Origin of the sequence: Sphingopyxis sp. (assembly GCF_041916015.1) — a bacterium.
GTDB lineage: Bacteria > Pseudomonadota > Alphaproteobacteria > Sphingomonadales > Sphingomonadaceae > Sphingopyxis.
In genome coordinates this window covers 166,907-221,292 of the sequence record NZ_JAYSAH010000049.1, presented here as the reverse complement: position 1 = coordinate 221,292, position 54,386 = coordinate 166,907, and the positions used below count along the sequence as shown (strand labels likewise).

General features: G+C 65.8%; 50 protein-coding genes and 2 tRNA genes. 19 read left to right on the top strand and 33 right to left on the bottom strand.

What is annotated here, in order from left to right:
• Together ACE3SL_RS07765 and ACE3SL_RS07760 are read right to left on the bottom strand one after the other, a co-directional pair.
• A partial coding sequence (locus ACE3SL_RS07765; protein ID WP_374525170.1) for a tyrosine-type recombinase/integrase occupies window positions 1–1,077 on the bottom strand: 1,077 nt, incomplete at its 3' end.
• A gap of 182 nt (window positions 1,078–1,259) precedes the next feature.
• A tRNA-Ser gene (locus tag ACE3SL_RS07760) sits at window positions 1,260–1,350 on the bottom strand.
• Between the two features lie 74 nt (window positions 1,351–1,424).
• Here ACE3SL_RS07760 and ACE3SL_RS07755 point away from each other — a divergent pair.
• Both ACE3SL_RS07755 and ACE3SL_RS07750 read left to right on the top strand, forming a co-directional pair.
• Window positions 1,425–2,468, top strand: coding sequence for a peptidylprolyl isomerase (locus ACE3SL_RS07755; protein ID WP_374525169.1), 1,044 nt, complete (start codon window positions 1,425–1,427; stop codon window positions 2,466–2,468).
• 5 nt (window positions 2,469–2,473) lie between these two features.
• Window positions 2,474–2,788, top strand: coding sequence for a DUF1905 domain-containing protein (locus ACE3SL_RS07750; RefSeq protein ID WP_374525168.1), 315 nt, complete (start codon window positions 2,474–2,476; stop codon window positions 2,786–2,788).
• On the opposite strand, the gene ACE3SL_RS07745 is transcribed toward ACE3SL_RS07750, so the two are convergent.
• Complete coding sequence (locus tag ACE3SL_RS07745) at window positions 2,778–2,906, bottom strand: hypothetical protein (protein ID WP_374525167.1); 129 nt, start codon at window positions 2,904–2,906, stop codon at window positions 2,778–2,780. The two genes, ACE3SL_RS07750 and ACE3SL_RS07745, sit on opposite strands and share 11 nt — an antisense overlap.
• A 116-nt stretch (window positions 2,907–3,022) precedes the next feature.
• Here ACE3SL_RS07745 and ACE3SL_RS07740 point away from each other — a divergent pair.
• Window positions 3,023–3,097 (top strand) — tRNA-Thr (locus ACE3SL_RS07740).
• 91 nt (window positions 3,098–3,188) lie between these two features.
• The gene (locus tag ACE3SL_RS07735; RefSeq protein WP_374525166.1) at window positions 3,189–4,271 is read left to right on the top strand and encodes an AI-2E family transporter; all 1,083 of its coding nucleotides are present in this window, start codon (window positions 3,189–3,191) and stop codon (window positions 4,269–4,271) included.
• A gap of 7 nt (window positions 4,272–4,278) precedes the next feature.
• On the opposite strand, the gene ACE3SL_RS07730 is transcribed toward ACE3SL_RS07735, so the two are convergent.
• A complete protein-coding gene (locus ACE3SL_RS07730; RefSeq protein WP_374525165.1) occupies window positions 4,279–5,157 on the bottom strand; it encodes a LysR substrate-binding domain-containing protein in 879 nt (292 codons plus the stop codon).
• Between the two features lie 159 nt (window positions 5,158–5,316).
• On the opposite strand from ACE3SL_RS07730, the gene ACE3SL_RS07725 reads away from it, so the two are divergent.
• On the top strand, window positions 5,317–7,653 hold the full coding sequence (locus ACE3SL_RS07725; RefSeq protein WP_374525164.1) for a CDC48 family AAA ATPase: 2,337 nt from the start codon (window positions 5,317–5,319) through the stop codon (window positions 7,651–7,653).
• A gap of 4 nt (window positions 7,654–7,657) precedes the next feature.
• Here ACE3SL_RS07725 and ACE3SL_RS07720 read toward each other — a convergent pair whose 3' ends face one another.
• Window positions 7,658–8,920, bottom strand: coding sequence for an MFS transporter (locus ACE3SL_RS07720; RefSeq protein WP_374525181.1), 1,263 nt, complete (start codon window positions 8,918–8,920; stop codon window positions 7,658–7,660).
• Window positions 8,921–9,107: 187 nt separating this feature from the next.
• Between ACE3SL_RS07720 and ACE3SL_RS07715 the strand changes: the two genes are divergently transcribed.
• Window positions 9,108–9,743, top strand: coding sequence for a class I SAM-dependent methyltransferase (locus ACE3SL_RS07715; protein WP_374525163.1), 636 nt, complete (start codon window positions 9,108–9,110; stop codon window positions 9,741–9,743).
• Here the strand turns inward: ACE3SL_RS07715 and ACE3SL_RS07710 are convergent.
• Entirely contained in the window at window positions 9,740–10,936 is a 1,197-nt protein-coding gene (locus ACE3SL_RS07710) for a phosphatidylserine/phosphatidylglycerophosphate/cardiolipin synthase family protein (RefSeq protein ID WP_374525162.1), read from the bottom strand. The two genes, ACE3SL_RS07715 and ACE3SL_RS07710, sit on opposite strands and share 4 nt — an antisense overlap.
• Window positions 10,937–11,069: 133 nt before the next feature.
• Here ACE3SL_RS07710 and rpoZ point away from each other — a divergent pair, with 133 nt between their 5' ends.
• Window positions 11,070–11,414, top strand: a complete 345-nt coding sequence (gene rpoZ / locus ACE3SL_RS07705; protein ID WP_374525161.1) for a DNA-directed RNA polymerase subunit omega — start codon at window positions 11,070–11,072, stop codon at window positions 11,412–11,414.
• A gap of 56 nt (window positions 11,415–11,470) precedes the next feature.
• Here rpoZ and ACE3SL_RS07700 read toward each other — a convergent pair whose 3' ends face one another.
• From ACE3SL_RS07700 to ACE3SL_RS07640, 13 genes are all read right to left on the bottom strand, one after another.
• Window positions 11,471–12,076, bottom strand: coding sequence for a DUF3800 domain-containing protein (locus ACE3SL_RS07700; RefSeq protein WP_374525160.1), 606 nt, complete (start codon window positions 12,074–12,076; stop codon window positions 11,471–11,473).
• A 44-nt stretch (window positions 12,077–12,120) separates the two neighbouring features.
• Entirely contained in the window at window positions 12,121–12,444 is a 324-nt protein-coding gene (locus tag ACE3SL_RS07695; RefSeq protein WP_374525159.1) for a hypothetical protein, read from the bottom strand.
• Window positions 12,445–12,553: 109 nt separating this feature from the next.
• The gene (ftsH, locus tag ACE3SL_RS07690; RefSeq protein ID WP_374525158.1) at window positions 12,554–14,497 is read right to left on the bottom strand and encodes an ATP-dependent zinc metalloprotease FtsH; all 1,944 of its coding nucleotides are present in this window, start codon (window positions 14,495–14,497) and stop codon (window positions 12,554–12,556) included.
• 87 nt (window positions 14,498–14,584) lie between these two features.
• Window positions 14,585–15,586, bottom strand: coding sequence for a tRNA lysidine(34) synthetase TilS (tilS, locus tag ACE3SL_RS07685; RefSeq protein ID WP_374525157.1), 1,002 nt, complete (start codon window positions 15,584–15,586; stop codon window positions 14,585–14,587).
• A complete protein-coding gene (locus tag ACE3SL_RS07680; protein WP_374525156.1) occupies window positions 15,540–16,499 on the bottom strand; it encodes a tol-pal system YbgF family protein in 960 nt (319 codons plus the stop codon). The genes tilS and ACE3SL_RS07680 overlap by 47 nt, the downstream gene beginning before the upstream one ends.
• Window positions 16,500–16,654: 155 nt before the next feature.
• The gene (locus ACE3SL_RS07675) at window positions 16,655–17,296 is read right to left on the bottom strand and encodes a YceI family protein (RefSeq protein ID WP_374525155.1); all 642 of its coding nucleotides are present in this window, start codon (window positions 17,294–17,296) and stop codon (window positions 16,655–16,657) included.
• 54 nt (window positions 17,297–17,350) lie between these two features.
• The gene (locus tag ACE3SL_RS07670; RefSeq protein ID WP_374525154.1) at window positions 17,351–17,785 is read right to left on the bottom strand and encodes a hypothetical protein; all 435 of its coding nucleotides are present in this window, start codon (window positions 17,783–17,785) and stop codon (window positions 17,351–17,353) included.
• Window positions 17,786–18,102: 317 nt separating this feature from the next.
• Window positions 18,103–18,798, bottom strand: coding sequence for a phosphate regulon transcriptional regulator PhoB (gene phoB, locus ACE3SL_RS07665; protein ID WP_374525153.1), 696 nt, complete (start codon window positions 18,796–18,798; stop codon window positions 18,103–18,105).
• Window positions 18,798–19,535 carry a phosphate signaling complex protein PhoU gene (phoU, locus tag ACE3SL_RS07660; RefSeq protein WP_374525152.1) on the bottom strand — a complete coding sequence of 246 codons (738 nt, stop codon included), beginning with the start codon at window positions 19,533–19,535 and terminating at the stop codon, window positions 18,798–18,800. The genes phoB and phoU overlap by 1 nt, the downstream gene beginning before the upstream one ends.
• 24 nt (window positions 19,536–19,559) lie before the next feature.
• Window positions 19,560–20,342, bottom strand: coding sequence for a phosphate ABC transporter ATP-binding protein PstB (gene pstB / locus ACE3SL_RS07655; RefSeq protein ID WP_374525151.1), 783 nt, complete (start codon window positions 20,340–20,342; stop codon window positions 19,560–19,562).
• 2 nt (window positions 20,343–20,344) lie between these two features.
• On the bottom strand, window positions 20,345–21,601 hold the full coding sequence (gene pstA, locus ACE3SL_RS07650; RefSeq protein WP_374525150.1) for a phosphate ABC transporter permease PstA: 1,257 nt from the start codon (window positions 21,599–21,601) through the stop codon (window positions 20,345–20,347).
• Window positions 21,594–22,970, bottom strand: coding sequence for a phosphate ABC transporter permease subunit PstC (pstC, locus tag ACE3SL_RS07645; RefSeq protein WP_374525149.1), 1,377 nt, complete (start codon window positions 22,968–22,970; stop codon window positions 21,594–21,596). Before pstC ends, pstA begins: the two co-directional genes overlap by 8 nt.
• A 183-nt stretch (window positions 22,971–23,153) precedes the next feature.
• A complete protein-coding gene (locus tag ACE3SL_RS07640) occupies window positions 23,154–24,203 on the bottom strand; it encodes a substrate-binding domain-containing protein (protein WP_374525148.1) in 1,050 nt (349 codons plus the stop codon).
• 180 nt (window positions 24,204–24,383) lie between these two features.
• On the opposite strand from ACE3SL_RS07640, the gene ACE3SL_RS07635 reads away from it, so the two are divergent.
• On the top strand, window positions 24,384–24,698 hold the full coding sequence (locus tag ACE3SL_RS07635) for a putative quinol monooxygenase (protein ID WP_374525147.1): 315 nt from the start codon (window positions 24,384–24,386) through the stop codon (window positions 24,696–24,698).
• 95 nt (window positions 24,699–24,793) lie between these two features.
• Here the strand turns inward: ACE3SL_RS07635 and uvrA are convergent, their stop codons facing one another.
• The gene (uvrA, locus tag ACE3SL_RS07630; protein ID WP_374525146.1) at window positions 24,794–27,775 is read right to left on the bottom strand and encodes an excinuclease ABC subunit UvrA; all 2,982 of its coding nucleotides are present in this window, start codon (window positions 27,773–27,775) and stop codon (window positions 24,794–24,796) included.
• Between the two features lie 233 nt (window positions 27,776–28,008).
• Between uvrA and ACE3SL_RS07625 the strand changes: the two genes are divergently transcribed.
• A complete protein-coding gene (locus ACE3SL_RS07625; RefSeq protein WP_374525145.1) occupies window positions 28,009–30,093 on the top strand; it encodes a M13 family metallopeptidase in 2,085 nt (694 codons plus the stop codon).
• On the opposite strand, the gene ACE3SL_RS07620 is transcribed toward ACE3SL_RS07625, so the two are convergent.
• Entirely contained in the window at window positions 30,094–31,638 is a 1,545-nt protein-coding gene (locus ACE3SL_RS07620; protein WP_374525144.1) for a BCCT family transporter, read from the bottom strand.
• A 124-nt stretch (window positions 31,639–31,762) separates the two neighbouring features.
• On the opposite strand from ACE3SL_RS07620, the gene ACE3SL_RS07615 reads away from it, so the two are divergent.
• Window positions 31,763–32,125 carry a hypothetical protein gene (locus ACE3SL_RS07615; protein ID WP_374525143.1) on the top strand — a complete coding sequence of 121 codons (363 nt, stop codon included), beginning with the start codon at window positions 31,763–31,765 and terminating at the stop codon, window positions 32,123–32,125.
• A gap of 12 nt (window positions 32,126–32,137) precedes the next feature.
• Here ACE3SL_RS07615 and ACE3SL_RS07610 read toward each other — a convergent pair whose 3' ends face one another.
• Window positions 32,138–32,620, bottom strand: coding sequence for a hypothetical protein (locus ACE3SL_RS07610; RefSeq protein ID WP_374525142.1), 483 nt, complete (start codon window positions 32,618–32,620; stop codon window positions 32,138–32,140).
• A 270-nt stretch (window positions 32,621–32,890) separates the two neighbouring features.
• Between ACE3SL_RS07610 and ACE3SL_RS07605 the strand changes: the two genes are divergently transcribed.
• Entirely contained in the window at window positions 32,891–33,241 is a 351-nt protein-coding gene (locus ACE3SL_RS07605) for a UrcA family protein (RefSeq protein WP_374525141.1), read from the top strand.
• A gap of 115 nt (window positions 33,242–33,356) precedes the next feature.
• On the opposite strand, the gene ACE3SL_RS07600 is transcribed toward ACE3SL_RS07605, so the two are convergent.
• The 6 genes from ACE3SL_RS07600 to ACE3SL_RS07575 form a co-directional block, all read right to left on the bottom strand.
• Window positions 33,357–34,088 carry a LytR/AlgR family response regulator transcription factor gene (locus tag ACE3SL_RS07600; protein ID WP_374525180.1) on the bottom strand — a complete coding sequence of 244 codons (732 nt, stop codon included), beginning with the start codon at window positions 34,086–34,088 and terminating at the stop codon, window positions 33,357–33,359.
• Between the two features lie 2 nt (window positions 34,089–34,090).
• Window positions 34,091–35,260: a sensor histidine kinase gene (locus tag ACE3SL_RS07595; RefSeq protein ID WP_374525140.1), complete on the bottom strand. Its 1,170-nt coding sequence runs from the start codon at window positions 35,258–35,260 to the stop codon at window positions 34,091–34,093.
• A 92-nt stretch (window positions 35,261–35,352) separates the two neighbouring features.
• Entirely contained in the window at window positions 35,353–36,819 is a 1,467-nt protein-coding gene (locus ACE3SL_RS07590; RefSeq protein ID WP_374525139.1) for an MATE family efflux transporter, read from the bottom strand.
• Window positions 36,816–37,214, bottom strand: a complete 399-nt coding sequence (locus ACE3SL_RS07585) for a hypothetical protein (protein WP_374525138.1) — start codon at window positions 37,212–37,214, stop codon at window positions 36,816–36,818. Before ACE3SL_RS07585 ends, ACE3SL_RS07590 begins: the two co-directional genes overlap by 4 nt.
• 98 nt (window positions 37,215–37,312) lie before the next feature.
• Window positions 37,313–39,994, bottom strand: coding sequence for a valine--tRNA ligase (locus ACE3SL_RS07580; RefSeq protein WP_374525137.1), 2,682 nt, complete (start codon window positions 39,992–39,994; stop codon window positions 37,313–37,315).
• 160 nt (window positions 39,995–40,154) lie between these two features.
• A complete protein-coding gene (locus ACE3SL_RS07575) occupies window positions 40,155–42,233 on the bottom strand; it encodes a prolyl oligopeptidase family serine peptidase (protein WP_374525136.1) in 2,079 nt (692 codons plus the stop codon).
• 472 nt (window positions 42,234–42,705) lie between these two features.
• On the opposite strand from ACE3SL_RS07575, the gene ACE3SL_RS07570 reads away from it, so the two are divergent.
• The 5 genes from ACE3SL_RS07570 (at window position 42,706) to ACE3SL_RS07550 (ending at window position 47,794) form a co-directional block, all read left to right on the top strand.
• Window positions 42,706–43,923 (top strand): argininosuccinate synthase, encoded by a 1,218-nt coding sequence (locus ACE3SL_RS07570; protein ID WP_374525135.1) that lies wholly within the window; start codon window positions 42,706–42,708, stop codon window positions 43,921–43,923.
• 433 nt (window positions 43,924–44,356) lie between these two features.
• A complete protein-coding gene (locus ACE3SL_RS07565; RefSeq protein ID WP_374525134.1) occupies window positions 44,357–44,515 on the top strand; it encodes a hypothetical protein in 159 nt (52 codons plus the stop codon).
• Window positions 44,516–44,535: 20 nt separating this feature from the next.
• Window positions 44,536–45,537, top strand: a complete 1,002-nt coding sequence (locus ACE3SL_RS07560) for a low specificity L-threonine aldolase (protein WP_374525179.1) — start codon at window positions 44,536–44,538, stop codon at window positions 45,535–45,537.
• Entirely contained in the window at window positions 45,534–46,496 is a 963-nt protein-coding gene (locus ACE3SL_RS07555; RefSeq protein WP_374525133.1) for a DMT family transporter, read from the top strand. Before ACE3SL_RS07560 ends, ACE3SL_RS07555 begins: the two co-directional genes overlap by 4 nt.
• 35 nt (window positions 46,497–46,531) lie before the next feature.
• Window positions 46,532–47,794 (top strand): alpha/beta hydrolase family protein, encoded by a 1,263-nt coding sequence (locus ACE3SL_RS07550; protein WP_374525132.1) that lies wholly within the window; start codon window positions 46,532–46,534, stop codon window positions 47,792–47,794.
• Here ACE3SL_RS07550 and murA read toward each other — a convergent pair.
• On the bottom strand, window positions 47,781–49,064 hold the full coding sequence (gene murA, locus ACE3SL_RS07545) for a UDP-N-acetylglucosamine 1-carboxyvinyltransferase (protein ID WP_374525131.1): 1,284 nt from the start codon (window positions 49,062–49,064) through the stop codon (window positions 47,781–47,783). The genes ACE3SL_RS07550 and murA overlap by 14 nt on opposite strands.
• A 150-nt stretch (window positions 49,065–49,214) precedes the next feature.
• On the opposite strand from murA, the gene ACE3SL_RS07540 reads away from it, so the two are divergent.
• On the top strand, window positions 49,215–50,192 hold the full coding sequence (locus ACE3SL_RS07540; RefSeq protein WP_374525130.1) for a DUF3011 domain-containing protein: 978 nt from the start codon (window positions 49,215–49,217) through the stop codon (window positions 50,190–50,192).
• A 68-nt stretch (window positions 50,193–50,260) separates the two neighbouring features.
• Window positions 50,261–51,181, top strand: coding sequence for a DMT family transporter (locus ACE3SL_RS07535; RefSeq protein WP_374525129.1), 921 nt, complete (start codon window positions 50,261–50,263; stop codon window positions 51,179–51,181).
• On the opposite strand, the gene ACE3SL_RS07530 is transcribed toward ACE3SL_RS07535, so the two are convergent.
• Complete coding sequence (locus tag ACE3SL_RS07530) at window positions 51,157–51,759, bottom strand: 2-hydroxychromene-2-carboxylate isomerase (protein ID WP_374525128.1); 603 nt, start codon at window positions 51,757–51,759, stop codon at window positions 51,157–51,159. The genes ACE3SL_RS07535 and ACE3SL_RS07530 overlap by 25 nt on opposite strands.
• Window positions 51,753–52,484 carry an SDR family oxidoreductase gene (locus tag ACE3SL_RS07525; protein ID WP_374525127.1) on the bottom strand — a complete coding sequence of 244 codons (732 nt, stop codon included), beginning with the start codon at window positions 52,482–52,484 and terminating at the stop codon, window positions 51,753–51,755. The genes ACE3SL_RS07530 and ACE3SL_RS07525 overlap by 7 nt, the downstream gene beginning before the upstream one ends.
• A 78-nt stretch (window positions 52,485–52,562) precedes the next feature.
• Here ACE3SL_RS07525 and ACE3SL_RS07520 point away from each other — a divergent pair, with 78 nt between their 5' ends.
• Window positions 52,563–53,054: a winged helix-turn-helix transcriptional regulator gene (locus ACE3SL_RS07520; RefSeq protein WP_374525126.1), complete on the top strand. Its 492-nt coding sequence runs from the start codon at window positions 52,563–52,565 to the stop codon at window positions 53,052–53,054.
• Here ACE3SL_RS07520 and clpS read toward each other — a convergent pair whose 3' ends face one another.
• Together clpS and ACE3SL_RS07510 are read right to left on the bottom strand one after the other, a co-directional pair.
• The gene (gene clpS / locus ACE3SL_RS07515; RefSeq protein ID WP_374525178.1) at window positions 53,055–53,420 is read right to left on the bottom strand and encodes an ATP-dependent Clp protease adapter ClpS; all 366 of its coding nucleotides are present in this window, start codon (window positions 53,418–53,420) and stop codon (window positions 53,055–53,057) included.
• Window positions 53,421–53,610: 190 nt separating this feature from the next.
• Window positions 53,611–54,348, bottom strand: a complete 738-nt coding sequence (locus ACE3SL_RS07510; RefSeq protein ID WP_374525125.1) for a phasin family protein — start codon at window positions 54,346–54,348, stop codon at window positions 53,611–53,613.
• Between the last annotated feature and the right edge of the window lie 38 nt (window positions 54,349–54,386).

Here is a 54,386-nt window from a genome sequence, read left to right as displayed (position 1 = left end):
TGCGCGCGCCTCCGGTCGGGCTACGCCCGCCCTCCGCCGCACGCAGCGCAAGGCCATCTTCAACAAACCAGCATCATATCCGAAAAGGGGGTCCCTCTTCGACGCCGATCGGGGGTCCCTTTTGAACGCCGTTTGACAGTTGCTCGGGAAGACAAGGTCGCCTTCGCCGGTGAGCGGCCAGATCGCCCGGAGCACGGCAACCGCCTGCGGGGGAAGCGGGACGAGATGGTCGCCGCCGATCTCCTCCTTCCGGTCGAGATCGCCTTTCATGCGCGCCGAGGGAATACGCCAGAGCGGGAGCTTGCCGCCCAAATCCTCGAACTCGGCCCAATGCGCACCGCGAAGTTCGCTGGGCCTGACGGCGGTCAGCGCGAGGAGCCGGAGGCCGAGCCGCGTGATCGGACGGGCATAATCCTCCTCGGCGGCAATGATCATCGTCTTCAGCGGCTCGAGTTCGACGATCGCCGGCTGGCGTCCCTTGCGCAGGGGCTTGAGGACCGCGCCGAGCTTTTCGGCGGGATCGCGTTCGCAGATGCCCTGGGCGATGCCGAATACGAATACCGCGGAGATACGCTGGCGAATGCGTTTTGCGGTCTCGATCGAGCCGCGCGCCTCGATTTCGCGCAAGACCCCGAGGATGAGGGGCGGGGAGAGGTCGGCGATCGGCAGGTCGCCGATCGTCGGAAAGACGTCGCGTTCGAGGCTGCGGATGACGTCTGCGGCGTGAACGACGGCCCATTGCGACCTGGCGTTGGCATGCCATTCGCGGGCGACGCGTTCGAACGTCTGGCGCGATGCCTCGATGATCGCTTCGACTTTGAGGCGTTTGACGATCGCGGGGTCGCGCTTTTCGGCGAGGATGGCGGCCGCTTCGTCGCGCTTGCCGCGGGCATCTGCGAGCGAGACCAGCGGCCAGGCCCCGAAGGCCATGCTCTTCTGCTTGCCGTCATAGAGGTAATTCCAGCGCCATAATTTGCCGCCGCTGGGGGTCACGAGGAGCAGCAAACTGCCGCCATCGGACATCTTATAGGGTTTTGAACGCGGTTTTGCTGCTTTGACCTTGATATCACTCAGCATTTCTCGTCTCCGAAGATACCATGTTTTTGGGTCGCCGATACCATGGATCAGTACCCGGATCGGTACTGGATGGCTCCGAACGGTTTCGAACCGCTACGGAAAATCAGGCGAGCTAAGCATCGGAATTCAGAGAGAAAAAGTCGAGTTTACCGGACTTCTATGGACCTCTGCGGAGGCCCCGGTGGCGGAGCGGGAGGGATTCGAACCCTCGATACGCTTTTGACGTATACTCACTTTCCAGGCGAGCGCCTTCGACCACTCGGCCACCGCTCCGCATGCACTGGAACGCGCGCCCTAGTCGCTTGGCGGGGCTTTCGCAAGCCGGTTGGGCGTGGCAGACATGCGCCATGAAACATCTGCTCCTGGCCGCCGCCGTCGCCGCCGCATCGCTCGTTCTTCCCGTTCATGCCGCAGAGCCAACGCCGGCGCCCGCGCCGATCCCGTCGCCGGGCGAGATCGCCGCCGCGGCGCCTGCGAGCGACTGGATCGCGATTCCTGCCTCGGACCTGCTCGTCATGGATCTGGCACCCGATGCGAAAGGCAAGCCGCGCCGCGTCGTCATCCAGTTGATGCCGGCACCGTTCAGCCAGGGCTGGATCGGCAATATCCGCAAGCTCGCCGCCGCGCACTGGTGGGACGGGACGAGCGTCAACCGCGTGCAGGACAATTATGTCGCGCAATGGGGCGATGCGACCGAGAAGAAGCCGTTGCCCGAGGGGTTGGTGACGGTGCCGGAGAGCGAGTACGTCGTTGCCGACCCGGCAAGTTCCGAAACGATGGTGAACGGCGAGAAGGTTGTCCGCCTGTCCGGGGATGAAGGCGCGCGGCGCTTGAACAGAATGAAAAAGCCATGGGATACCAGCTTATTCGATGCGGGTTTTAACCCGGCGGCTGACGCTTATGCGCCGCTGGCGACATTTGAATCGGGTTGGCCGATCGGCCTCGACGATCGCAAGGTGCCTGAGCAAAGGTGGCCGCTCCATTGCTACGGCGCGGTCGGCGTCGGCCGCAACATGTCGCCCGATACGGGCTCAGGCGCCGAGCTCTATGCCGTCATCGGTCACGCGCCGCGCCATCTCGACCGCAATATCGCCATCGTCGGGCGTGTGATCAGCGGCATCGAGCATCTGTCGAGCCTGCCGCGTGGGACCGGCGCGCTTGGCTTTTATGAAAATGAAGCCGAGCGAGTACCGATCACATCAATCCGGTTGGCGACCGAGTTGCCCGCTGCGGGACAGCCGAAGTTCGAATATCTCTCGACGGAGAGCAATGCGTTCCAACGCTACGCCGACGCGCGCGCCAACCGGCGCGATCCCTTCTTCATCCAGCCCGCGGGCGGCGCGGACATCTGCAATATTCCGGTTCCGGTCCGGCCGGTCGCGGCGAAATAGACACTGTGGAGGATTTCACCGTCACCACTCCGCTCTGGCGCTGGCAATCGGCGACTGCGCCCGCGGCGTGGTTCTTCCTGACGATCGAGGGCGATGCCGCCGACGGCATCCGGCTTGCCGCGATCGGGGGACAATGGCTCGACGGCGGCAAGGGATTCGGCTCGGCGAAGGTTCGCGCCACGATTGGCGATACGAGCTGGAATACCTCGGTCTTTCCGCACCGGGAGAGCGGCGGCTGGCTGCTGCCGGTCAAGGCTTCGGTCCGCAAGGCCGAAGGAATCGCCGAGAGCGACGCGGTGACGGTGACCGTCAGTCTTTAGGCGGATGTTCGGCCTTGGCCTCGCGCGCCTGCGCCTTGCGCTTGCGCAGGTTCGCACGCAGCGCCTCGGCGAGGCGGCGCTCGCGTTCGAGGTCGGCGGGGGAGGGCGGCTTGCTCATGGCCGCGGCGATGCGGCGAAATCGGCGCAGCGTCAAGCCTCGCACCTTGACAGCGGCAAGGCGCCCCGCCATAGGCCGCGCCTGTCCAGCGAACATCCGTTCGATATGGCCCGGTTGCTGCTGTAGCTCAGTGGTAGAGCGCACCCTTGGTAAGGGTGAGGTCGAGAGTTCAATCCTCTCTAGCAGCACCACTTTTCTCTATGATATTTCGACGCTTTACCCCAGCTCCTTCGCGCGGCTAAACCGGCCGGGACGCATCGCGCGTCGTCGAAGGGGAAGGCAATGGCCGCGGGCAAGGGCGACAGGGCGGATTCGGGCAGCCGCTGGACCTTTTTGGTCCTGCTGATCGCGATTTCGATCGCCTTCGCTGCGATCCTCTGGCCCTTCTTCGCCGCGATCCTGTGGGCGGTGATCGTCGCGATCCTGTTCGAGCCCGTCTATCGCCGCCTGCTCGCGCGGATGCCGAAGCGGCGCAACGGCGCCGCGCTGCTGACGCTGCTGCTGATCCTTGGCATGGTCATCCTGCCCGCGGCGATCCTGGGGCTTGCGCTCGTCAACGAAGCCGCCGGGGTCTATCAGCGCATCCAATCGGGCGAGATCGACCCGGCGCAGATATGGGCGGGCTTCCAGGCGGGGATGCCCGCGTGGCTCGATCCCTGGCTCGACCGGCTCGGCATCGGCAATATCGCCGCGGCGAAGGCGATGCTGGGTGGCGGCGCCTCCGAGGGTGTAAGGGCGATCCTGGGGCAGGCGCTGTCGATCGGGCAGAGCCTCTTCAGCCTGCTGATCAAGCTGATGGTGATGCTCTATCTCGCCTTCTTCCTCATCCGCGACGGTGAGGGGCTGCAGCAGCGCATCCGCGCCGCGGTGCCGCTCAGGGCCGAGGATCTGCAATTGCTCATCGATCGCTTCACCGTCGTCGTGCGCGCCACGATCAAGGGCAGCATCGTCGTAGCGATCATCCAGGGGCTGATCGGCGGGATCGTGCTCTGGGCGCTGGGGATCGAGGCCGCGCTGCTGTGGGGCGTGCTGATGGGGGCGGCGTCGTTGCTGCCCGCGGTCGGCACCGGGCTCGTCTGGGTCCCGATGGCGGCCTATCTGCTCGTCACCGGCTCGATCTGGCAGGGGCTGGTGCTTATCTTCTGCGGGCTGTTCGTGATCGGGATGGTGGACAATGTCCTGCGCCCCGTTCTCGTCGGGCGCGAGACGCGGATTCCCGATTATGTCGTGCTGATCGTCACGCTTGGCGGGCTGCAGCTTTTCGGCTTCCACGGCATCGTCATCGGTCCGGTGATCGCCGCGATGTTCATTGCCGTCTGGGACATCGCCACCAATATCCGCACCGGGTCCGTCGCTGCGGATTGAACCTGCGCTAGATTCGTGCGGCAAGCAGCCAGTCGTGGAACAGCTTGACCGCCGGTTGCCGCAGCGCACGGGGCCGGCAGACGAACCAGTAGCTGTAGGGGCTGTCGACATCGAAATCGAACAGGCGGACGAGGCGGGAGTCGCGCGCGTCGTCGAAGTGATGGCCGTGCATGAAGGCCACGCCGATGCCCTGCGCGGCGGCTTCGAGCATCAGCGGCCCCGAATCGAAATAATCGACCCCGGCGGGCTCCAGATAGGGCATGCCGACTGCCTTTTTCCATTCGCCGAAGGTCTCGGGCATCTCGCGGTGCAGCAGGATCGTCGTGCGCTGCAACTGCTCGGGCACGGTGATCGGGCGCTTGCCGTCGGTCAGGCTCCGCGACGCGATGGGGAAGACCTTGTCCTGGTCGAGCCGCGCGGCATAGAGCGCCGGGTCGATCGAGCGCGCGAGCGCGATCGCGGCGTCGATCCCTTCGCCGAGGCGGGCCTCGGCGTGCGATAGCGTGTCGATGTCGATGTGCAGTTCGGGATGCTGGCGCCGAAGGTCGGGCAGGCGCGGAAAGAGGCGCTGCTGCGCGAACAGCGGCAGAACGTTGAGATGCAGGCGCAGCGACGCGTCGGGGCTGCCCGCGCGTCCGAGAACACTGCGCAAGTCATCGAGGATCGGCGAAAGCTGATCCTGCAATTCGCGCCCGGTTTCGGTCAGGCTGAGCCCGTGATGATGGCGGTTGAACAGCGGGCGCCCCACCGCATGTTCGAGCGTCTGGATGCGCCGCGACAGCGCGGGCATCGACAGGCCGAGCTCGCTCGCGGCCGCCTTCACCGTGCCGTGGCGCGCGACCTCTAGAAAGGCCTCCATGCTGCTGAGGGGAGGAAGGCGTGGCATGATCGTCTCGGCAATTATGATGCCATGGCGCTTACTGACATGCCAGAAAATTGTGCGGTGCGGCATAGGTGCCTCAACGCGTCAGGCCAAGACGGGGGTCGAAAATCGGGAACGGCCATCCTATCTTCCGCATTCTGACCTCTTTGCGGGAGAAACATCTTGGCCGACGCCGCGGTAAAAGAAAAAAGCATCAAACTGCAAGTCGCCAACGCGCGCGCCGAAGAAAGCGGCGGCGGCATCGCCCGCATCCCGCGCTCGGCGATGGCCGAACTCGGCGTGACCGAAGGCGACATCATCCAGATCAGCGGCAAGCGCGAGACGGCGTCGCGCGTCGTCGCGCCCTATGCAGAGGACGAGGGGCTGGAGGTGATCCGCCTCGACGGCCTCCAGCGCGCCAATGCGGGTGCGGGCGCAGGCGACATGGTGCAATTGAGCCGGGTCGAAACACGCCCCGCGACGCGCGTGGTCTTCGCGCCGGCGCAGGAGAATCTGCGGCTGCAAGGATCGGCCAATGCGCTGAAGCGCAGCTTCTTCGGGCGGCCGCTCGTCGCGGGCGATACCGTCGCGACCGCCGGACAGCAGCGGCTGCCGTCGGGCGACATGCCGCCGCAGCTTCGCCAGATGCTCAACGCGCCCGCCTATGCGCTGGCCGAGGTGCGCCTGCTCGTCGTCTCGGCGAGCCCAAAGGGCGTCGTCTTCATCGACGAGAATACCGAGGTCGAGCTGCTCCCCGAATATCAGGAGCCGCAGGACGCGCGGCGCACCGACGTCACCTATGACGATCTCGGCGGGCTTGGCGACACGATCGACCAGCTTCGCGAGATGGTCGAGCTGCCGCTCCGCTATCCCGAACTGTTCCGCCGCCTCGGCGTCGATCCGCCGCGCGGCGTGCTGCTTCATGGCCCGCCGGGAACGGGCAAGACGCGGCTCGCGCGCGCGGTCGCGAACGAAAGCGACGCGCAATTCTTCCTGATCAACGGACCGGAGATCATGGGCAGCGCCTATGGCGAGTCCGAAAAGCGGCTGCGCGAAATCTTCGAGGCTGCCACGAAGGCCGCGCCGTCGATCGTCTTCATCGACGAGATCGATTCGATCGCGCCGAAGCGCGGGCAGGTCACCGGCGAGGCGGAAAAGCGGATCGTCGCGCAACTGCTGACGCTGATGGACGGGCTGGAACCGCGCACCAATCTGGTCGTGATTGCGGCGACCAATCGTCCCGACGCGATCGACGAGGCGCTGCGCCGGCCGGGCCGCTTCGACCGCGAGATCGTGATCGGCGTTCCCGACGAGAAGGGCCGCCGCGAGATTCTCGGCATCCATACGCGCGGTATGCCGCTCGGCGAGGACGTCGATCTCGACGAGCTCGCGCGCACGACCTTCGGCTTCGTCGGCGCCGACATGGCGGCGCTGACCCGCGAGGCGGCGATCGAGGCGGTGCGGCGGATCATGCCGAAGCTCAACCTCGAGGATGGAACGATCCCGCCCGAGGTGCTCGAAGAGATACGCGTGACGCGCGACGATTTCCTGAACGCGCTGAAGCGCGTTCAGCCGTCGGCGATGCGCGAGGTGATGGTGCAGGCGCCGAACACGCGCTGGAGCGACATCGGCGGGCTCGACGCGGCGCGCGACAAGATGATCGAGGGCATCGAATTGCCGCTGAAGCATCCCGAGGCGTTCCGGCGGCTCGGCATCCGCCCGGCCAAGGGCTTTCTGCTCTATGGTCCGCCGGGGACGGGCAAGACCCTGCTCGCCAAGGCGGCGGCGCGCGAATCCGATGCCAACTTCATCGCGATCAAATCGTCGGACCTCTTGTCGAAATGGTATGGCGAGAGTGAGCAGCAGATCGCGCGGCTGTTCGCGCGGGCGAGGGCGGTCGCGCCGACGATCATCTTCATCGACGAACTCGACAGCCTGGTGCCCGCGCGCGGCAGCGGGACGTCGGGCGAGCCGCAGGTGACCGAGCGCGTCGTCAACACGATCCTCGCCGAGATGGACGGGATCGAGGAGATGCAGTCGGTGGTCGTCATCGGCGCCACCAACCGCCCGAACCTGATCGACCCCGCGCTGCTGCGTCCGGGGCGGCTGGACGAGCTCATCTATGTGTCGGTGCCCAATGCCGAGGGGCGGCGGCGCATCCTCGAAATCCACACGTCGAAGATGCCGCTTGCCGACGATGTGTCGCTCGACACGCTGGCCGAGCGTAGCGAGCGTTTCACGGGCGCCGACCTCGAAGACCTCGTTCGGCGCGCGGGACTTGCGGCGCTCAAGCGCTCGCTCGACAGCGACCGCGTGACGATGGAGGATTTCGAGGCGGCGCTGAAGGATACGCGCGCGTCGGTGACCGAAGCCATGGAAAAGGACTATGAAAAGATCCAGGGCGAGATCAAGCAGCAGGCGATGAGCGTCGACCCGATCGGCTTCTTCGCGCCCGGCATGCTGAAACCGATGCGCGAGCGCAAGCATCCCGAGGGTGCGCCCGAAGAGACGAAGGACTAAGGACTCAGGCCGCGGGCTGGTCCTGCCGCAGCGCGGACCAGCCCCAGCCGACCAGCCAGAGGCAGAAGGCTGCCATCAGCCCATAAGCGACCATCGGGTGCCAGTTGTAGAGCAGCACCCCGATCGCGGGTGAGATGATATAGGCCGATCCGTTGATCGACGCGGTCATGCCCGCGACCGCGCCCTGATCGCGGCGCGGGACCGACAGCGACGCGCCCGAGGTGAAACCCGGCCGGAACAGGCCGAAGCCGAGCGACGCGAGCGCGAAACCGATGACGATCGCGTGCAGATCCTGCGCCAGCCCGGTCATGATGATGCCGACGCCCCCGAAGGCCGCGCCATAGAGGACTGTGGTGCGCGGGGTCATCTTGAGCAGCGGGATCAGGCCCCATTGCGACAGCAAGGTGGCGAAGGCGCCCGCCATCAGCACGATGCCGGTAATCGCGGCGCCCTCGTCGGGTTTCAGCCGCAAATGCAGCCGGTCGAGGATCAGGAAGCCGATGACGCCCAGCATCATCGCCTGCGCCTGCCCCCCGAAAAAGCCCGCGAACAGCCAGGGGCGCACGCGTCGGTCGCGCCAGCCGAGCGGCTCCTGCGTCGCGGGGTCGAGTTCGTTTTCATCCTCGGCGGTCGGTTCTTGCGGGCCGGCGGACAGGGGATAGGGGGCGATCGCGCCGCGCGCCGCGAAGCGCGGCACGTCGTCGGGCAGCCGCCAGCGGAGCGCGACGAGGACGGTAAGGCCGATCAGCGCGAAAACCAGCAAGGGCCCGGCCAGGCCAAAGACCGGCAGGATGAAAAAGGGCGCGACCGCGGGACCGATGACGGTGCCGAGCCCAAAGGACGAGGAAACCAGCGACAGCGCCTGCGTGCGCTCCTCGGCATCGGTGCGCGCCGCGACATAGGCCTGGACCGCGGGCGGCGCCGCCGAGCCGAAGCCGCCGTAAAGGCTGCGGAACAGGGCGAACAGAATGAAGGTTGTGCCGGCCGCGAGCCAGCCCGACAGGCCAGCCCACAGGGTCAGGCCGCACAGCGCCATCGACAGGAAGAAACCGATGACGCCCCGCGCCATCAATATCTTGCGTCCGCGCTTGTCCGACTGCCGCGCCCAATAGGGAGCGGTCAGGACCCAGAGGAGTGCCGACCAGCTGAAGGCAAGGCTGACCCAGACGTCGGGAATGTGGAGTTTGGCGCCGATGGCCGGAAGGATCGACTGCATCGCGGTGTTGCCCGCCGCGGCGACGAGCATGACCGCGAACAGCACCGCCATGCGATCGGCGGGAATCGAACGCGATATGGCCGTCACTTCGTCCCCCTTTTCGGCCGTCCTTCGCTGCGGCCCGGCGCTTTCCTACACGCGAAAGGGAAGCTGTCCAGTGTCAAGACCGACTCTTTCCTTGCGCGGGCGCCATGATTTTGCCACGGATTCGGTCAACCGCAACAACGCGAAAGCCGTCATGACCAATCCGCGGGCGCAGGCCCAATCGAACGTCGCGCCGATCCGCCGGGTCCGCGAAAAGCTGAAGCGCTTTTTCGGCCCGTGGGGCATGTTCGTGAAGGGCTTTATCAAGCATCCGGTCATGGTGGGCTCGATCGTCCCGTCGTCGCCGACGCTGATCCGGCACATGCTGCGCCCGGTCGACTGGAAGAATACGAAGCTGTTCGTCGAATATGGCCCCGGCGTCGGCACCTTCTGCCGCCCGGTGCTCGAACGGATGGCTGGCGATGCGACGCTGATCGCGATCGATACCAACCCCGACTTCATCGACTATCTGCGGAAAGACATCCGCGACAGCCGCTTCATCGCGGTCCACGGCTCGGCCGCGGACGTCGAGGAAATCGTCCGCGCGCACGGCTTCGAGCACGCCGATTACGTGCTGTCGGGCCTGCCTTTCTCGACGCTTCCCGCAGGCGTCGGCCCCGCAATCGCTGCCGCGACGCACCGCGTGCTGCGCCCCGGCGGAGCGTTCCTCGTCTATCAGTTCCGCGCCCGCGCGCGCGATTTCCTTGCCGCGCATTTCCAGCGCATCGACAATGCGTTCGAATGGGTGAACGTACCGCCCTGCTTCCTCTTCTGGGGCTGGAAGGACTAGACTTCCAGATCGGGGTCGGGCTCGCCCAGTCCGAAATTGAGCCGCCGCGCGACGGTATAATCGGCGACCCCGACGACGAACCAGGCGAGGGTCCAGCGCAGCCGCGTCAGCCAGCCGGCGCGCGCCTTGTGGCTTGCGGCGGTTACGATCTCGCAATCACCCTTCAGCCCGTCCAGAAAGCCGCGCATCTGCCGCGCGAAGCCGGCGTCGGCGATGCGCAGCATCACCTCGACGTTCAGGAACAGGCTGCGCATGTCGAAATTGGCGGTTCCGACGTGGACGACGTCGTCGATGACGATCAGCTTCATATGCAGCCGGCACGGCTGATATTCCCAGATCGCCGCCCGCTGGCGAAGCAGATAGCCGTAGAGCAGCCGCGCCGCGCCGATCGTCGCGCCATTGTCCGACGTGGCCGCCATCACGAAGCGCGCCTTGCCCCGCCGCGCAACGCGGCCGAGGCGGCGGAGCATGCCCTGGCCGGGCGAGAAATAGGCCATCGCCATGTCGAGCCGCCGCGCCCCCTCCAGATCGCCGCGCACGACGCGCGCCCATGGCGACAGGCGCTGGGTCGGGCCGCCGACCAGCCACGACACCGGCCCCTTGTCGACTGGCCAGCCGCGGATCAGGCGGCGCAACACCAGCAGCTTGCCGTCGTCCTCGACGGTATAGGCGTGGATCGCCTCGAACCACGCGATCATGCGCGCGACCGTCGCCCCGCGCACGATGATGCCGAGATCGAACCAGCAATGCGTTTCGCGGTCGCTGAGATAGGGATCGGCGATGTTGAAGCCGCCCGTCACCGCAACGTCGCCGTCGATCAGCAGCAGCTTCTGATGGTTGCGGACGAGATAGCTCGACCGCCAGCGGCGCGAGAAGAAGATGACCGAGCCGCCCGCCGCGCGCAGCGGCGCGAAAACGCCGTCGGGGGTGTCGCTCGACCCGAAGCTGTCGATCACCGCGCGCACCCGCACCCCGCGCCGCGCGGCTGCGGTCATCGCATCGAGGACCCGCGTTCCGGCACTGTCGTGGCGGAAGATGTACATGATCATGTCGACGCTGCCGATGGCGCCGTTGATCAGCGCCAGCAACCGCTCGAGGCGCTGCTCGCCGTTGAAGATCACCTCCAGCCGATGTCCCGCGACCTCTGCTTTCAACGTCTCTGCGTCACTGGCGGGGTGAGCGGTGCCGGTCATGCAGCGCTCATAGGCGGACGGGTGCGCGGGCCGCAAGGGCAGGGGTTTTATTGACATCGCGGGCGCCCCCTGCTAGCGCGCAGCGCTTGCCGCCATGCCTCTGGCTGGCCTCTCCGATACTTAAGGAAAATCTATGGCCCGCGTTACCGTCGAAGATTGCGTCGACAAGGTTCCCAACCGCTTCGATCTGGTGCTGCTCTCGGCGCACCGTGCTCGCGAAATCTCGGGCGGCTCGGAACTGACGGTCGACCGCGACCGCGACAAGAACCCCGTCGTCGCGCTGCGCGAAATCGCCGAGCAGACCGTCCGCCCCGTCGATCTCGGCGATGCGCTCGTCGGCTCGCTGCAGAAGGTTGTCGTCGACGATGACGATACGCCCGATGAAATCAGCTCGATCGCGCGCTCGGCCGAAGCGCTGCGCCTGACCGCCGCGGCGCCGCCGCGCAGCCCGGCCGGGGGCGGCGGCGACTTCGAATAAGCGCCGTTCCGATCGAAAACCAAGGGGGCCGCGGGAAACCGTGGCCCTTCTTGCATTCAGAGAAGCTTCGTGAGCTCGGCGATGCGGATTGCGCGCGAGGCGATCAGGGGCTCCACGATGACGCCGATGCGGTGTGCGCGTGGCGAGCCGATCGCCACGTTGAACAGGCTGTTCGCGATAACGTCGGCGATCTGGACGCCGTCCGAGCGGCGGCTGTCGGCGAGCGAAGCCTGCCCCCAGCCGGCGAGGCCGGCCTGAATGCTCTCGCGCACCCCGGCGAGTATCACGGGGTCGTAGCGCCCGTCGTCGATCACCACGTCGGTGCAGACGCCGCCGGTCTCGGGAAGCCAGCTGCTCACCGCGAGGTCGAGCAGCGCCGTATAAAGCGCGAGATCGGTCGCGAGCTTGCCGTCGGCGGGCGGCGCGAGCCGGTCGCGTTTCGCCACTGCGACCCAGGCGCGGCCACCGGCGCGATCGAAGAGTTCGAGCAGATAGGCGCGCTCGGTCAGGCTGATCCGGCTGCCCTTGAGCTCGCCGCGCAGCCCCGTGACGGCGCGAAAGCGGGCATGGATCGCCGCCGCGGCGTCGGGCGACAGCATCACCGCCGCAAAGGTCATGGCGCCCGTGTTGAGCCCGCCCGATTCGTCGCAATAGATCGTCATGGTTGCGGCGTTCCCCGGTCCCTTGTCTGTTTCAGGTGTCTGTATCAGGCCGGGCAGGGATAGCGTTTCCGCATCAGCCCGTCGAATGCCGAATAGATGGAAATCGATCTGCGCGATTGCACCGGATAGCTGCGCAGGTGCGCGAGCCATTGTTCGGGGGTGAGCGTGCCGCTTTCGGGCGGGCAACTGGTGGTCTTGCGTCCGGCCTTGCGCTCGGCGTCGATCCGCGCCTTGTAACGCTTGCCTGCGGCGATCACCTCGCCCTTCAGATAATGGGCTTCGGGCGTCGCGATCGCCAGCGGGCCAAGCCGCTCGATCTGCCCGGCGCGCGCGAGGAAGGCGGCGACGCTCATGTCGCCGGGCGCCATGCCACATAGCAAAGCGCCAACGCCGAGCGCCGCAAAAGCCGATCCGATCCGTATTTCCCTCAAGGCCATACGGATCGAAATCGTTTGAAATCAATGAACAAGGTCTGAATCAGACGCCCTGCGGGTTGGCGTCGCCGAAGGGGCGGGGCTTGCGCTTGATCTGCGGCAGGCCGCCGGCGTGGCCCGAGACGGGATTGCCGTGCTTGTCCTGATCATTCTCGCGGCCGATATCCTCGCCCTTGATCGCGCGCTTCGCTTCCTCGCCCGACAGCGTCTCATATTCGAGCAGCGCGCCGGCGAGCAGGTGCAGTTCGTCGAGGTGGTCGGTCAGCACCTTGCGCGCGACCTTTTCGCCTTCCTCGACGAGGCGGCGAACCTCGGCGTCGATCAGCTTGGCGGTCTCTTCGGACATATTCTGCGCGCGCGACACGCTGTGGCCGAGAAACACCTCGTCCTGATTGTCGCGATAGCGCAGCCAGCCGAGCTTGTCCGACATGCCATATTCCATGACCATGGCGCGCGCCATGTCAGTCGCCTGCTGGATGTCGTTCGACGCGCCGGTGTTGAGCTCGTCCTTGCCGTAAATGAGCTGTTCGGCGATGCGGCCACCGAAGCAGAGCGCGAGGCGTGCCTTCATCTGCTTCATATTCTGCGAATAGCGGTCGCGCTCGGGCAGGTTCCACGTCACGCCCAGCGCGCGGCCGCGCGGGATGATCGTCACCTTGTGCAGCGGGTCGTTATGCTCGACGTGGAGCGAGACGAGCGCGTGGCCGGCCTCGTGATAGGCGGTCGCCTTCTTCTCGTCCTCGGTCATCACCATCGAACGGCGTTCGGCGCCCATCAGCACCTTGTCCTTCGCTTCCTCGAACTCGTTCGAGGCGATCAGGCGCTTGCCCTTGCGCGCGGCGAGCAGCGCCGCCTCGTTGGCGAGGTTCGCAAGGTCGGCGCCCGAGAAGCCCGGGGTGCCGCGTGCGATGCGGCGGAGATCGACGTCGGGCGCCAGCGGCTTCTTGCGCGTGTGGACTTCGAGGATCTTCTGGCGGCCCTCGATGTCGGGGCGCGGCACGACGACCTGACGGTCGAAACGGCCGGGACGGAGGAGGGCGGGGTCGAGCACGTCGGGGCGGTTGGTCGCGGCGACGATGATGATGCCCTCATTGGCCTCGAAGCCGTCCATCTCGACGAGAAGCTGGTTCAGCGTCTGCTCGCGCTCGTCATTGCCGTTGCCGAGCCCGGCGCCGCGATGGCGGCCGACCGCGTCGATTTCGTCGATGAAGACGATGCACGGCGCGTTGCGCTTCGCCTGCTCGAACATGTCGCGGACGCGCGAGGCGCCGACGCCGACGAACATTTCGACGAAGTCCGAGCCCGAAATGGTGAAGAAGGGCACGCCCGCCTCGCCCGCGATCGCGCGGGCGAGCAGCGTCTTGCCGGTGCCGGGCGAACCGACGAGCAAAGCGCCCTTCGGAATCTGGCCGCCGAGCTTCGAGAATTTGCTGGGGTCCTTCAGGAATTCGACGATTTCCTGCAGTTCCTCGCGCGCCTCGTCGATGCCGGCGACATCGTCGAAGGTCACGCGGCCCTGTTTTTCGGTGAGCATCTTGGCGCGCGACTTGCCGAAGCCCATCGCGCCCGAGCCATTGTTCTTCTGCACCTGGCGGAAGACGAAGAAGGCGATGCCGAGAATCAGCAGGAAGGGCAGCGACTGGACGAGGATATAGACCCAGATATTGCCCGTCTCGACTGGCTTGCCGTCATATTTGACGCCATTGTCGTTGAGCATCTTGAGCAGGTCGGGATCGCGGACGATGTTCGCGGTGAAGCGGTCGCCGTTCGACAGCGTGCCGGTCACACGGTCTTCGGAAAGCACCACGTCCTTGACCGCGCCTTCCTGCACCTTCTGGCGGAACTCGGAATAGGCAAGCGGACTGCCCGTCGGCTGCGACGCACCGCCGAAGACCGAGGCGACGAGGAGCATGGCGAGCAGGATGCCGCTCCAGATCATCACGCTCTTCATCCAGGGATTGCCCTGCGGTTCCTTGTCGTCCTGCATCGGAAACTTTCCAAATATCGCGCCTGTTCGCGCATCGATCCCGATAATGTAGGATAATCGGGTTAAATGACAATGAGCCAGATTGTCCTATTTTCTCGGCTTTCGGCGTGGTGCGGCGGAAATGCGCCAGATCGTGCCGGCGAGGCCCGGCACCGCGTCGATCAGCAGCGCGCCGACCATCGCGCGCCGACCCTCCTTCATCGCGGCGATCACCCCGTCGAGCGAGGCGCCGCGCAGCGCGAGGCCGGAATCATTGGCGCGCAGCCGCTCGGTGACGATGCGGCGAAAGATTTCGGGCGGATAGCCGTCGTCGCGGATCACCGCGATGTCGGATGCATCGGGCCAGGCGGCGATGAGCCGTTCCGCCGCCCAGTCGATCGCCTCGTCGGCCTCCGCGAGCCAGCGCGCCGACCGCGCCGCCGCCTCGACGTCGAGCGTGGTCTGCGCGCGCAGCGCCTGGCGCAGTCGCGCGCGGTCGAAACGGTCGTCGGCGTTCGACGGGTCCTCTACGAAGGGAATGTCGTGATCGAACGCGATCCGCACCAGTTCGTCGCGCCGCCAGTGGAGCAGCGGGCGCAGAACGGCGCCGTTGCGTGCCCGAATCGCGGCGAGGCCGCCGACACCGCTCGCGCGGTTGAGCCGCATGACGATCGTTTCGAGCTGGTCGTCGGCGTGATGCGCGGTGAGGATATAGGCGATGCCGTGCGTCTGGCGCCATGCCTCTATCAGGCGATAGCGTTCGGTGCGCGCCGCCGCCTGCAGCGAGCCCCGGATCGGGGCGGCAGGCTGCAATATATCGTGCGGAATATGCTCGCGGTCGCAGAAACCCGCGACCATGCGGGCTTCCTCGTCCGACCCCTTGCGGAGGCCATGATCGACCGTCGCTGCCCGGACCTGTCCGGGCAGCAAGCTCGCCATCAGCCAGAGCAGCGCCATGCTGTCGGGGCCGCCGGAGACCGCGACGCCATAATGGAGCCGCTGCCAGTCCGCGCCGGCCAGCGCGGCAAGGTCGCGCCCGAGCCGCTCGACGGCTTCGCCGCCGTCAGCAGCCTGCTTTTGCTTTTGCGGCGGCTGCATCGGTCCGGACATCCTGCGGCGCCTTGTCGCCATAAACATCTTCAAGCTCGCGGAAAGCCTTGCAGGCGTCGGCCTTGCGTCCCAGCTTTTCGAGCGCGACGCCCATGTACATCAGACTGTGCGGCGCGCGCGGGCCGCTCGGCCGATCCTTGTAATTATTATAGAAAGCGACCGCGGCGAGGCTCGGTTTGCCCTCGTCGAGATAGGCGCGGCCGAGCAGATTTTGCGCATAGCTCGCCTGATTGCTCTTTGGCCATTTGGTCACGACGGTCTTGAGCTGCGCCTGCGCCTCGGGATAAAGTTTGGCGCTCCACAGGCGAAAGCCATAGTCATAGGCGTCCTGCTGCTCGTTGCCTGACGAGGGGATTTCGACCTTCTTGACGAGAGCAAGGCGCGCCGCATCCGGAGTTCCCGGCTTGGCCGCGGGTGTCGCTGTCGGCTTCTTGGCGGGCGCGGCTGCGGTTGTCGTCGAGGCGGGCGTCACCAGGGGCTTGGGCGCCGCGACCACGGGCAAGCTCGCAGGGGTCGCTTCGTCCGGTGCCGGCGCGGCAGGGAAGCGCTTGTCCATCTCGGTCTTGTAGGCGGTGAACTGCTTTTCGAGTTCGCGAAGATGAAAGGCATTCTGCTCGGTCTGGCCGGTCAGCGTCTGAAGCTGCGATTCCAGCGCATCCACCCGCGCGGTCAGGTCCGCGACGGGAGTCGCCGCGTTCGAGCGCTCGCCCGGCGTGTTGTCGGGCGCGATCTCGCCGCCGGTGAAGGTCGGCGCACCGCCCGGAAAGACCTGCCGCTGCACTGCGCGCATTTCCTTTTCCAGCCGGTCGACGCGCTTGGTGACCGCGGCGGTGTCCTGCGCGTCCGCGGCGGGTGCTGCCGCAGCGATCGCAAGCGCAGCCGCGCCCAGGAAAATGACGCTATTCTTCTTCATATGCCGATCGGCCCCCACACAGTTAACCAGTTTCACCGGACCGTTCATAACGCCCTAAGCGGCGGACACGCAAACCCCTTTCGGCGCGCCGCCGCCTCCGGTCGCCGGGATGAAGGCCCGTCCGGCCATATTTGCCGCTCTTGCGAGGCTGGTCTTTACTGCTTTTCGAACGCGGCGTGGATCTTGAGTTCGACCTCGTCGCTGACGAAGGGAATGCCCATCGAGACGCCGAAGTCGCTGCGTTTGATCGTCGTCTCGGCCTCGAAGCCCACGGTCGGCTTGCCGCCGTTCATCGCGCCCGCGCCGTGAAAATCGACGTCGAGCGTGACCGGCTTCGTGACCCCGTTGAGGGTCAGATTGCCGGCGACCTTGGCTTCGTCGCCGTCCTCGTCGACGACGACGCTCGTCGAGACGAAGCGGGCATCGGCAGGTGCCGGTCCAAAGAAGTCGGGCTTGCCGCCGTCCTTGCCTTCGCGCAGCAGATGGGCGGTGAGGCCCGCGCTCGCGGTGGTGACCTTCGCCACCGGGATCGTCACATCGACCTTCGATGCGGCCGGATTCTTGGGGTCGAGAACGAGCGTGCCGGTCACGCTGCCGAAGATGCCGGTGTAGTTGCTGAAACCGAGGTGATCGACTTCCCAGACGACCATCGTGTGATTGGGGTCGGCGGCATAGGTGCCTGCGGTGACGCGCGACCTGTCGGGCGTGCCGGGCGGGCTCGCCGGCGGCTGCGCGATGACGGCGGGAACCGCGGCGGCGGCGATGAGAAGTGCGGCGATGGGAGCGATGCGGCGCATGGAAAACCTCCTGTTTCGGGGGACATGCAGGCTAGGCGAATGACCGGGGCGGCGTCAATTCTGCGCGTCGGACGTGCGGCCCTTCGCTGCGTTCATCGCGCGGCGTTCCGCGAACCAGTCGCGGAGCGCCGCGGCGGTGCAGCCGGTATAGCCATAGCTGCCGACCGGCGAGCAGCTGTTCGGGCGGCTCGCGGCGGCGGCGCCATAATTGTTGCTCTCGACCGCCGAGGCCCAGGATCCGCCGCCGACCGACCTGTCCTCTTCCTTGTGGCGAAGCGCCTTGGGAACGCGATAGCGGTCGGATTCGGGCTGCCGCGCACAGACGACGATCTCGTCGTCCTTCGGCTCGGGGCAGGGTTCGTCGCCATAGGTATAGAGAACCGACACGCGCTCGGGCGGCGAGCCGGTCTGCGCGAGCCCCTCGTCCTGTGCATGAGCGGGCGCGGCGAGCGCAAAGAGCAGAAGGAGAAACGGGGCAGGTCTTTTCATTACGCGCATTCCCTGGCGACCATCCCCTGACGGAAATCCTTAGGCTGAGAAGATGAACCTCAGCCGAACCGGTCAAGCAAGCCGATGTTTTTGCACATAGCGGGTAGGATGGCGGCATCGGGGCGGGGAGCGGCCGCACCGCGCCCTCCCATTCGTCATCCCGGGCTTGATCCGGGACCCCGCTTTTCGCCCGGAATAGGTGGCCGTTGATTTCAAGCGGCACCCCGGATCGAGTCCGGGGTGACGATGCGGGGTATGTTAGCTTCCGGCCGGTTAGCGGACGATCCGATACGAACCGGCTATGCAGGCGCCTTGGATTACCCCTTGCCGGCATCCAGCGCATAGCCCGCCGAACGTACCGTGCGGATGATGTCGGCGGTTCCCGGCAGGTTGATCGCCTTTCTCAGCCGCCGGATATGCACGTCGACCGTCCTGAGCTCGATATCGCTGTCCTGTCCCCACACACTGTCGAGCAATTGCCCGCGCGAGAAGACGCGGCCCGGATGCTCCATGAAGTGGCGCAGCAGGCGGAATTCGGTCGGACCCATCGCGACGATCTGGCCGTTGCGGACGACCTTGTGCGCGACCGAGTCGAGTTCGATGTCGGCATAGGCGAGCAGCTCGCCCGCGAGCGCGGGGCGCAGGCGGCGAAGGACGGCCGAGACGCGCGCGACGAGTTCGCGCGGACTGAACGGCTTGGTCACATAATCGTCGGCGCCGGTTTCGAGCCCGCGGATGCGGTCCTCTTCCTCGCCGCGCGCGGTGAGCATGATGATCGGAACGTTCGCCGACTTGGGATTGCGGCGCAGGCGCCGGCAGACCTCGATGCCGGGCAGGCTCTCGATCATCCAGTCCAAGAGGACGATGTCGGGGACGCGCTCCTCGACCAGGATCAGCGCCTGTTCGCCGTCGGGGGTCTGGCGGACCGAAAAGCCTTCGCGCGCGAAGTGCCAGACGATCAGCTCGGCGATCGCCTCGTCATCCTCGATCAGCAGCAGGTCGGGCTGCGGCATCAGCCTTGCTCCCCGTCCGTCGTCGCATTGGCCGCGATCGCCCGGCTTTCCGGGGTCTCGCCGCGCTCGCGCTCCTCCATCCGCTCGCCGGTCACGACATAATAGACCATCTCGGCGATGTTCGTCGCATGGTCGCCCATGCGCTCGAGGTTCTTGGCGACGAACAGCAGATGCGCGCTCTCGGTGATGTGCTTCGGATTTTCCATCATGAAGGTCACGAGCGTGCGGAAGATGCTGTTGTAGAAATCGTCGACATTCTTGTCGCGGACGGTGACCCGCACCGCGAGGTCGGCATCGCGCGCGGCGAAGCTGTCGAGCGCGTCGTGGATCAGTTCGGCGACCCCCGACGACATCGACATCAGCACCGGGATCGCCTCGATCGAGCGCGTCTGGTCCATCAGCGCGACGCGCTTGGCGATATTCTTCGCATAGTCGCCGATCCGCTCGACGACCGAGACGATCTTCAGCGCCGCGATCATCTCGCGCAGGTCGTCGGCCATCGGGGCGCGAAGCGCGATCGTCTGGACGGTGAGCTGTTCGACTTCGGCCTCGAGCGCGTCGATCTTCTTGTCGCCCTGCACGACCTGCGCCGCGAGGTCGAGGTCGCCCTTGTTGAGCGCGGTCATCGCCTGGAGCAGCGCCTGTTCGGCGCGCCCGCCCATCTCGCTGATCAGGCCGCGCAGGCGGTTGAGATCCTCGTCGAAGGCCTTGACCGTATGATCGTTCGTTAATGCCATCACTCTTGTCCTTTTGGCTGCGGCTTAACCGTAGCGGCCGGTGATATAGTCCTTGGTCCGTTCCTGCTTCGGGTTCGTGAAGATATCGGTCGTCTTCCCGTACTCGACCAGCGTCCCGAGGTGGAAAAAGGCGGTGCGCTGCGACACGCGGGCCGCCTGCTGCATATTGTGCGTGACGATCACGATTGCATATTTACCGCGCAGTTCGTGGATCAGTTCCTCGATCTTCGCGGTCGCGATAGGGTCGAGCGCCGAGCAGGGTTCGTCCATCAGGATGACCTCGGGGTCGACCGCGATCGCGCGCGCAATGCACAGGCGCTGCTGCTGGCCACCCGACAGCGCGGTGCCGCTTTCGCCCAGGCGGTCCTTGACCTCGTCCCACAGGCCGGCGCGAACCAGCGCGCGCTCGACGATGACATCGAGGTCGGCCTTGTTCGGCGCGAGCCCGTGGATGCGCGGACCATAGCCGACATTGTCATAGATCGACTTGGGGAAGGGGTTCGGCTTCTGGAACACCATGCCGACGCGCGCGCGGAGCTGCACGACGTCCATCGACGGCGCGTAGATATCCTCGCCGTCGAGCTCGATGCGGCCGGTCACCTTCGCGCTCGCGACCGTGTCGTTCATCCGGTTGAGCGAACGCAGGAAGGTCGACTTGCCGCAGCCCGACGGGCCGATGAAGGCGGTGACCAGATCGGTGCCGACGTCGATCGACACATCCCTGATCGCCTGCTTTTCGCCATAGAAGACATCGACCCCCTGGGCCTTCATCTTCGGATCGGCGATGGTAAGATCGTCTTGGGTCATGTTCACCAGCGCTTTTCGAATTTGTTGCGGAAATAGATAGCGAGCGCGTTCATCGACAGCAGCACGACGAGCAGCACGATGATCGCCGCCGAGGTCTTCTCGACAAAGCCGCGGTCGACCTCGTCGGACCAGAGGAAGATCTGCATCGGCAGTACGGTCGAGGGCGAGCAGACGCCGCCCGGAACGTCGCCGATGAAGGCGCGCATGCCGATCAGCAGCAACGGTGCGGTCTCGCCGAGCGCGCGCGCCATGCCGATGATCGTGCCGGTCAGGATGCCGGGGAGGGCGAGCGGCAGCACATGGTGGAAGACCACCTGCACCGGGCTTGCCCCGACACCCAGCGCGGCGTCGCGGATCGACGGCGGCACCGACTTGATCGCGTTGCGGCTGGCGATCACGATCACCGGCATCGTCATCAGCGCCAGCGTCAGCCCGCCGACGAGCGGGCTCGCCTGACAAAGCCCGAACCAGTTGATGAACACCGCGAGCGCGAGCAGGCCGAAGATGATCGACGGCACCGCCGCCAGATTGTTGATCGACACCTCGATCAGGTCGGTCCAGCGGTTCTTCGGCGCATATTCCTCGAGATACAGTGCCGCGAGGACGCCGGTCGGGAACGCGATCAGGAAGGCGATGAAGATCGTCAGGATCGACCCCTTGAGCGCCCCCCAGATGCCCGCGACCGCGGGATCGGTGGCATCGGCGTTGCGGAAGAAGGACCAGTGGAGCCCGGTCGACAGCTTGCCCGCCTTCTCCAGCGCGTCGACCTTCGCGCCGAGCGCGCCCTTCGCGCCTTCCTTGGCGGCGATGTCGACCTCGGACGAGGCGGGGAGGTGGAAGACCGTCTTCGTCTTGAGCAACGCCGGGTCGGCCTTGATCGCGGTGCGGACTTCCTTCCACGCATTCTCGCTGATCAGCTTCGCCCCGTCGGCGCCCAGCGCTTCTTCCGCGGCGAAGCCCACGATGTCCGAAAGCCCCGCGTTCGCGATCGCCTGATCGGCGTCGGGGTCCGAGAGCCGCGACGCGTCGACCGTAAGCGGGTTCGCCGCGAAGTCGATCGGCACCGCGACGTCGGTGTAGGTGAAACCGCGGAGGCCATTGCCGATCATGACGAACAGCAGGAAGGCGAGGAAAAAGCCCGAGAGCAGCACCGCGCCAAGCCCGAGCAGCTTGAAGCGTCGCTCGGCGCCATAGCGGCCCGCGATGCGCTTCTGCATCGCGGCGCCTTTCCAGTCGGTGGGGGCCGTTTCTCTATTCATAAGCTTCGCGATACTTTTTGACGATGCGCAGCGCGACGATGTTGAGCAGCAGGGTCACGATAAACAGGACGAGGCCGAGCGCGAACGCCGCGAGCGTCTTGGCGCTGTCGAACTCCTGGTCGCCGGTGAGCAGCTTGACGATCTGCGCGGTCACCGTGGTGACGCTGGCGAACGGATTGGCGGTGAGGTTGGCGGAGAGGCCCGCCGCCATTACCACGATCATCGTCTCGCCGATCGCGCGGCTGACCGCGAGCAATATGCCGCCCATCACGCCGGGCAGCGCGGCGGGGATCAGGACCTGCCGGATCGTCTCGTTTGGCGTTGCGCCCAGCGCGAGCGATCCGTCGCGCATCGCCTGCGGCACCGCGTTGATGCTGTCGTCGGCCATCGACGACACGAACGGGATGATCATCACCCCCATCACGATGCCCGCGGCGAGCGCGCTTTCGGTCGAGGCGTTCGGGATGCCCAGCATCACCGCGAACTCGCGCAGCGCTGGCGCCACCGTCAGCGCGGCGAAATAGCCATAGACGACCGTCGGCACGCCCGCGAGAATCTCGAGCAGCGGCTTCACCCATTTGCGCACGCGCGGCGCGGCATATTGGGTCAGATACACTGCGGTCATCATGCCCGTAGGGATCGCGACGATCATCGCGATGATCGCGCCGATCAGCACCGTGCCCCAGAACAGCGGAATGCCGCCGAAGGTGCCCGGCTGCGGCGCGCCGCTCTGCGGGTTCCAGTAGGTGCCGAAGAGCAGCTCGGTCGCGGGGACGAGGCGGAAGAAGCGGATCGATTCGAACAGCAGCGACATCACGATGCCGAAGGTGGTCAGGATCGCGACGAGCGAGGCGACCACAAGGACCGCCATGACGATCTTCTCGACCCGCGTCCGCGCGCGGAAATCGGGCCGGATTCGCGTGAAGGCATAGAGGCCGCCGGCGAGCGCCAGCGCCAGTATCGCGGCAATCCCGACCCACGCATAGAAATGCGTCGCCTGCGTATAGGGCTGGACCAGCGGCGCCGCGGCGGGTAGCCGCACCGCCGCCTGCGTCCCCTGCGCGACGTTCCGCGCGTCGGACAGGATCGCGCCGCGCTCGAAGCCGAAGGCGGGAAGCGATTGCGCCGCGTCGCTCGCGAGCACCGAATTGGTAATCAGCGCCGGCGACACGCTCGACCAGACGGCGAGGAAGATCGCGGCGGGCGCGAACAGCCACAGCGCGACGTACCAGCCATGATATTGCGGGCGCGAATGCAGCTTCGTCCCGCTCTTCGCGGCAAGCAGCGACGAGCGCGCACGGCCGGCAAGCCAGCCGATCAGCGCGAGACCCGCGATCAGAAGCAACAGGGCGGCGGCGTTGAAGGTCATATGATCTTCATCCGGTTGATACCTTCGTCATTGCGAGCGAAGCGAAGCAATCTCCAGCTATCGCATGAGCCGGGCGAGAGCTGGAGATTGCTTCGTCGCTATGCTCCTCGCAATGACGATCCAAAAAATCGGTGGCCGGGCAGGGGATGTGGCCCCTTGGCGCCGGCCACCAGCAGGGGGAGCTTATTTCAATTCCGATCCGTCGAGCACGGTCATGCCCTTCGCCGCGGCGGCCGCCTTCGCCGCCACGTCGGGGGGCGAGATCACCAGACCCTTGGCGGCGAGATAGCCTTCCTTCGCCGCGCCCTTCAGGAACTCGGCGACATATTCGGCGAGCCCCGGAACGACGCCGACATGCGCCTTCTTCACATAGATGAACAGCGGCCGCGACCCCGGATAGGTGCCGTCGGCGATCGTGGCATAGGTCGGCGACACGCCCTGCACCGGCACCGCCTTGATCTTGTCCTTGTTCGCATCGAGGTACGAAAAGCCGAAGATGCCGAGGCTGTCGGGGTTCTTGTCGAGCTTCGAGATGATGAGGTTATCATTCTCGCCCTGCTCGACATAGAAGGGCGCGCCGCGCAGGCCCGTGCACACCGCCTCATGCTTGTCCTTGTCGCTGTCCTTCAGTGCCTTCATCCCGGCATTGGCGTCGCAGCCCTTGCCGAGGATCAGCTCCTTGAACGCATCGTACGTACCGCTCGTCGAAGGCGGGCCAAAGACCGAGATGCCGACCGCGGGCAGCGCCGGGTTGACGTCCTTCCACGTCTTGGCGGTGTTCGGCTTGCCATAGGGGTTGGCAGCCAAAGCCTTGTAGACATCTTCCTCGGTCAGCTTGAAGCCGGGGCCGCGCTGCGCTTCGCCCAGCGCGATGCCGTCGATGCCGACCTGGATTTCGACGATGTCCTTGACGCCATTCTTGGCGCAGGTGTCGAACTCCTTCTTCTTGATCCGGCGCGAGGCGTTCGCGATGTCGGGCGTGTCTCCGCCGACACCCTGGCAGAAACGCTCGAAGCCGCCGCCGGTGCCGGTGCTGTCGATCTTCGGCACCTTGTTGCCCGTCGCTTCGGCGAACTTCTCGCCGACCGCGGTGGCAAAGGGATAGACGGTCGATGATCCGACCGCGCTGATATAATCGCGCGCGCCGCCGCCCGAGGAGGCCTGATCCTGACAAGCGGAAAGCGCCAGCGCGCACGTCGCCGCACCAGCGATAAGGGCAAATTTCTTCACCATGGAAAAATCCTGTAGAGGGGGTCGTTACCGAACCAAGCCGCCACCCCCGCGACGACTCGCTGACTGCCCTCTGATGGATTTGTGTGACGCGTTTGTGACAGGGAGTGTCATGGAAGTGTCATGGGGCGTCGATGATGCGGCCCCCCGAAACATCTGTTATGCCAGCGGGACAAGGAGCCCATGCGCATGATCTTCATCACCGGCCATGTCATCATGACCCCCGAACATCGCGAGCGCATGATCGCGCTCGGCGCCGAGCATAGCGCGCGGTCGCGGGGCGAGGCAGGGTGTCTGGCGCATAATTGCCATGTCGATATCGAAAACCCCGACCGGATGATGTTCGTCGAGGAGTGGGAGAGCATTGATGCGGTCCGCGCCCATTTCGCGGTGTCCGCCTCGGGGGCTTTCGTCGCCGAAATGCGCGCGCTCTCGCCCGAGCCGCCGGTGATCCGCATCTATGCCGCCGAGGATATTACGGCGAAGCTGATGGGGTAGGGGCGCTTGCCTAGCGATATTCTCTACTCTTATATTCTCTATTCTTGTCACCCGGATCAAGTTCGGGGTGACGAAGCTGGAAGGGCGGAGCTCTCTTACTTCTCCAGCAACGGCGCCAGATACTGCCCGGTAAAGCTGCGCGGTTCCTTCACCACCTGTTCGGGGGTGCCCGCGGCGACGATCTCGCCGCCCTTGACCCCGCCCTCGGGGCCCAGGTCGACGATCCAGTCGGCGGTCTTGATGACGTCGAGATTATGCTCGATCACGACGACGCTGTTGCCCTGGTCGACGAGCGCCTGCAGCACTTCGAGCAGCTTCCGCACATCCTCGAAATGGAGGCCGGTGGTCGGCTCGTCGAGGATATAGAGCGTCTGCCCGGTCGAGCGCCGCGATAGCTCCTTCGCCAGCTTGACGCGCTGCGCCTCGCCCCCCGACAAGGTCGTCGCCTGCTGCCCGACCTTGATATAGCCGAGCCCGACGCGGACGAGCATCTCCATCTTGTCGCGGATCGACGGCACCGCCTTGAAGAAATCGGCGGCATCCTCGACCGTCATGTCGAGCACGTCGGCGATGCTCTTGCCCTTGAACTTCACCTCCAGCGTTTCGCGGTTGTAGCGTTTGCCGTGGCAGGTCTCGCACGTCACATAGACGTCGGGCAGGAAATGCATCTCGATCTTGATCAGCCCGTCTCCGGTGCAGGTTTCGCAGCGTCCGCCCTTGACGTTGAAGCTGAAGCGCCCGGGCTTGTAGCCGCGCGCCTGCGCCTCGGGCAGCCCCGCGAACCAGTCGCGGATGATCGTGAAGGCGCCGGTGTACGTCGCGGGGTTCGATCGCGGGGTGCGGCCGATCGGCGACTGGTCGATGTCGATCACCTTGTCGCAATGCTCGAGCCCGGTCAGCGCGTCGTGCGGCCCCGCGACCATGCGCGCGCCGTTGAGCGTGCGCGCCGCGCTGGCATAGAGCGTGTCGATGACGAGGCTCGACTTGCCCGACCCCGACAGGCCGGTGACGCAGGTGAAGGTGCCGAGCGGGATCGTCGCGGTGACATTGTTGAGGTTGTTCGCGCGCGCGCCCTTCAGCACCAGGTCGAAGCCGTTGCCGGGGCGGCGGTGCGCCGGCACCTCGATCTTCTTCGCGCCGGTCAGATACGCCGCGGTCAGGCTCTTCTTGTTCGCGAGCACCTGCTTCAGCGTACCTTCGGCGACGATCTCGCCGCCATGGACGCCCGCGCCGGGGCCCATGTCGACGACATAGTCGGCGTGGCGGATCGCGTCCTCGTCATGCTCGACGACGATCACCGTGTTGCCGAGGTCGCGGAGGCGCTTGAGCGTCGCAAGCAGCCGGTCGTTGTCGCGCTGGTGGAGGCCGATGCTCGGTTCGTCGAGGACATACAGGACGCCCGACAGGCCGCTGCCGATCTGGCTCGCGAGGCGGATACGCTGGCTCTCGCCGCCGCTCAATGTGCCGCTGGTGCGGTTGAGGTTGAGGTAATCGAGCCCGACATTGTTGAGGAAGCCGAGCCGCTCGTTGATCTCTTTCAGGATCGCCTTCGCGATCTGCCGCTGCTGCTCGTTCAGCTTCCCGTCGAGCGTGCTGAACCACGCGAGCGCGTCGGCCACCGAGCGCTGTGCCGACATGCTGATATTCTCACCCGCGATCTTCACCGCGAGCGGTTCGGGACGGAGGCGCGCGCCGTGGCAGGTCTCGCACGGCTGCGCGGTCTGGTACTTGCCCAGTTCCTCGCGCATCCACGCGCTTTCGGTCTGCAGCATCCGGCGATTGAGGTTGCCGATCACGCCCTCGAACGCCTTGTGCGTCGTGTAGGTGCGCTTGCCGTCCTTGAAGGTCAGCTCGACGGGCAGGCCGCCGGTGCCGTGGAGGATGATCTCCTGCACTCCGCCCGGCAGATCCTGCCACGGCGTATCGAGCCCGAAGTCATAGGCTTTGCCGAGGCTTTCGAGCACCTGCATATAATAGGGCGAGGGCGGGTTCGATTTCGCCCACGGCACGACCGCGCCCTTCTTGAGGCTCAGCGCATGGTTGGGAACGACAAGCTCGGGATCGAATTCGAGCCGTTCGCCGAGGCCGTCGCATGCGGGGCAAGCGCCCTGCGGCGCGTTGAAGCTGAACAATCGCGGTTCGATCTCGGCGATCGTGAAGCCCGAGACGGGGCAGGCGAATTTCTCGGAGAAGATGATGCGGTTCGCGGGAATGCCCGCGCCCTTCAGGTTCCCCTCCCGCTCGCGGGAGGGGTTAGGGGAGGGCATGTCGAGGTTGGATGCTGCCGGAACAGGCCCTCCCCCGACCCCTCCCGCAAGCGGGAGGGGGGAATTGGCGAGCGCCTCCGCCACTGTCGTGTCGGCGAGATCGACATAGGCAAGCCCCTCGGCGAGCTTCAGCGCGGTCTCGAAGCTGTCTGCGAGCCGCGTCTCGATGCCTTCGCGCACGACAATGCGATCGACGACGACCTCGATGTCGTGCTTGTACTTCTTGTCGAGCGCGGGCGCGTCCTCGATCTCGTAGAACTCGCCATCAATGCGGACGCGGGTGAAGCCCTCCTTCTGCCACTGCGCGAGCTCCTTGCGATACTCGCCCTTGCGGCCGCGCACGACCGGCGCGAGCAGATAGGCGCGCGTGCCCTCGGGCAGTTCGCGGACTCGGTCGACCATCTGACTGACGTTCTGCGCGCTGATCGGCTCGCCGGTGGCGGGCGAATAGGGGATGCCGACACGCGCCCACAGCAGCCGCATATAGTCGTAGATTTCGGTAACGGTCGCGACAGTCGAGCGAGGGTTGCGGCTTGTCGTCTTCTGCTCGATGCTGATGGCGGGCGACAGGCCGTCGATATGCTCGACGTCGGGCTTCTGCATCATCTCGAGGAACTGGCGGGCATAGGCCGACAGGCTCTCGACATAACGCCGCTGGCCCTCGGCATAGATGGTGTCGAAAGCGAGGCTCGATTTGCCGCTGCCCGACAGGCCGGTGATGACGATCAGCGCGTCGCGCGGCAGGTCGACATCGACGCCCTTCAGATTATGTTCGCGCGCGCCGCGCACCGAGATGTGGGTGAGACTCATGGGAGAGCTATGTTCCAGATTTGTTCTTGAGGTGCAAGAGGCCGTATGGCCCCGCTTCGGCATATAGATAGGGCGCCCCGGCGCGCCCCGCAATGCACCGGCTTTCCACCAACATCCCAAAGGCTTCGACCAATGTCCGGCGGTTCGCTTGACCCCTTGCCGCCGCGGGCGGACAAGACGGACCATGTCCGTCGCCCCGCCGGGGCGGCGCGCGATACCGAGGAGACTGGGGCATGAAGATGATTTTGGGAGGGGCGGCCAGCCTCGCGATTGCGGCCGTGCTGGCCGCGACGCCGGCGTTGGCGCAGCCCATGGGGCATGATGCGGCGCTGGCCGCCGAGGCGGATGGCGATGGCGCTGCGCCGGCGAGCGATGACGGATCGCTGGCGGCGCTCAAGTTCGGCACCTGGGGCGTCGATCTCGGCGCCCGCGACACGTCGGTGAAGCCCGGCGACGATTTCGACAAATATGCGAACGGCGGCTGGTTCGCGCGCACCGAGATTCCGGCCGATCAGGCGTCGGCGGGCGTCGATTACGATGTCTACAACCTGACCCAGCGCCAGCTTCGCAATCTGGTTACCGGCGCGCCGGCGACGAGTCAGGTCGGCGGCCTCTATCAGAGCTTCATGGACGAAAAGCGCGTCGATGCGCTCGGCGCCAAGCCGCTGATGGCCGACATCGCGAAGGTGCAGGCGATCAAGGACAAGACCGAAATGGCGCGCTTCATGGGCGCGTCGCAAGGCACGTTCGGCGCCTCGATCGTCGGCGGCGGTCCCTATGCCGACAGCGCCGATCCGACGACGAACGTGCTGTGGCTGGGGCAGGGCGGGCTCGGGCTTCCCGACCGCGACTATTATCTGAACGACAGCTTCAAGCCCCAGCGCGACGCTTATCGTGCATACATCGTCCGCACGATGAAGATGATCGGCAACCCGGCGCCCGAAAAGGCGGCCGATGCGATCATGGCGTTCGAAACCGATGTCGCGAAGGCAAGCTGGGCGATCGCCGATCGCCGCGACATCAGCAAGATCAACAACCCGATGTCGTCGGCCGAGCTTGCTGCCTATGCACCCGGCCTCGACTGGACTGCCTGGTTCGCGGGCGCGAGCATCGCGCCGCAAAAGCGGATCATCGTCAACGAGAATACGGCGATCCGCGACATTGCGGCGGTCTATGCAAAGGCTCCGCTCGACACGCTGAAGCTGTGGCAGGAATTTCATGTCGCCGACAATGCGGCGAACTATCTGTCGAAGGACTGGATCGACAGCCGCTTCGAATACACCAAGGCGCTGAGCGGCGTGTCCGAACTGCGTCCGCGCTGGAAGCGGGGCCTGCAGCTTGTCGATGGCAGCCTCGGCGAACTGGTCGGCGAAACCTATGCCCGCCAATATTTCCCGGCGAGCGCCAAGGCCAAGATGGAGGCCCTGGTCGCCAATCTGAAGCTGTCGATGGGCGACCGCATCCGGAACAACGACTGGATGGCGCCCGAGACCAAGGCCGCGGCGCTCGCGAAGCTCGAAAAGATGGACGTCATGGTCGGCTATCCCGACAAATGGCGCGACTATTCGGGCCTCAAGATCGATCCCGCCGACCTTTATGGCAATGTGAAGCGCAGCGCGGCCTTCGAATATGCCTATTCGCTGTCGGACCTGAACAAGCCGGTCGACCGCAAGAAATGGTCGATGAATCCGCAGGAAGTGAACGCCTATAACGGCTTCCTCGAAAACAAGATCGTCTTCCCGGCGGGTATCCTGCAGGCGCCCTATTTCAGCGAAAATGTCGACGATGCCGTCAACTATGGCGCGATCGGCGCCGTCATCGGCCACGAAATCAGCCACGGCTTCGACGATCAGGGACGCAAGGTCGATGCCAATGGCGCGGTTCGCGACTGGTGGACCGCCGCCGATGCCAAGCGTTTCGACGAACAGGCGAAGGGTTTCGGCGCGCAATATGCGACCTATGAAGCGGCGCCGGGCGCCTTCATCAATCCCGACCTGACGATGGGTGAGAATATCGCCGACCTCGCAGGGCTGGAGGTGGCCTATGACGCCTACCACCGTTCGCTGAACGGCAAGGAGGCGCCGGTGGTCGACGGGCTGACCGGCGACCAGCGTTTCTTCCTCGCGTTTGCGCAGGCCTGGCGCGACAAGGCGCGCGAGGATTCGATCAAGACGCAGGTCGCGAGCAACGAGCACAGCCCCGCGCGCTGGCGCATCATCGGGCCGGTCCGCAACGTCGATGCCTGGTACAAGGCGTTCAACGTCACGCCCGACGCCAAATATTATCTGAAGCCCGAAGCGCGCACGCGCATCTGGTAATCAGTCGGGAAGGGCGGGGGCGGCCGATGGTCGTCCCCGCACCGTCATCGCTGCGAGCGACAGCGCCGCGCCGATGATCACGAACAGCGCGGGCGCGCCGCCGAGCACCGACATCATGCGGATGCCGTCGATCCCCGACGCGGCGACGAGCACGACCGCGACCAGCCCCACCGCGACACCCCAGACGCTCTGCACCGCGAGCGGCGCTTCGGGCGCGTCCGGAGTGATGCCGCGCGTCGACAGCGCGCTCATCGCCGAGACATTCGCGTCGGCACCCGCGACGTAAGACAGGAAGATGGTGAAAAGGATCAGCCCGGTCACGGCGGGGCCGCCGCCGAGCGCGTCGAACAGCCGAAAGAGCACCGAATCGGGCCCCCTGGCTGAAATGACGGCATAGAGACTCGCGCCGCTCTGCTGGTCGAGAAGGATTGCCGATCCGGCGATCGCGGTCATCCACAATGCGCCGAACAGCGACGGCAGGACGAGGTTCATCAGGATGAATTCGCGCACGCTGTAACCGATCGCGAGCCGGCCGAGGAACAGCGCGGTCACCGGCGCCCAGGCGAACCAGTTGCCCCAATAGAAGATCGTCCATTGCCGGCTCCAGTCGGGATCGAGCCCGATGCCGAGGTTGCGCGGGACGAAGGTCGAAACATATTCGCCGCCGGCGCTCAGCGACAGGCCGAGCATATGCGCGGTCGGCCCGGCGAGCAGCGCGAAGGCGATGATCGCGAAAAAGAGCCAGGTGTTGAGCACCGACAGGCCCGCGATGCCCTTTTGCAGCCCTGTCGCCGCCGAGATCAGAAAGCTCGCGACGATCAGCGCTCCGATCGCCCAGCGGAGCGGCATCCCGCCTGCGAAGCCGCCCAGCGTCTCGATCCCGCCCGAAATGGCGAGAATGCCGGCGCCCATCGACGCCGCCATCCCCGCGACGAGCGCGTAGAGACAGATGATGTCGATGCCGGTGCCGACCGGCCCGTGCGCGCGTTTGCCGATCAGCGGCACGAACAGCGACGACAGGCTGAAAGGCTCGCCGCGATTGTAATAGACGAGCGCGAAGGCGAGCGCCGCGACGGTGTAGATGCCGTAGGGCGTCAGCGTCCAGTGAAGGAACATCGTCGACATGGCGAAGGTCGCCGCGGCGTCGCTGCCGGGCTCGAGCCCGAGCATCGGCGGCGGCGCGTTGAGGTGGAACAGCGGCTCGGCGGCGCCCCAGAAGAGGATGCCGGTGGCGATCGTCGTGCAGAGCATCACCGCGAACCAGCGCCAGCGGCCGAGCAGCGGCTTTGCACCGGGCCCGCCGATGACGGTCCTGCCGAGCGGCGACAGCGCGACCGCGCCCAGCAGCGCCAGAAAGGCGACCCCGGCGCCGGCGAAGACGGGGCCGAGCTGGCGCAATATCCAGTCGTTGAGCACGGTCTCGGCGGCGACGAAGGCCTCGCCGCGCCACAGGCTGAGCAGCAGCGCGGCGGACAGAATCGCGAGCGGAATGAAAAAGACCGGGCGGTTGATCGGGTGGCGAGAAGCTGCTGGCAAATGACCCACCGTTCGGACATGAGAGGTGGCGTCAGCATGACCGCTCGGCACGGCGGCGTCAAATTCACGGAACGGGAACGACGAGCCGGGCAAAACGTTGGACGGCCAGAGCTTCGATTGAAGGAGAGCTTCGATGATCAGGATGATTTTGACGGCTTCGGCGGCGATGACGCTGCTCACGGCGGGACATGCGGCCGCCTTCCAGAAGAACCCCGACGGCACGACGACCGAGGAGCGCGCCAACACCGCGCGCCTGAACGCCGAGCAGCTGGCGAAGGCCAATGCCGAAACGCAGGCCTATGATGCGCAGGTCACGGCGCGCGCGCAGCAGGAAGCCGCATCGCAGGCCGAGTTCGCCAAGGAAACCGCCGACTATGAAGCCGAGAAGGCGCGGGTCGCCGCCATGTCGGCCGAAGAGCGGATCAAGTGGGAAGCCGATGTCGCGGCGTGCAAGGCCGGCGACACGTCGCGCTGCGCACCGCCGCAGCCGAAATGACCGGCTGACGGCCTATTCGGGAGTTGCGGAAGGCTCCGGCGTTTCGTCGGGGCCTTTTTGCTGCGCGGCGCGCGGCGCCTGGATCGGGATCGGCGCCGACGGCGCGTCGAGCGCGACGGGCACCGCCATGGCCGACAGATCTCGCGGTGCGGGGTCGGGCAGCCGCCCGCCATAATGATAATCGTCGGTCGGCTCGGGTGGGGGTGTCATATCGACATCGACTTCGCCCAGCCGGCGGAAAGGATCGCTCATGCGCTCTTCGCGCCCAGCCTCGAGCCGCGCGGCGACGCCATAGCTGTCCGCGCAGCCCGGGCAGGGCGGCGATGCCTGCGCGGCCTCGGTGATCAGCGCATCCGGATTGGCGCTAAGACCGGCGAAGGAGGGCGAATCCTCCGCATATCGCGCGAAACCCTGATCCACGACGATCATGCCGAGCAGGCCGCCGCTGACGGCGCCCGCCACGCCAAGCCCCATCGTCCAGACGAACGCGCGCATGATTCTGTCGCGACTCGGGTAGGAAGCTTTCCACGTCATGAACGGCACAAGGCCATCATGACAACAATGTTGCAAGCCTTTGGCCATTGGTCGACGCCGGAGGGCGGTTCGTCCGCCTGATCGACCCGGTTTCGGGGCCGGTCGAACCTGACATGAAAGCGGGCCGCAAAGGGAGCATTCAGCATGGGCGGGATGCGGGAGGGTTCGGTCTTCCCCGGTTTCGGACCAGCTCGTGTCCCGCATCACACCCAGATGAGAGGACAGTCCCCCATGTTCAAGCAAACTCTCAAGTCCGCATCGATGCTGATGATCGCAATGGCGACCGGCGCGGCGGCAACCCCCGCGATGGCGCAGACCGAAGACGCGCCGCGCGTCATGGTGCGGTACAGCGACCTTGACCTCGCGACTCCCGGCGGACGCGAACGCCTCGATACGCGGGTCCGTTCCGCGATCCGTTCCATGTGCAACACGGCGGAACGCCTGTCGATACAGCAACGTGCGATAGCGCAGCAGTGCGTTACGCAGGCACAGCGGAGCGTCGAGCCCCAGCTCGCGGCGCTGCTCGGCGGCAGCCCCGCGCGTTTCGCAAGCGAAAAACCGCCGGTCGTCGCCGCTCCCTGACACCGGCCGGCTCCGCTCCATCCGGAGCGGGACGGACAAAGGCGGCCATGCCCTTCCGGCATCGCCGCCTTTCGTTTAAGGTCCGTACTCAATTGGACGCCTCGGCGTAAGGACCCTAACCCTGCATGATCGCCTTGACATCGTGCAGATAGGTGCGGCCGATCCGGTGGGTGCCGCCTTCGCCCAGATCGACGCTCCACGCGCCGTCGCCATGATGCTTCAGGCCGACGATCCCGTCGCGGCGGATCATTTTCGAGCGGTGAATCCGCATGAACTGATCCGGATTCATCCGGGCTTCCAGCGATTTGATCGTCTGGTGGATCAGCCAGCTTCGCGCTCCGACATGCAGCCGCATATAGTCGCGCTCGGCCTCGATCAGGTCCACCTGATCGGCATCGATGCGCAGCATCTCGCCGCGGTTCTGAACCCAGAATTCGTTGATCCACTTGCTCTTCTGCCTGGGCGCGCGTTCGGCGGCGCCCCATTCGCGCACGCGGGCGAGCGCGCGGGCGAGCCGATCGGGCGACACGGGCTTCAGCAGATAGTCGACCGCCGCGACGTCGAAGGCGGCGACGGCATAGCGGTCGAAAGCGGTGACGAAGACGACCGCGGGCGGATTGTCGAGCTGTTCGATCGCCGCCGCGACCGCGAGCCCGTCGAGGTCGGGCATCGCGATGTCGCAGAGGACGAGATCGGGCGCGAGGGCATCGACCATGCGAAGCGCCGACGCGCCGTCGCTCGCGGTGCCGACGAGCGAAATGCCGTCCTGCTGGCCGGCGAGGATCTGGAGCCGTTCGATCGCGAGCGGCTCGTCGTCGACGATCAGGGTGCGCAGCGTCTGCATCATCGTCAGCATCCTTCCTTCGCCAGCGGCAGCCACAGCGATACGAAGAAGCCGCCCGTATCGGACCGGCCCCATTCGCAGCCGGCGGTGGGGCCATAGCGCGTCAGCAGCCGTTCGCGCACATTGCCGAGGCCAAGGCCGGTGCCCGGCGCCGGAACGGGGGCCTTGGGATCGATATCGTTTTCGGCGCGCACGACGAGCAAGCCGTGCTCGCTGCTCGCGGCGAGGCGGATCGCGATGCGGCCCTTGCTCGGCGCGACGCCATATTTGATCGCATTCTCGATGATCGGTTGCAGGATCAGCACCGGGACGCAGGCATTTTCCAGCTCTTTCGGCATCATGACCTCGACCTGCAGCCGGTCGGGGAAACGGACCTGCTCGATATCGAGATAGAGGCGCTGGAGCGCGATTTCCTCGTCGAGGCTGACGAGCTGTTCGGGATCGACCGCGAGGCTCGATCGCAGGAAAGACGCCAGATTCATGATCATCGTCTCGGCCTCGCTCTTCGATCCGCGCAGCACGAGCGTCGACAGCGAATTGAGCGTGTTGAACAGGAAGTGCGGATTGACCTGATAGTGAAGCGCGCGGAGCTGCGCGGTCTGCGCCTCGATCCGGAAATGGTTGGCGCGCCGCTCGACCGCGCGCATCTCGTTGGCATAGCCGAAGGCGACATAGAGCGCCGCCCACACGGCGAAGAAGAAATACCAGCGGATCGAACTGTCGAGGATCAGCACGATTTCCCAGGCCACCGGAAATTTGGACTGGACGTCGGCAATGATCTTTCCCGAATCCTCGAGCGGCAGCCAGTAATAGAAGACGAGCAGGTTGATGCCGGCATAGACGATCACCAGCGGGATCGCGGCGCCCATCGCGACGGCGAGCCGCGCCCCGAACCCGCGCGGCTGGACGCGCTGGATCAACTGATAGAGGACGAAGGTGCAAAGGATGCCCGCGACGACGACGACCGCGCGCCGGCCCGCATATTCCCATTGCTCGGCACCTGCCAAAATGCCGAGACCGGTGGTGATCAGAAAATAGAGCAGCCACATCGCGATGATCGAACCGATCGCGACGCGCGGATTGACCCGCGCGTCCTGCGCGCGCCAGTCGGGCGCCGCCGCCAGCATCTTCGCTCGCTGATCGCGCAGCGTGTCCATCCGGATATTTCCACTCATCGCTGCTGCCTTAGCGTCAATTCTCGCCCCAAGGCTAGCGGGCACCGGGCCACCAGTCGAAGCGGCACATGCCTTGGTCGAAAGCAGACGGGCTATTCAAGGTCGGGCTGCGGCAGCGTCCGGCGCCAATGACCGCGCCTGTAGATCGCCCACGCCATCGCAACCGACGCGAGCGAGGAGAGCGGGAAGCTCCACCAGAGGATGTCGCTGCCGATCAGCGGATAGCCGAAATAATAGATACCCAGGCGGATCGGGAACATCGACAGGAACAGGATGACGAGCGGCGGCACGACCGATCCGTTGGCGCGTAGCGTGCTGATCAGCACGATCGTCGTGCCGAAGGGCAGGAAGGTCCAGGTCGCGATATACTGGATATTGCGCGCGACATCGATCGCCGCGCTGCCGCTGCCGAGGAAAAGGCCGAGCGCGGCGCGATCGAACAGCAGGAGCAGCGCGATGAGCACGCCGGTCATCGCGAGGTTGATCGTGATGCCGCTGGCGGTGGTGGCGCCGACCCGGTCCCAGCGCTGCGCGCCGATATTCTGCGCCGCCATCGAACTCACCGCTGCGCCGACCGCGAGCGCGGGCATCTGGATATAGTTCCAGAGCTGGAGCGTCGCGCCATAGGCGGCCGCGGTGACGAGGCCCTCGCGATTGACGAGCCCGACCATGATCAGCCCGGCGCCCGAGATGACGAGCATCTGTGCGCCCATCGGCAGGCCGCGCCCGATGATGAAGCGAAGTTCGCCGAGGCTGGGAAAGAGATAAGCGAGTTCGCGCCCGCGCAGGCGCAGGGCGTGGTTCTTCGCATAGAACCAGCCGATCATGCCGACGAGGCTGATCGTCCCGGCGATCGCGGTCGCCATCGCGCTCCCCGCGATGCCGAGGCGCGGGAAGGGGCCGAGGCCGAGGATCAGCACCGGGTTGAGGACGATGTCGAGAACCACGGTCAGGACCATGAAGCGCAGCGGCGTCACCGCGTCGCCCGCCCCGCGCGAAGCCATCGAGAGCATTACCATCATCATGCTCGCGGGCACCGCGACGAAGGTGACGCGCAGATAATCATGCGCGAGTGCGAAGGCCTCGGGCGGCGTTTCGAGCCAGCGCAATATGCGGTCCGAGGCGAACCAGCCGAGGAGCGCGATGACCAGCGAAAAGGCGATCGCGAGCCCGATCGCGCCGCCGCTCGCGCGCCGCGCCGCGTCGATGTCGCCGCGCCCCATCGATTGGCCGATCAGCACCGTCGCCGCCATGCCGAAGCCGAAGAAGGCGCCGAACATCAGGAACATGATGATGTTCGCGTTGGCGGTCGCGGCGAGCGCGCTTTCGCCGAGGAACTGGCCGACCCAGATCGAGTTCACCGAACTCGACAGCGTTTGCAATATGTTCGATGCGAGCGTCGGCAGCGCGAAGAGGATCAGCGTTTTGGTAATCGGCCCCTGCGTCAGGTCCATCCGCCCGCTGCCGCTGCGCGCCGTCTGCCGCGGCGGGACGGGGCTGGCGGCAGGGTCGGCCGCCGCCGCGACCGGAGTCGGGGTCAGGGGCACGTCGTCGCTCAATTCAAGGGTCCTTCCGGTCCGCCTTCGAGGTCGCCGACGCATTGGAGGTCGGGATCGGTCTTTGCCGCGCGTTCGAGATCGCGGGTCTGCCGGGTCACGCCGGGAAAGAGCCGGTCGGGTGCGACATGGTAGGACCGGATCAGCGCGATAGCCCATGCATAGTGGCGCGCGCCGGCGGCGCAGCTATCGCTTCCGCCGTCGCCCTCCGCCCAGACCGTGTGCCAGCCGGTTTCGCCGTCGCGGGTCAGCAGCGACTTGAAGCCGCCGATGACGCCATTGTCGCCTTCCGCATAGGCGATGGCGCGGTTCCCATCGCGCCACACCCGCAAATAGCGGAAGGTGAACCGCATGTCGGGATGCTCGCGCAAGGCCTCGGCGATGGCCGTGCGTTCCATACTACCGGCGGCGGGAGTCAGCGGCGAAGCGTCTCTGGCAGCGAGCGGAGCAGCGCAAAGCAGCGCCGTCGCCAGAACCAGCGTTCGCCCACCGCGCATCACCCCAGTCGCGCCAGCGCGGCGGTCAGGCGGTCGGCTTCGGATTCCTTCGCGGCGTGATCCATGCGGGCCTTTTCGACGGCTTCGGGCTTCGCGCGTTCGACGAACGACGGATTGTTCAAACGGCCGGCAAGGCCATCGCGTTCCTTGGCCGCGGCGGCGAGCGCCTTGGTCAGGCGGTCGCGCTCGGCGGCGATGTCGATCACGCCCTCGAGCGGGACGGTGATCGTCTCGCCCTCGACGACGAGCTGCGCCGAGGCGCCTGCGGGGGCTGGGTCGAAGCTGATCGCTTCGAGCCGCGCGAGACGGTCTAACTGCGCCGCGAGCTTGTCGGCGCGGCCTTTGAGCGATGCCGGGAAATGCGCGGTCAGGCGCGCGCCCGGCGGCAGGCCGAGTTCGGCCTTGGCGGTGCGGAGTTCGCTGACGAGCCTGATCAGCCAGTCGATATCGGCGCTGGCATCGGCATCGCGCGCCGCGTCCGGCGCGGGCCATTGCGCGGTGATCAGCGGATAGTCGGCGCGGTCGCCGAGCCCCGTCCAAAGCTCCTCGGTGATGAAGGGCATGAAGGGGTGGAGCATCACGAGGATCTGGTCGAGCACCCAGCCCGCGACGGCCCTGGTCTCCTCGTCGATCGCGCCCTTGATCAGCTCGAGATACCAGTCGCAGAAGCGGTCCCACGCAAAACTATAGATCGCGTTCGCGGCCTCGTCGAAGCGGTACGCGGCGAAGGCCGCCTCCATCGCCGCGACGGTATCGGCGACCTCGCCGATGATCCAGCGGTTGACCGGCAGGCTCGCGGCGGGCGCTTCGACGCTGGTCGAGGCCGAAATGCCGTTGGCTTCGCAGAAGCGCGCGGCGTTCCACAGCTTGGTCGCGAAGTTGCGATAGCCCGCGAGGCGCGCATCATCCATCTTGATGTCGCGGCCCTGGCTTTCCATCGCCGACATGAAGAAGCGGAGCGCGTCGGCACCATATTGGTCGATCAGCCCGAGCGGATCGACGACATTGCCCTTCGACTTCGACATCTTCTGCCCGTCGGGGGCGCGGACGAGGCCGTGAAGATAGAGCGTCTTCCACGGCACTTCGTTCATGAAGTGCATCCCCTGCATCGCCATACGGGCGTCCCAGAAGAAGAGGATGTCGAAGCCCGAGACGAGCACGTCGTTGGGATAGTGGCGCTTCAGCAGTTCGGTCTCCTCGGGCCAGCCGAGCGTCGCGAAGGGCCAGAGCGCGGAGGAGAACCAGGTGTCGAGGACGTCGGGATCGCGTTCCAGCGCGACGCCCGCGCCGGCCTGTGCCTGCGCTTCCTCTTCGGTCTCGGCGACGAAGATACGGCCATCGTCGGCGTACCACGCCGGAATCCGGTGCCCCCACCAGAGCTGGCGCGAGACGCACCAGGGCTGGATATTCTCCATCCAGTTGAAGAAGGTCTTTTCCCACGTCTTGGGGACGATGTTGATGCGCCCGTCGCGGACCGCCGCCATCGGCGGCTGCGCGAGCGTTTCGGCATCGACATACCATTGGTCGGTCAGCCACGGCTCGATCACCACGCCGCCGCGATCACCGAAAGGCGTCTGGATCGTGCGCGGTTCGGCGTCATGCGCGCCGCCGTCCTTGTCGGTGTGCGGAATAAGGAATCCGCTTTCCTTCATCCGCTGCACGACCAGTTCGCGCGCGCCGTCGATGCCGTCGCGCCTGAAGCGGTGGAGGCCGAGATATTCGTCGGGGATCAGCCCGTCGGCGGTCTGGATCACATTTGCATCGCCGTCGAGCATGTTGAGCATCTCGCCGGCCTTGAACCCCGCGCGCCTGCCGACGTCGAAGTCGTTGAAATCATGCCCCGGCGTGATCTTCACCGCGCCGCTGCCCAGCTCGGGATCGGCATGTTCGTCGGCGACAACCTTGAAGCGGCGGCCGGTGATCGGCTGGAGAATGTCCTTGCCGATCACGCTTTTGTAGCGCGCATCGTCGGGGTGCACCGCGACCGCCATGTCCGCGAGCATCGTTTCGGGGCGTGTCGTCGCGACCTCGATATAGTCGCGCCCGTCATCGAGCGTCACGCCGTCGGCGAGCGGATATTTGAAGTGCCAGAAGCCGCCCTGAATCTCATGCGTCTCGACCTCGAGGTCCGAGATCGCGGTCTTGAGCTTCGGGTCCCAGTTCACGAGGCGCTTGTCGCGGTAGATCAGGCCCTGCTTGTGCAGATCGACGAACACCTTGACCACCGCTTCGGTGAAATGCGGGTCCATCGTGAACTGTTCGCGCGACCAGTCCATCGAACAGCCGAGGCGGCGAAGCTGGCGCGTGATCTGGCCGCCGCTTTCGGCCTTCCACTCCCACACTTTCTGCACGAAATCCTCGCGCGAATAGTTGGTGCGCTTGTCCTGCCGTTCCTCAAGCTGGCGCTCGACGACCATCTGCGTGGCGATGCCGGCGTGATCGGTGCCGACGACCCAGAGGGCGTCCTTGCCGCGCAGCCGCTCGTAGCGGACGAGCACGTCCTGCAGCGTATTGTCGAGCGCATGGCCGATGTGCAGCGCGCCGGTGACGTTCGGCGGCGGGTTGACGATCGTAAAAGGCTGCGCGTTCGGGCGCGCGGGGCGAAACAGCCCGCGGCTTTCCCACTCATGGGCCCATTTCGCCTCGATGGCGGCGGGATCGAAGGTTTTTTCCATCGGCATAGCGGGCGCCTTTGCCAGCCATGCTGCGGCGCGGCAAGGGGGAACCCGCCTACGTCAAGCGCAGGCGTGTCCCCGCGAAGGCGGGGACCCATCTCCGGCTGGTTCCACCTTGGACCGGCGGGTGATGGGCTCCCGCCTTCGCGGGAGCACGGGGTTCAGCTTATTTCTTCAGATATTCGCCCAGCCAGTCGAACACCGTGCGATGCCACTGGACGCTGTTTGCGCCCTTCAGCACCCAGTGATTTTCGTCCGGGAACACGAGCAATTGCGACGGCACGCCGCGGCGCTGGAGCGCGGTGAAGGCCGCGAGGCCCTGCGTATAGGGGATGCGGAAATCCTTTTCGCTGGTGATCACCAGCATCGGGGTCTTCCATTTGTCGACATGGTTCACCGGGTTCCACTTCTCGAATTCCTCGGGAACCTCGAAATAGGCACCGCCATGCTCCCATTCGTCGAACCACAATTCCTCGGTTTCATAGGCCATCGCGCGCGCGTCGAAGACGCCGTCGTGCTGGACGAGGCATTTGAACCCGTCGGCCCACTGGCCCGCGATCCAGTTCATCATATAGCCGCCATAGGAGGCGCCGAGCGCGCAGGCGTTCGCGATGTCGAGCTGCGCGTCCTGCTTGCCCGCCGCGGCGAGGCCGAGCTTCAGGTCCTGCAGCGGCTTGCCGCCCCAATCCTTGTTGATGCTGTCGGTGAAGGCCTGACCATAGCCGGTCGAGCCGTGGAAATCGACGGTGACGACGCCATAGCCCTGCTCCGCGAAGACGCGCGGGTTCCAGCGCGTCGACCAGGCGTTTCCGAAGCTGCCCTGCGGGCCGCCGTGGACGATGAAGGCGACCGGCAGCCTGGCGGTCGCGTTCGCGGGCTTCAGGATCATGCCCCATACCTTGTCGCCGTTCGCGCCGGCGAACTGCATACGGTCGATCTTGACCGGATCGAAGCTCGCGAGCGTCGCGGCATTGACCGCGGTGAGCTGCGTCACCTTGCCCTTGGCATCGCGAACATAAAGGTCAGTAGGCAGTAGCGCGGTATTGCGCGAGTAGAGGAGTGCGCCATCGGGAAGCGGCGTGACGTCGCCGATATGGCCGTCGAAAGCTTCGGCCGAGGCTTTCAGCTTCTCGACCTTGCCGCTCGCGGCATCGACGCGGAACACCGGATGGTCGAGGACATCGTCGGCGGTGACGTAGAGCGATTTTCCGTCCGCCGCCCAGGCGATCGACGCGACCGAGCGGTCCCACGCATCGGTCAGCTTCTTCGTCTCGCCGCTTTCGAGGTTACGGAGCATCAGCACCTGCCGGTCGGCTTCGTAACCCGGCCGCGCCATCGCGGCATAGGCAAGCCATTTGCCATCGGGCGAGGGGGCAGGGAAGGTGTCGGTCGCCCGATTGGCCTCGGTCAGGTTGACCGGCATCATCCGGCTGTCGACCAGCCAGCTATAGATGTCGAGGTTGGTCGAACGCGGCTCGTCACGGTCGGCCTTGCGCATCGTGAAATAGACGGTGCGGCTGTCGGGTCCCCATGCGAGTTCGCTGCCGTCGCCGAACGGCTTCGACGGGCTGTCGCCGACCAGCCCCGCGGCGATCGGCCGCGCGACGCTCGCCTTGCCGTCCGCGAGGTTGAAGACGAAGGGGCGGCTGTGCGTGCCGGGCGTTTCCCATTGATCCCAATGGCGCACGAAACCGGCGCCGTCCTTGTAGAGGCGGCCGGTGCCGGGGCCAACGAGCGCGCCCCGGTCTTTTACGTCCTTCGCGTCGCAGCCGAAATCGGTGCATTCCATCGGGATGTCGCCCCAGGCGAGCAGCTTCGCGCCGTCGGGGGAAATCTTGAAACCCGCGACCTCGGCCTTGGTATCGGTGACCTGCGTCGCCGTACCGCTTGCCTTGATGTCGATCCGCCAGACCTGATCGCTGCCCGACGCATTCGAGAGGAAATAGAGGCTGCCGTCGGGCGCGAAGGCGGGTGAGGTTTCGTTCTTGCCGGGCGCGTCGGCGATCTGGACGGGGTTCGCGCCCTTGGCGTTGCGATCGACGAGCCACAGGCCGGTCGAGCGCTTGTAGGTCTCGGGCGCGGTCTCGGTCATCTGATAGACGACCCAGCGCCCGTCGGGCGATGCGGCGGGCGCGCCGACGCGCTTCAAGGTCGCAAGATCGACCTCGGTCATCGGACGGGCGAGGGCGGGGGAGGAGGAAAGGGCGGCGAGCGCAATCGCGCTGGTGAGGAGATGGTTACGCATGAAAGCGGTTTAGCGCGAGGATGCGGGTGTTCAAGCCCGTTCATAGCATGGCTGCCGAGGGCGGCTTGGGGGTGAGGAACGGACATTGCCTCACCGCCTTCCTCATCCTGGGCCAGATTCGGGATGGCGATGCTGTTCAGCTCCGCTCCGGCGCAACACCCGCCACTCCACTACACTCCCTTCCCAAAACCGCTGTCCTACAAAATCGGGGCGCGCTAGCCTCCCCCTCATGTCATGTGCTCCGTACCTTCTCCGCCCGTTGCTTCGCTATCCCGGCCGAACCGTCCCTAAAGCGACAAAGGAGACACTTCGGACCTGCCCATCGGTCTCCTTTGTCGCTTTAAGGACGGTGCCGATGCGATTCCCGAGTGAAGTTGCGCGGTTTTCCGCGCATCCGCTTGATCAGGGCGTTGCGCCGCGCGGGCCGGCCTGCTAGCCGCGCCCGCACTGTCTCCCGCCAGAAGGTGTCCCCATGTCTGAGTCCATCAAGCGCGTCGTCCTTGCCTATTCGGGGGGACTCGACACCAGCGTCATCCTGAAGTGGCTGCAGGTCACTTATGGCTGCGAGGTCGTGACCTTCACGGCCGACCTGGGGCAGGGTGAGGAACTGGCGCCCGCGCGCGCCAAGGCCGAGCTGATGGGGATCAAACCCGAACATATCTATATCGACGATGTCCGCGAGGAATTCGTTCGCGATTTCGTCTTCCCGATGATGCGTGCCAATGCCCGCTACGAGGGCGATTATCTGCTCGGCACCTCGATCGCGCGGCCGCTGATCTCGAAGCGGCTGGTCGAGATCGCCAAGGAAACCGGCGCCGACGCGGTCGCGCACGGCGCGACGGGCAAGGGCAATGACCAGGTGCGTTTCGAGCTGTCCTGCTATGCGCTCAATCCCGACATCAAGGTGATCGCGCCGTGGCGCGAATGGGATCTGACCAGCCGCACCGCGCTGATCGACTTCGCCGAGAAGAACCAGATTCCGGTGCCCAAGGACAAGCGCGGCGAAAGCCCGTTCAGCACCGACGCGAACCTGCTTCACACCTCGTCGGAGGGCAAGGTGCTCGAGGACCCGTGGGAAGAGACGCCCGATTATGTCTATTCGCGCACGGTGAACCCCGAGGACGCGCCCGACGCGCCCGAATATATCACCATCGATTTCGAGCGCGGCGACGGCGTGGCACTCAATGGGCAGGCGATGTCGCCCGCGACCTTGCTCGCGGCGCTCAACGACCTTGGCCGCAAGCACTGTATCGGCCGCCTCGATCTCGTCGAGAACCGCTTCGTCGGCATGAAGTCGCGCGGGATGTACGAGACGCCGGGCGGCGAAATCTATGCGCGTGCGCATCGCGGGATCGAAAGCATCACGCTCGATCGCGGCGCGGCGCACCTCAAGGACGAGCTGATGCCCAAATATGCGGAGCTCATCTACAACGGCTTCTGGTTCGCGCCCGAGCGCGAGATGCTGCAGGCCGCAATCGACCACAGCCAGGAAAAGGTGTCGGGCACCGTCCGGCTGAAGCTCTACAAGGGCAACGCCAGCGTCGTCGGCCGCAAGTCGCCGTACAGCCTCTACAGCGAGCGCCATGTGACCTTCGAGGACGACGCGGGCGCCTATGACCAGAAGGATGCGGCGGGCTTCATCAAGCTCAATGCCCTGCGCCTGAAGCTGCTTGCGCGGCGCGATCGCTGAACGGGCTGCAGGCCAAATCATTGATTGCAAACCTCATGTCGCGGGAACGCTGCGACATGGCGGGCGTTTTAGGGCTGTCATCGCGGCAGCGCCTGCTATAACAGGAATCCGGAGGACGGTACGGGATGCTGCCACAATATGGGTGGTAGGCTATGATGAACGATGCGTCCGCCGATCCGGCGCCTTACGAATGGCATCCCCGTTCGATTTTGTTTCCCCGCATCGGCAAGATGGTGACCCGCGACGGCGTCCGCACCCGGTTGATCCTGCCCGGGCGCTACCTCGTTCGGCGTTCGCGAAGCATGAACCGGTGGGTATATCGTCGAGACGGGCCATGACGTTTGCCTGCCGGTGCGGCTTTCGGGGTGGTGCCGCACGGCGATCAACGGCAGGTTGAGGCTGTTCGGCCTTTCGCCCGGGGGAGGGCGGTGCGATGCGAATGCTGGATTTCTCTTCGTGGCAGAGCATCGGCGCGACGCTGGTGGGCCTGGCGCTGGTCGCGCTGATCGGCGTCGGTATCCGCCTGATGGCGACGATGCCGTCGGACCGTCTAAAAATTAATGCGTTAGCGCCGCCGCCGATGATGCGCTAAGGCGCCGGTCCATGACCGCCCTGCGCTTTTTCTCGGACAATGCCGCGACCGTGCATCCCGCGGTGATGGAGGCACTCGTCGCCGCCAACCATGTCGATACCGCCTATGACGGCGACGCGCTCAGCCGCTCGCTCGACGCCGCCTTTTCGGAGCTGTTCGAAACCGATTGCGAGGTTGTCTGGATCGCGACCGGCACCGCCGCGAACAGCATCATCCTCGCGCATTTCGTCCGGCCCTGGCAGGGCATCCTCTGCTATGAGGAGGCGCATATCGAGGTCGACGAGTGCGGCGCGCCGACCTTCTATTCGGGTGGTGCCAAGCTGATGACGCTCCCTGGCCGCGGGGCGAAGATCGACGCCGAGGCGCTGAAGGCGCGGATCGCGGGAATCCGCAAGGACGTCCATCAGGTCCAGCCCGCAGCGATCAGCATTACCAACGCCACCGAATATGGCCTTGCCTGGCGTCCCGGCGAAGTCGGCGCGATCAGCGAGATCGCCCGCGCGAACGACATGAAGCTGCACATGGACGGTGCGCGCTTCGCCAATGCGGTCGCTTTTCTCGGCTGTTCGCCTGCCGACGTGACGTGGCGCGCCGGGGTCGATGCGCTGTCGTTCGGTTTCACCAAGAATGGCGCGATGATGGCCGAAGCGCTGGTCTTCTTCGGCGGCAGCGGCGGCGCGGGGGTGCGCGAGCTCAAGAAACGCGGCGGCCATCTGCTCAGCAAGGGGCGCTTCGTCGCGGCGCAGATCCGCGCGATGCTGAACGGCGATCTATGGCTCGCCAATGCGCGCGCCGCCAACGCCGGTGCGGCGGCGCTGGCGGGGGCGTGCGGCGACCGGCTGATGCACCCTGTCGAGGCGAACGAGCTGTTCGTTCGCTTGAGCGCCGGTGAGGCGGCGGCGCTGCGCGCGCAGGGTTTCGACTTCTACGATTGGGGCGAGGGCGCCGCGCGCCTCGTCACGAGCTGGGATCAGGACGCCGCGGCGGTCGCGCCGCTTGCGGCCGCCATCGCCGCGCTATGATTGGGCAACCCGTGGCGTCGCTGCTTGCGCCGCGCGTCCTCATTCCCTTCGCGCTCGTCACGCTGATCTGGGGTTCGACGTGGATCGTCATCACCGGACAGCTCGGGGTCGTGCCGCCAAGCTGGTCGGTAACCTATCGCTTTTCGGTCGCCGCGATCGCCATGTTCGCTTTCGCTGCGATGCGCCGCGAGCTGCCGTGGCTAGATCCGAAGGCACTGGTTTTTGCGGCCCTGCTCGGGGTCGCGCAATTCACCTTCAACTTCAATTTCGTCTACCGCGCCGAGCAGCATATCACCTCGGGGCTGGTTGCGGTGCTCTTCGCGCTGCTGATCGTGCCCAACACCTTGCTGGGCCGGCTGTTCCTGAAGACGCCGCTCGAAGGGCGCTTTCTCGCGGGCGCCGGGATCGCGATCGTCGGCGTCGCGATGATGATCCTCCACGAATATCGCGCCGCGGCGCTGGGGGCGGGCGAGGTGCTGCTCGGCACTGCGCTGACGCTGGCCGGCGTGATGTGCGCGTCGAGTGCCAATGTGATGCAGGGAGCCAGCATCGCGCGTGCGCAGTCGATGGTCGTGATGATTGCCTGGGCGATGCTCTTCGGCGCGGTCGCCGACGGCGCTTACGCCTGGATTACGACCGGGCCACCGGTGATCGAGTGGGCGCCCGCCTATCTCGCGGGTGTCCTCTATCTCGGCATCGTCGCGAGCGCGGTGACCTTTCCGCTCTATTTCAACGTCATTCGTGCGGTCGGGCCGGGGCAGGCGGCATGGTCGAGCGTGCTGATCCCGATCATCGCCATGGGCTTTTCGACGGTGTTCGAAGGTTATCGCTGGGCGCCGCTGTCGATCGCGGGCGGGGTTCTGGCGCTGGCAGGGTTGGTGATCGCGGTCGCGAAACGGCCCGAACGGCCGACGGTCAGCGGCAATATGGTTGCGGTCCGTGTCGAGCGGGAAAGCTGATTGCGAGACGTGTGTTGCATCGCTAAGACGGTGCGATGAAAATCCTGACCGCTGGAATCGCCCTTCTCGCAGCCGTAGCGGCACCCGCATCGGCGCAAAACGATTGCAAAGCCGGGACTTATCGCGCCGCCGACGGCGATTTCGTCGTGCTGGTGCCGTCGCCCGTCGTTCCGGCGCCGGGCCTGCGCTACCAGTTCCGCGATGGCCGCCGCGGCGCCACGAACGAGGCCGGCGCGCCGCTGACATGCCAGGCGGAAACGGTCAGCGTTAAGGGCAAGGCGTGGCCGAAGATCGCCTTCCGCGAGACGCCGGTGACGTTCGACAGCCTCCAGACCAAGCTGACCGGAATGCTGATCGAACCGCCGGGAGCAGATCCCAAGCGCCCGCTGGTGGTGATGGTCCATGGTTCGGAGCGCACCTCGCCGATCGGCGGCCCCTATGGCTATGCGATGGCGGCGCAGGGGCTCTCGGTCTTCGTCTACGACAAGCGCGGGACCGGCGCGTCGGAAGGCGATTATACGCAGAATTTCGAGCTGCTGGCCGAGGATGCGGCGAAGGCGCTCGACTCTGCGCGGCGGACGGCGGCGGGGCGTTTCGGGCGCGCGGGCTTCTTTGGCGGCAGCCAGGGCGGCTGGGTCGCGCCGCGCGCGGCGACACTGACGAGGGCCGATTTCGTTGCGATCGGTTTCGGCCTCGTCGCCTCGCCGATCGAGGAGGACCGCGAGCAGATGGTGTCGGAGGTCCGCGCTGCCGGGCTCGGGCCGGATGCCGAGGCGCTGGTCGATCGGTTGTCGAAGGCGACCGCCGGGTTGCTCCTCTCCAATTTCAGGGATGGCTATGACGCGCTCGACGCGGTTCGCACCGAAATGGCGGCCCAGCCGTGGGCGGCGAAGATCGAGGGCGAATATAGCGGCGCGATGGCGCGGTTGTCCGACGCCGACCTTCGCCGGATCGGCCGTGCGCGCTTCGACAATCTGGAACTGATCTGGGACTATGACGCGGTCGCGGTGCTGAAAAAGCTCGACACCCCGTTGCTCTGGGTGCTCGCGGGGGAGGATCGCGAGGCGCCGATCGAAACCACGCGCGGTGCGCTGATGGACCTTAAGGCGGCGGGGAAGCCGGTCGATGTCTACCTCTTCCCCGAGACCGACCATGGCATGTGGGAATATGTCCAGCATCCCGACGGATCGCGCGACGTCACCCGGATCACCGACGGCTATCTGAAACTGCTCGGCGACTGGATCAAGCGCGATGTGCGCGGCACCTACGGCCGCGCCGAACATCTTACCCCGCGCTGATCCGCTCGATATCGGCGCCGACCGCCTGGAGCTTCTCTTCCAGCCGCTCGTAGCCGCGGTCGAGGTGATAGACGCGGTTGACCTCGGTCTGTCCCTGCGCTGCAAGGCCTGCGATGATCAGGCTCATCGAGGCGCGGAGATCGGTCGCCATCACCGGCGCGCCGACCAGATGATCGACGCCGCGGACGATCGCGGTGCGGCCCTTGACCTGGATGTCGCAGCCCATGCGCGCGAGTTCGGGAACGTGCATGTAGCGGTTCTCGAAGATCGTCTCGGTGAACAGCGATGCGCCGGTGCCGAGCGTCGCCATCGCCATGAACTGCGCCTGCATGTCGGTCGCGAAGCCGGGGTAGGGGGCGGTCGACAAGGTGACGGGCTCTGCGCGGCCCGACATGGCGACGCGGATGCCCGCCTTCGTCTCTTCGACCGTCGCGCCTGCTTCGCGCAGCGCCGCGAGCGTCGCGTCCATCTCGTCGGCCTTGGCGCCGACCAGTTCGACGTCGCCCTCGGTGATCACTGCGGCGCAGGCGTAGCTGCCCGCCTCGATCCGGTCGGCCATCACGCGATAGGTCGCGCCGTGCAGCCGGTCGACGCCCTCGATCGTCAGCGTCTCGGTCCCGATGCCGTCGATATGCGCGCCCATCGCGACGAGGCAGTTGCAGAGATCGACGATCTCCGGCTCGCGCGCGGCGTTTTCGAGGACGCAGGTGCCGCCTGCAAGAACGGCCGCCATCACGGCATTTTCGGTTGCGCCGACCGAGACGACGGGGAAGGTGAACTTGCCGCCCTTCAGCCGCCCGCCGGGCGCGACGGCCTTCACATAGCCCGATGCCAGCTCGATCTCGGCACCGAAGGCTTCGAGCGCTTTCAGATGGAGGTCGATCGGACGGTTGCCGATCGCGCAGCCGCCGGGCAACGATACGGTGGCTTCGCCAGCGCGCGCGAGCAGGGGTCCGAGGACGAGGATCGAGGCGCGCATCTTGCGGACGATGTCATAGGGCGCGACGGTCGAGGTGAGCGTCGTCGCGCGCGCGGTCAGCACGCGGCCGAAATCCTCGGGCCGCGATCCCTCGATGGTCGTCGAGCAGCCGAGCTGATTGAGCAGATGCCCGAAACCGTCGACGTCGGCGAGCCGCGGCAGGTTGCGAAGCGTCAGCGGTTCGTCGGTGAGCAGCGCGCAGGGCAACAATGTCAGCGCGGCATTTTTGGCGCCGGAGATGGGGATACGGCCCTTGAGTCGCTGGCCGCCGCGAATGACGATCTGATCCATCGGCTGTCCTTAGCGCATGGGTCGGCGCGCGCAAGCGGTGGCGGCGGGCTTTCGTGGTGGCGCGCGTTGTGAAAATATGAAACTATCGGTGACGATAGTGACACGAAAAGAGGACAATAGGGCGCGAAGTTCAGCAGGGGAGAAAGTGCTATGCGGAATCCTGTCGTCACCGCGGTTACCGCCGCATCGTTCGTCGTCGGCCAATTTGCCGTTCCGGCCTTTGCCCAGACCACCTATCCCTATCCGCCGCCCGGCAGCAGCTACCCTGGCTATGATCAGGGCTGGGCCGGGACGATCCGCTGCGAATCCTATGGCAATCGCCAGCAACGCTGCAAGGTTCGGACCGAAAACCGCGTCGAGCTGATCCGCGTCATCGGCGGGCGCTGCTCGAAAGGGCGCGACTGGGGTTTCGATACGAACGAGATATGGGTGTCGGGCGGATGCCGCGCCGAGTTCCGCTATGGATATTCGGGCGGCGGCACCTATCCGGGCGGCGATTATGCCGGGACGCTACGCTGCGAGTCGCGGAACAATCGCTACGAACAGTGCAACGTCCAGACCAACGGGCGGGTCGAACTGCTCCGCAAGCTTGGCGGCAAGTGCAATTCCGGGCGGCAATGGGGCTTCGATAGCGGCTATATCTGGGTGACGAATGGCTGCCGCGCCGAGTTCGGCTATGGCTATGCCAATCTCACCCCGCTGCCGGGGCCGAAGCCCGACAAGGATAAAGGCCCCAGCACGGGCCTGATCATTGGCGGCATTGTCGTCGCGGGTGGCCTGCTCGCGCTGCTGGCGAGCCAGAAGAAGAAAAAGGATGACGGCAGCGCGCAGGAAAACACGACCCCGCCGCCGGCATCGAGTGGCCCCGCGGTGCTCAGCGCGAACCTCAGCGGCCTGCCGAGCGCCGCACGGCCGTCGGTGCAGAATTGCATGAACGATGCGGCGCGGCAGATCGGGGCGACCGGCGGGACGAAACTGTCCTACGACAAGCTCGTCTCGCTCGAACAAGGCAATGGCGGCTGGCGCATCCGTGCCGCGATGACCGCGACTTATCCGGACGGCGCGAAATCGCTCGAAATGTATTGCCGCGCGACGCCCAGCGATATCATCCAGCTCGATTTCAGCTAGGGTCCCCCGGCTATGCCAGTCCTGCCTCGCGGGACTGGCAAGGGAATGGGTATGGGGATGAGAGAAGAATGAAGCAGGCCAGCCCGCTCGGGGCTTTATGGTCGCGGGCCTATCTGCTGCTGACGTTCACCGCATTGTTCTGGGCGGGCAATTCGATCGTCGGGCGCGCGGCGCGCGAGTTGGTGCCGCCCGCGGCGCTGGCTTTCTGGCGCTGGGTAATCGCGCTCGCCTTGCTGCTGCCGTTGGCCTGGCCGCATTTGAGGCGCGACTGGCCCGAACTGAAAGCGCGCTGGCCGACCGTGGCGCTGCTCGGCGCGCTCGGGATCGGTTCGTTCAACACCTTGCTCTATACCGGGCTGCAAAGCACGACCGCGCTCAATTCGATGCTGATCCAGTCGGCGCAACCCGCACTGATCCTGATCGTCGGGGCGCTGGTGATGCATGACCGGACGAACATCCGCCAGATCGCTGGTGTGGCCGTATCGCTCGCCGGGGTGCTGACGATCATCGGGCGCGGCGATCCGGGCATTCTGCTCGCAATGCAGCTCAATATCGGCGATGCGATCATCGGCGTCGCGGTGCTGCTCTGGGCGCTCTATTCGGTGCTGCTGCGGCGCCGGCCGACCGTCCATCCGCTGAGTTTCCTCGCCGCTTCGATCATGATCGGCATTGCGGTTATCGCGCCGGTCTATCTCTTCGAGCTGGCGGCGGGGCGCCGGATCGTGCCGGGGGCGGAAAGCGCGATGGCGATCGCTTATGTGTCGATCTTTCCGTCTTTCCTCGCCTATCTCTTCTTCAACCGCGGGGTCGAACTGATCGGCTCGGCGGCGACCGGGCAATATCTGAACGTCATGCCCCTGATGGGGGCCGGATTGGCGATGCTCTTCCTCGGCGAGGAGCTGCGCCTGTTCCACGTCGCGGGGCTGGTGCTGATCGTCGCGGGGATCGCGGTTGCCGGAAAGTCTCAGCCGAGCGCCGCCTCGACCTGATCGAGCCGGTCCTTGCCGAAGAACATCTCGTCTCCCACGAAGAAGGTCGGAATGCCGAACACCCCGCGTGCGACCGCGGCTTCGGTATCGGCGGCGAGCTTCGCCTTGATGTGGGGCTCCTGTGTTCGCGCGAGCAGGGCGGGCCCATCGAAGCCGTTCGCCGACAGGAAGGTCGCGACCACCTCCGGATCGTCCATCTTCAGCCCCTCTTCCCACATCGCGCGGTTCACCGCATCGACATAATCGTCGAGATTGCCTTCATCCTCGGCGACGATCGCGCCGCGCATGATGAGCAGCGTGTTGACCGGAAAGTGCGGGTTGAGCCGGAATTTGGCAAGGCCGTGCTTTTCGATGAAGCGCCGCATCTCGAGATTTTCATAAGCGAGCTTCGCGGGCGCCTCGGCATATTGCACCATCGGCGCCTTGTTGCCCGTCGCCTTGAAGATGCCGCCAAGCAGGCAGGGCGTGATGACCAGATCGGCGCCGGTGCGGTCGAGCAGTTCGGGCAATACCTTCAGTGTCAGATAGGCATTGGGGCTGCCGAAATCGAAGATGAGTTCGAGGCTCCTGGTCACCATTTTTCTCCCCACGGACGGAGGTCGAGCTCGTGCGTCCACGCGCTCTTGGGCTGCTTGTGAAGCATCACATAATTGGCCGCGATCGCATCGGGGTTGAGGATCAGGTCCTGCGCCTTCGCATTGTCGAAATCGGGATGGCGGCCCTTGATGAAGTCGGTGTCGATCGCGCCGTCGATGACCGTGTGCGCGACGTGGATGCCCTGCGGCCCCAGTTCACGCGCCATCGACTGGGCAAGCATCCGCAGCGCGCCCTTTGCACCCGAAAAGGCCGCGAAGCCCGATCCGCCGCGCAAGCTGGCGGTCGCGCCCGTGAAGAGGATCGTGCCGCGGCCGCGCGGCGCCATGCGTTTCGCCGCCTCGCGCCCCATCAGGAAGCCGCCGAGGCAGGCCATCTCCCAGACCTTGGTGTAGACGCGGACGGTGGTTTCGGTGATCGGAAAATTGACGTTCGCGCCGATGTTGAACACCGCGACCTCGACCGGGCCGACCTCGGCCTCGATCTGGTCGAACAGCGCGATCATCGCCTCCTCGCTACGCGCATCGCCGGGAAAGGCTCGCGCCTGATGCCCTTCGTCGCGGATCGACTGCGCGAGCGTTTCGAGCGCGTCGGCGTTACGTTCGCGCCGGTTGACGCAGGCGGTGAGGCCTTCGGCGGCAAAAGCCCGCGCGATCGCGCCGCCGGTGGCATCGCCGGCTCCGATGATGACGGCTGCGGGATTGGGCATGGGCGACTCTCCTCTTGCGGCCGATAGTAACTATGATAAACATAGTAACAAGCGATAATTTTCCCGTTGAGTAGAACAATGCCCAAGCGCGCCGATCTGTCGGACACTTTCTGCCCCGTCGGGCGGTCGGCCGAACTGCTCGGCGACCGCGCGGTGCTGCTGATCCTGCGCGATCTGTTCTTCGGGCGGCGGCGGTTCGAGGCGATTGCCGCGAGCACCGGGCTCGGCCCGCAGCTCGTCTCGGCGCGGCTCAAGCTGATGGAAAAGGAAGGGGTGGTCGAACGCCATGCCTATCAGGACCGGCCGCCACGCCACGAATATCGGCTCACCGCGAAGGGCAAGGACCTGTTCGATGTGCTGTATGCGATGCGAAACTGGGCCGAGCGATGGGCGTATCGCGAGGGCGAGACCGGCGGCGGGCCCGCGATGCGCTATACCCACCGCGCCTGCGGTGCTGACGTCGGGATGGCAACGACCTGTCCCGGCTGCGGCGAGCCGCTCGGCTATGGCGATCTGAAAGGGGAACCTTCGGCCGCGCTCAAGGCCGAGCAGGCGATGAAGGCCGGCTGATTACGCCTTTTCCAGCGTGCATTGGAGCGGGTGCTGGTTCTGCCGCGCGGCGTCCATCACCTGATTGACCTTGGTTTCGGCGACTTCGTAGCTGAAGACGCCGCACACGCCGACGCCCTGCTGGTGGACGTGCAGCATCACCTGCGTCGCCTGTTCGATGTCCATGTTGAAGAAGCGCTGCAGCACCATCACGACGAATTCCATCGGCGTATAGTCGTCGTTGAGCAGCAGCACCTTGTACATCGAGGGCTTTTTGGGCTTCGCGCGCGTGCGCGTCGCGATGCCGACGCCGGGCGTACCGGAAGCGTCTTCATCCTTGCCCGCCATGGCGCGGACGACGTGAGGGATCGAAGCGGGAAGCATCATCATCGGGAATATCGCAAGCCGGGGCGGAATCGCAAGAGGGCGAGCATCGGCATTTTTACCGATTGTTCGCCATGCGGGATTCGCAAAAACAAGAACCGCCCGCTTCCGGGGAGGAAGCGAGCGGTCTTGGGATGTCGGCGCGGACGGGGAGAGGAGGGGGAAGCCCGCGCCAACGGGAAGATTGAAAGCCTTAGGCTGCCTTCATCTTCGAGGTGATGACCGAAACGCGGTTCGAGATCGGCGCGAAGCTGTCGTTCGTCAGCTTGACGACGAGTTCGCTGGTCTTCGAGGTCTGCGCAACAGCGGCGTCGAACGCCTTCTTGCTGTTTTCGGCATAGAGCTTCAGGAATTCGGCCGGCGACTTGACGGCGGTGTAGCCCTTCAGCGCGGCCGACGTGTCTTCAAAGCTCTTGCGAGCGAAGGCGACGCCTTCCTGGCCGAGCGTTTCGAGGCCCTTGGCCGCGATCTTGCCGGCTTCAACGAAGGCTTCGACGTTCGCCTTGTTGAATTCGACGGCTTCCTCGGCGAACTTGCTCGACTTGGCGAGCGCGTCCTTCGAGCGCTCCTGGAAGTCGGCGGTCAGCGCTTCGGCGCGGGTCTTGGCTTCGTCGGCGAACTTCTTGACGGTGTCGTTCATGGTCTTGAATCCTTTGCTGAGGGCGGCCGGCTTCGGCTGAGCCTTGGTCTTGGGAGCAATGATCTTCGCGGCTGCCTTCTTGGGGGCGGCCTTCTTCGCTGCCGGCTTTGCGGCTTTCTTTTGGACCGGCTTGGCCTTCGCCGCGACAGTCTTGGTCTTCACCGGCGCCGCGACCGGCTCGGCTGCCGGGGCAGCAACGGCGGGGGCGACGGGAGCGGCCACCGGCTTGGCGGCGGTTTCCAGCGTCGCGGCTTCGAAAGCCTTTTCGGCACTATCCATCTTGGTAGCCATCGGGACAACTCCTTTATGTTGCAGTGCACAATATAGGA

Bases quoted from the DNA above. Each gene is read 5' to 3' on its own strand.
- ACE3SL_RS07755 (WP_374525169.1), top strand. From the start codon at position 1,425: ATGAAACATCTGCTCCTGGCCGCCGCCGTCGCCGCCGCATCGCTCGTT.
- ACE3SL_RS07745 (WP_374525167.1), bottom strand. From the start codon at position 2,906: ATGAGCAAGCCGCCCTCCCCCGCCGACCTCGAACGCGAGCGCCGCCTC.
- ACE3SL_RS07735 (WP_374525166.1), top strand. From the start codon at position 3,189: ATGGCCGCGGGCAAGGGCGACAGGGCGGATTCGGGCAGCCGCTGGACC.
- ACE3SL_RS07730 (WP_374525165.1), bottom strand. From the start codon at position 5,157: ATGCCACGCCTTCCTCCCCTCAGCAGCATGGAGGCCTTTCTAGAGGTC.
- ACE3SL_RS07720 (WP_374525181.1), bottom strand. From the start codon at position 8,920: ATGGCGGTGCTGTTCGCGGTCATGCTCGTCGCCGCGGCGGGCAACACC.
- ACE3SL_RS07715 (WP_374525163.1), top strand. From the start codon at position 9,108: ATGACCAATCCGCGGGCGCAGGCCCAATCGAACGTCGCGCCGATCCGC.
- ACE3SL_RS07710 (WP_374525162.1), bottom strand. From the start codon at position 10,936: ATGACCGGCACCGCTCACCCCGCCAGTGACGCAGAGACGTTGAAAGCA.
- rpoZ (WP_374525161.1), top strand. From the start codon at position 11,070: ATGGCCCGCGTTACCGTCGAAGATTGCGTCGACAAGGTTCCCAACCGC.
- ACE3SL_RS07700 (WP_374525160.1), bottom strand. From the start codon at position 12,076: ATGACGATCTATTGCGACGAATCGGGCGGGCTCAACACGGGCGCCATG.
- ACE3SL_RS07695 (WP_374525159.1), bottom strand. From the start codon at position 12,444: ATGGCGCCCGGCGACATGAGCGTCGCCGCCTTCCTCGCGCGCGCCGGG.
- ftsH (WP_374525158.1), bottom strand. From the start codon at position 14,497: ATGCAGGACGACAAGGAACCGCAGGGCAATCCCTGGATGAAGAGCGTG.
- tilS (WP_374525157.1), bottom strand. From the start codon at position 15,586: ATGTCCGGACCGATGCAGCCGCCGCAAAAGCAAAAGCAGGCTGCTGAC.
- ACE3SL_RS07680 (WP_374525156.1), bottom strand. From the start codon at position 16,499: ATGAAGAAGAATAGCGTCATTTTCCTGGGCGCGGCTGCGCTTGCGATC.
- ACE3SL_RS07675 (WP_374525155.1), bottom strand. From the start codon at position 17,296: ATGCGCCGCATCGCTCCCATCGCCGCACTTCTCATCGCCGCCGCCGCG.
- ACE3SL_RS07670 (WP_374525154.1), bottom strand. From the start codon at position 17,785: ATGAAAAGACCTGCCCCGTTTCTCCTTCTGCTCTTTGCGCTCGCCGCG.
- phoB (WP_374525153.1), bottom strand. From the start codon at position 18,798: ATGCCGCAGCCCGACCTGCTGCTGATCGAGGATGACGAGGCGATCGCC.
- phoU (WP_374525152.1), bottom strand. From the start codon at position 19,535: ATGGCATTAACGAACGATCATACGGTCAAGGCCTTCGACGAGGATCTC.
- pstB (WP_374525151.1), bottom strand. From the start codon at position 20,342: ATGACCCAAGACGATCTTACCATCGCCGATCCGAAGATGAAGGCCCAG.
- pstA (WP_374525150.1), bottom strand. From the start codon at position 21,601: ATGAATAGAGAAACGGCCCCCACCGACTGGAAAGGCGCCGCGATGCAG.
- pstC (WP_374525149.1), bottom strand. From the start codon at position 22,970: ATGACCTTCAACGCCGCCGCCCTGTTGCTTCTGATCGCGGGTCTCGCG.
- ACE3SL_RS07640 (WP_374525148.1), bottom strand. From the start codon at position 24,203: ATGGTGAAGAAATTTGCCCTTATCGCTGGTGCGGCGACGTGCGCGCTG.
- ACE3SL_RS07635 (WP_374525147.1), top strand. From the start codon at position 24,384: ATGCGCATGATCTTCATCACCGGCCATGTCATCATGACCCCCGAACAT.
- uvrA (WP_374525146.1), bottom strand. From the start codon at position 27,775: ATGAGTCTCACCCACATCTCGGTGCGCGGCGCGCGCGAACATAATCTG.
- ACE3SL_RS07625 (WP_374525145.1), top strand. From the start codon at position 28,009: ATGAAGATGATTTTGGGAGGGGCGGCCAGCCTCGCGATTGCGGCCGTG.
- ACE3SL_RS07615 (WP_374525143.1), top strand. From the start codon at position 31,763: ATGATCAGGATGATTTTGACGGCTTCGGCGGCGATGACGCTGCTCACG.
- ACE3SL_RS07610 (WP_374525142.1), bottom strand. From the start codon at position 32,620: ATGCGCGCGTTCGTCTGGACGATGGGGCTTGGCGTGGCGGGCGCCGTC.
- ACE3SL_RS07605 (WP_374525141.1), top strand. From the start codon at position 32,891: ATGTTCAAGCAAACTCTCAAGTCCGCATCGATGCTGATGATCGCAATG.
- ACE3SL_RS07600 (WP_374525180.1), bottom strand. From the start codon at position 34,088: ATGATGCAGACGCTGCGCACCCTGATCGTCGACGACGAGCCGCTCGCG.
- ACE3SL_RS07595 (WP_374525140.1), bottom strand. From the start codon at position 35,260: ATGAGTGGAAATATCCGGATGGACACGCTGCGCGATCAGCGAGCGAAG.
- ACE3SL_RS07585 (WP_374525138.1), bottom strand. From the start codon at position 37,214: ATGGAACGCACGGCCATCGCCGAGGCCTTGCGCGAGCATCCCGACATG.
- ACE3SL_RS07580 (WP_374525137.1), bottom strand. From the start codon at position 39,994: ATGCCGATGGAAAAAACCTTCGATCCCGCCGCCATCGAGGCGAAATGG.
- ACE3SL_RS07575 (WP_374525136.1), bottom strand. From the start codon at position 42,233: ATGCGTAACCATCTCCTCACCAGCGCGATTGCGCTCGCCGCCCTTTCC.
- ACE3SL_RS07570 (WP_374525135.1), top strand. From the start codon at position 42,706: ATGTCTGAGTCCATCAAGCGCGTCGTCCTTGCCTATTCGGGGGGACTC.
- ACE3SL_RS07565 (WP_374525134.1), top strand. From the start codon at position 44,357: ATGCGAATGCTGGATTTCTCTTCGTGGCAGAGCATCGGCGCGACGCTG.
- ACE3SL_RS07555 (WP_374525133.1), top strand. From the start codon at position 45,534: ATGATTGGGCAACCCGTGGCGTCGCTGCTTGCGCCGCGCGTCCTCATT.
- ACE3SL_RS07550 (WP_374525132.1), top strand. From the start codon at position 46,532: ATGAAAATCCTGACCGCTGGAATCGCCCTTCTCGCAGCCGTAGCGGCA.
- murA (WP_374525131.1), bottom strand. From the start codon at position 49,064: ATGGATCAGATCGTCATTCGCGGCGGCCAGCGACTCAAGGGCCGTATC.
- ACE3SL_RS07540 (WP_374525130.1), top strand. From the start codon at position 49,215: ATGCGGAATCCTGTCGTCACCGCGGTTACCGCCGCATCGTTCGTCGTC.
- ACE3SL_RS07535 (WP_374525129.1), top strand. From the start codon at position 50,261: ATGAAGCAGGCCAGCCCGCTCGGGGCTTTATGGTCGCGGGCCTATCTG.
- ACE3SL_RS07530 (WP_374525128.1), bottom strand. From the start codon at position 51,759: ATGGTGACCAGGAGCCTCGAACTCATCTTCGATTTCGGCAGCCCCAAT.
- ACE3SL_RS07525 (WP_374525127.1), bottom strand. From the start codon at position 52,484: ATGCCCAATCCCGCAGCCGTCATCATCGGAGCCGGCGATGCCACCGGC.
- ACE3SL_RS07520 (WP_374525126.1), top strand. From the start codon at position 52,563: ATGCCCAAGCGCGCCGATCTGTCGGACACTTTCTGCCCCGTCGGGCGG.
- clpS (WP_374525178.1), bottom strand. From the start codon at position 53,420: ATGATGCTTCCCGCTTCGATCCCTCACGTCGTCCGCGCCATGGCGGGC.
- ACE3SL_RS07510 (WP_374525125.1), bottom strand. From the start codon at position 54,348: ATGGCTACCAAGATGGATAGTGCCGAAAAGGCTTTCGAAGCCGCGACG.